This window comes from Ruegeria sp. YTSB088, from assembly GCF_059609825.1.
Map to the genome: position 1 here is coordinate 1 of NZ_JBXWMM010000009.1, position 56,060 is coordinate 56,060.

A 56,060-nucleotide genomic window follows, 5' to 3' on the forward strand; every position below is an offset into this window, starting at 1 on the left:
TTCGGCTTCGGCTTCGGCTTCGGCTTCGGCTTCGGCTTCGGCTTCGGCTTCGGCTTCGGCTTCGGCTTCGGCTTCGGCTTCGGAAAAGTCTTCTTCTACGTTTTCAGCCGGGTCAACAGGCGCATCGCCCTGTTGCAATTCGGTTTCGACGACGTCATCCGCCTGAGGGCTTTCCACCGGCTTTTCTTCGGACTTTTTCTTACCAGCCACCGCAATATTCCTCTTATCGAATCCAAATTCAGATGAATAACAGCCCAGGTCAAGTTAATCGGGGACCGCGCCGCCCTCAACCCGCAACGCATGTTTTGCAAGCTTTTTAACAGCCTTACGCATTTTCTTTGGTGTCGGCATCTTCGCGATCTTCAGGCCCGCATAGTCCAACGAATAAAGGGGATCACCCGTGGCCTGACTGATTGCAGCCAGCCACAATGGCGCTGATCCAGCCCAAATATCGGCAAAATGTCGCGCCGTCCTTGGCGAAAAAAGCGGAGCGATTATCGGCGAATCTCCATCTGCTGCTTCCACCGCCTCGGGTGTTAGCGGCAACAGTCTTTGTTGGTAGACGGGCTGTTCCCGCACGGCCAGACCAGATTCGGTCAGTCGACCGGCAACATCGCCACGCGTGTGCTCACCCCTCAAATGCAACAACGGGCTTTTGGGCCGCCGCTTGAGCAGATGTCCCACCAGCTCCTCTGCCGTGGCCCCGACCATCTCGGCCTGCCAACCGTACCCTTTCGCTGTGCCAGTTGTTGCGGGCCCGACGCAGAACGCAGGCAGGGTGCGGTCAACACCTTTCGCGGCCGCCGCGTTCACGGCATTGGCCGAGGTGAAAATCAATCCCTGCACTCCCTCGGTCTCAACGGCAACCGGCAGAGGCAGGATTTCCATGATCGGGGAATAGATGACCTGAACCCGTGATCTGGTGCGGGTCGGCAACTGCGCAACGAACCTTTCAGAGGCGGCGCGCGGGCGGGTCATCAACAAATACAACGTGTGGCCCCTTGGCCCTTCAGGATTGTTTGCATCCGCGCAGGGTGATACCCCGCCGTAAGATCATGATGCAACGGATCAGGGTGATGGTGCAAACACTTACCGTACTGGGATTGGAAAGCAGCTGTGACGATACGGCCGCAGCCATCGTGCGCCAAATGGCGAGCGCCGAAGCCGAAATCCTGTCATCCATTGTGCATGGCCAAACCGATCTGCACAGTGCTTATGGCGGCGTCGTGCCCGAGATCGCAGCCCGGGCACATGCAGAAAAGCTGGATGTCTGTGTCGTGCAAGCACTGGAAGCCGCGGGGCTTTCACTGAGGGACATGGACGCCATTGCCGTCACCTCAGGGCCGGGTCTGATCGGAGGGGTCATGTCCGGCGTGATGTGCGCCAAGGGGCTCAGCGCGGCCACCGGTCTGCCGCTGGTGGGTGTCAATCACCTTGCCGGTCATGCGCTGACACCACGCCTGACAGACAACATAGCCTTCCCCTACCTGGTGCTTCTGGTGTCGGGCGGACATTGCCAATACCTGATTGCCCACGGGCCCGAGCAGTTTACCCGCCTTGGCGGTACTATTGACGATGCGCCGGGTGAAGCCTTCGACAAAACCGCCCGCTTGCTGGGCCTGCCGCAACCTGGCGGCCCTTCCGTCGAGGCCGAGGCGCGCGCCGGTGATCCCAACCGCTTCCAGTTTCCAAGGCCGCTTCTCGACCGGCCCGGTTGCGATCTGTCCTTCTCTGGGTTGAAAACTGCGTTGATGCGGATGCGCGATCAAATCGTGGCTAAAAAGGGCGGCCTGACTCGTCAGGACCGCGCAGACCTGTGCGCTGGATTCCAGCAGGCGATTGTGGACACGTTGGCCGAAAAGACCCGACGCGCAATCGATCTGTATCTGGAACACAGCCCGGCTGATCCCGTGATTGCTGTTGCTGGAGGAGTTGCCGCAAATTCGGCCATTCGGTCCAAATTAGAGTCTGTTTGCGCCAAAAATAACACCCGATTTACAGCACCTCCGCTGGCGTTGTGCACGGATAACGCCGCGATGATCGCCTACGCGGGTCTTGAGCGCTTTCGTTGCGGGGCACAGGACGGGCTGGACCTGACCGCCCGACCCCGCTGGCCTCTGGATCAGCACAGCCCGGCGATGCTGGGCGGCGGCAAGAAAGGGGCCAAGGCATGAGCGTATCCGTTCTGGGTTCCGGTGCGTTTGGCACTGCCTTGGCGATCTCGCTGGCAGGCAACGGGCCGGTGACTCTGTGGTCAAGAAACGCCAGCCAGGCGCAGAAGATGCGCGAAATGCGCGAAAACTCAACCCGGCTGCCCAACATAGCCTTGCCCAAGGACATCGCAGTGACCGCGGACATTGCCGATGCGCTCAAAGCCGAAATGCTTTTATTGGCTGTGCCAATGCAGAAATTGCGCAGCGCTTTGCAAGATCACGCCCCTGCACTGCGTGGCAAGACTCTGGTGGCCTGCTGCAAGGGAATTGAACTGACCTCGGGGCTTGGACCTGTCGCGGTCATCAAGGAGGTTGTCCCGGATGCCCACATCGCTTTGCTGACCGGGCCCAGTTTTGCGGATGATATCGCGCACGGCCTGCCCACCGCGTTGACGCTGGCTTGCGAGGATACGGAACTTGGCAAGGCGCTTCAGACCGAACTGACGACGGCGAACCTGCGCCTCTATCGCACCACTGACGCGATCGGCGCTGAACTTGGCGGTGCGCTGAAGAATGTCATGGCCATTGGCTGCGGGGCCGTCATCGGTGCAGGTCTGGGAGACAGCGCCCGGGCAGCCTTGATGACCCGCGGGTTTGCCGAGATGCAACGCTTTGCCGCGATGCGCGGCGCGCGTCCCGACACACTGATGGGTTTGTCCGGGCTAGGAGATCTTGTGCTGACCTGCTCGTCCGAACTGTCCCGAAACTATAGTTTTGGCCTTAGTTTGGGCCTGAATCAGACCTTCGACAGCCGAACGACGGTCGAAGGCGTCGCCACCGCCCGCGCCATGTCGGACATAGCCGCCAAGGAAGGGCTGGATATGCCCATCAGCGCCACTGTGGCGGATCTGAGCTATGGCGCCTACAGTGTCACCGAGGCCATTCAAAACCTGCTCAATCGACCCCTCAAGGAGGAATAATATGCTGATCGCCCTCATCGCTCGTGACAAACCCGGCGCGTTGCAAACCCGATTGGACAACCGCTCGGCCCACCTGGCCTATATCGAAGAAACCGGCGTCGTGTCACAGGCCGGACCACTGCTGGACGGCGATTCCATGATCGGCTCTTTGATAATCCTCGACGTGGAGGATCTGGCCGCAGCACAGTCTTGGGCCGAAAGCGACCCCTACGCGAAGGCTGGATTGTTCCAATCGGTCGAACTGATCGCGTGGAAAAAGGTGATCGGTTGATGGCCTATTGGTTGTTCAAATCGGAACCGTCGACCTGGAGTTGGGATCAGCAAGTCGCGAAAGGTGATGCGGGCGAGGAATGGGACGGCGTTCGCAACTATCAGGCGCGTAACTTCATGCGTCAGATGGACGTTGGGGACTGGGGGTTCTTCTACCATTCGCAAAAGGACAAATCCGTAGTTGGAATTGTCGAGATCTGCGCCGAGGCCCACCCCGACAGCACCACAGACGACGAACGCTGGGAGTGTGTGGACATCAAGGCCGTGCGGCCTTTTTCCAAACCCGTAACATTGGACCAGATCAAGGCGGACGAGCGTCTGGCGAATATGGTGCTGGTGAAGAACTCTCGCTTGTCGGTGCAGCCAGTGACCGAGGACGAATGGCGGATAATTTGCATGCTGGGTGAAACGCTGCCTGACTGAATGGGAACATGTCGTCAGGTGCAGAACTTCTCAAACACCTGACAAGATGCTATGTTTCCATGGGCTTTGCCGAGTGGGGGCATGTCGATCGCGTATACTGCAATCGCGTACACTTGGCAGTGTTCGTATAAAGTTCGGTCTCTCTTGAAAGCATGAACCCATGTCTGACGAAGAAGGCGGCAATGGGATACTCGAAGACGCCGTTGCTGCGAAGAATTCAAAAAATTGGGAAGCGCGCCTGAAAGAGGCGCGCGAAAAGCGTGCAAAAGTGCTTAGCGGAGCACAGGACGAAGCGCAGGAAAGGCCCGTTTTGAAACCTTCCGAGACAGAGTATCTGTCCCGGCCGGACGAAACCAAAATCGAAGAGATCGTATCAGACCGGGTCCGTTCCCTGCATTTGGAAGAACCAAAAGTCAGGAAAAGGCCCTTAGTTAGAGCAGGTATTGTTCTGGCCGCCTTGGTTTGCGGCGCGGTCCTGCAATGGGGTGTCACCAATATTGCCGGAATCTGGCGCTCTACAGAAGGAAAGACCCCAGCAAGCTTGGATGCGTCGACGGAGAATCTTCCTGAAATCGAGGAGCTGCTTTCAGACAGGGCGCCGATTGTCAGAAACGCAAGGCCGCCGGACAAACTAGACACACAAACAGAAGAGGAACTTACCGATTCAGCGGCTCTGGAGGTCCCGCCCGTTTCCGCCCTCGCAATCGCCGAAGAGACTGGGGATTCGATCACTGACACGCCTCTCGACCAGAACGCCTCGGTTGAGGCAGTTGTGACGCCACCGGTTCCTGCTGAAGACCTATCGGGTACGGACGCGGTGAAACCAGGGCCCCTAGTCCCAGACCAGGAACCGGCCGCATCTTCGCCTCCGCCAGCGATTTTCATACCGGCACAACTCGAGCCAATCTTGGCCGCCGCTTTTTCTGCCGATACTCAAACCTTGTTTCCAGCTCCTGTCGAACCTCCGTGGCGGCACGCTAACCGGTCGAACAAAGACAGCTTTTCGCAGGCATCCTTGATGCTATATGATCCCGTCCCGCAAGAGATCACGTTGTCAGCGGTCCCGTCTTTTGCAGAGGTAAAACCGCTTTTGCCTGTACAACCCCCCATTGATCTGGAAGTTTCGCTTTTTGTCCCGTCGAGAGTGTCACAAGAAGCCAGCAGCCGGGCTTTCGAATTGCTTACACAGGGCCGAGCGACAGTTGTATCAACGGACCGCGTGGGATTCCGCGTCAGAGAAACACAGGTTCGATTTTATCATCCAAGCGACGCTGAAAATGCGGCGCTGGCGGCTGATGCTCTTGACGGTGTTTTAAGAGACTTCACGAATTCGGGCAACAAAACCCGCCCGGGACGGATAGAGGTTTATCTGGCAGGCAGCGGCGGTGCTTCGCAAGGGGGATCGGACCAGCAGCCTACTGAATTCGATAGCTTCATTGCGCGCATTCTTGGCGAGCTCAGATGAGTAATGAGGGAAGGTTCTGACGATACAGAACCTTCCCTACCCCCGCGTGCTCCCTACTCACCACACGCGTATGGAAATATCTGGTTCTGACCGTCCTGGTCACGTGTTGAGCTTAGCCCAATCGCCTGCTGCGTTTCAAACGCCAAGTCTCTAAATAACAACTCAAATTAAGTACGCCCGCCGAAATCTGAGCGGGCGTTTTGTGAATTTCCGTCCAGATCAGCTGTAAACGGCTTCTTTTCCGAAATGCTTGGTCAAAATGTAGTACACGACGGCGCGGTACTTGTTGCGCTCGGACTTGCCGTAGGTTTCCATCGCTTTGTTGATCCCTTCCATCAGCTCGGGGCCATCTGCCAGACCCAGCTTTTTGATCAGAAAGTTGTTCTTGACGGTTTCCAGTTCAGAGTCCTGGCTGGCCGCAACAGTCGCCGCATCTGCGTCATAGATCGCCGGACCACAACCGATGGTGACCTTGGTCAGCAGGTCCATATCGGGGTCCATGCCGCATTTGGTTTTCAGGTCTTCTGCGTATTTGGCGATCAGCTCGTCGCGCTTGCCCATATCCTAGTCTCCTTGATCCGTTTACCCGGCACTTTTCACCGATGGTCGGAAGACTAGCCGCGTCTCGGGCTTTTCCAAAAGGAAAAAAAACTGCGATTTCTCCCCCCTGGTCAAAGTCTGTAAGTTTCTTGCTGATAAGCCTAGCGGCAATAGCCCCACCCTGGGCCTTGCAAGTGGAAATGATCCGCGTGCAAGCGATTGAAATCGGGCCCAAGAACCACACGAAACCAACCGCAGGCCTCGCGCCAGATCTGCCGTAAAAAAGCGGCTTCTGGACCGGAGTCCTGCCAGTTGGACAACAAGGTCAGCGTCCGACCATCAACGGTATCCACACCGACAATATCAATCGAATCCGCGCGGGCATGGCTGCTCCATCCGCTGTTTTCACCCTGCGCGGTGCGCATAGGACGGCAATTGTAACTGCCGACGTGGCGCAATCGGGAAACGTTGGTCCCAAGCAGATCGCGTGCGGCGGGCTGCACGACGTGATGTTCCCACATGGTCAGGCGCAAAGCCGTGGCGCAACTGGTTTCAACATCCTTGATCCCTGATGTCACCAATTTGGTCAGAAGACCCCGACCGGCTATGCCGCAGTTCTGATCGACAATCAGATCCTCCATCGCCTCGAAACGAACACCTGCGTCTTCCAGAGCAACCCGGCACTGTACGTCGCTGGCCAGTGCGCGGTTCAACTGGAACTTTGTGACAGGTGTGACCGGGGCGGTCACTTTCAGATCGCGCAACGGGTTCCAATGTGACGGCACCGGCGTTTCGGGATGCGCCAACACCCACCAGACACCACCGCCCAAAAGGATCACAACTGCCGCCAGCCTGAGAACGAAAGACGCCGCCGAGTACAAATACCGGCGGCGCCCAGATTTCTGCGTCATACCAAGACAGCGATCAGTAGCGGTAATGCTCCGGTTTGTACGGACCTTCCGGTTTGACACCGATATAAGCAGCCTGATCCGCGTCCATCTGGGTCAGCTTCACGCCGATTCGATCCAGATGCAGGCGGGCCACTTTCTCATCCAGATGTTTGGGCAGGATGTAGACCTTGTTCTCGTACTGGTCACCCTTGGTGAACAGTTCGATCTGGGCCAGAACCTGGTTGGTGAACGAGGCCGACATCACAAAGGATGGGTGCCCGGTGGCGTTGCCAAGGTTCAGCAGACGGCCTTCGGACAGCAGAATGATGCGGTTGCCCGAGGGCATCTCGATCATGTCCACCTGCTCCTTGATGTTGGTCCATTTGTGGTTTTTCAGGCTGGCCACCTGAATTTCGTTGTCGAAATGGCCGATGTTGCCAACAATCGCCATGTCCTTCATCGCGCGCATGTGCTCGATGCGGATCACGTCCTTGTTGCCGGTGGTTGTGATGAAGATGTCCGCGCTGGCGACTTCGTCTTCCAGCAAGGTCACTTCAAACCCGTCCATCGCAGCCTGCAGAGCACAGATCGGGTCAACTTCGGTGACTTTCACACGGGCTCCCGCGCCGCACAACGACGCCGCCGAGCCTTTGCCCACGTCACCGTAACCGCAGACCACGGCAACCTTGCCAGCCATCATCGTGTCGGTAGCGCGACGGATACCGTCGACCAGCGATTCCTTGCAGCCGTATTTGTTGTCGAATTTCGACTTGGTGACGCTGTCATTCACGTTGATCGCCGGGAACGGCAGTTGACCTTCCTTAACCAGCTGATACAGGCGGTTCACACCGGTGGTGGTTTCCTCAGACACACCCTGGATCTGGTCACGCATCTTAGTGAACCAGCCGGGGCTTGCCGCCATACGCTTGGCGATCTGCTTTTTGATCACCTCTTCCTCTTCCGAACCCGGAACAGGGATGATGTCTTCACCCGCTTCGGCACGAGCGCCGAGCAGGATGTAAAGCGTTGCGTCACCGCCATCGTCCAGGATCATGTTCGGGCCGTCTTCGAACAGGAAGGACTTGTCCAGATAATCCCAATGCTCTTCCAGTGTCTGGCCCTTGATCGCAAAAACGGGAATACCAGCTTCGGCAATCGCGGCCGCCGCGTGGTCTTGGGTCGAGAAGATGTTGCACGACGCCCAGCGCACATCCGCGCCCAGCGCCACCAGTGTTTCGATCAGAACGCCCGTCTGGATGGTCATGTGCAGCGAACCTACGATGCGGGCACCCGCCAGAGGTTTGCTTTCGCCGTATTCCGTGCGCAGGGACATCAGGCCCGGCATCTCGGTTTCGGCAATATCCAGCTCTTTGCGGCCAAAGCCAGCCAATGAAATGTCTTTAACGATATAGTCCCCGGCCATCAGGTGCTCCATTTTCCGGTAATTCACAGTCCTGGCTGCCCCTAGCATTCCTTGGGGCAGGTGGCAACTTTGAAGACTGTGATCGGAAACGTTATGGCCAATATTAGCTTGGTGTGCCTTCAATTTCGATCTTCGGTATCGCTTCAAAAAAATCTGTGCCAACGGCAACAATACAACTGATACCGTTCGCATTGGTTACCAAAACGGTATAGCTTCCCGTTTCCTTCGAGGTCCAAACCTCCATCACCGATTGTGCGCCACGTGTTTTTTGCAGACCGCCAAAGGCTAATTCCTCGGCATAGTTCTCCTGCAATTTGGATATGATGTCATTCCGTGCCGCACAATTCTGGGCAAAGGCAGGCGGCGCGGTGGCGGCCATTCCGAAGGTCAGTGCGATTGCGAATAATCGTTTGAACATAGGATGCTCCTTTCGATACGTGTTTCAGTTCGAGAGGGGCACACTGGGAGGAGAATGCACCCCCCTCAGTCCTTAATGTCGGGATCCTACCGCGCCGTTTCAAAGCACGAACGCTCAAGAAAATGTTGGCAGCATGTGATCCAGACAGGTAGATCATACCATAAAAACGCGAATTGAACGTGACCCACTTCACAAGGCATGGCAGAATGGCAACACAACCCAGAGCGTGGCAAAGGATGCTGTCGGGTCGCAGACTGGACCTGCTGGACCCGACACCGGTAGATATCGAGATTGAGGATATCGCGCATGGTCTTGCCTTTGTCGCTCGCTGGAACGGTCAGACAAACGGCGATTTCGCCTATTCCGTGGCTGAACACTCCCTATTGGTTGAAGAGATTTTTGGTCGCGTTGCCCCCAAGGCCTCGGTGAAGTGGCGATTGGCCGCCTTGTTACATGACGCGCCCGAATATGTGATCGGCGATATGATTTCCCCTGTGAAGTCCGCCGTTGGTCCGGACTACGGCGCGCTGGATGACCGCCTGGCGGCGGCGATCCACATCCGGTTCGGCCTTCCTGCGCAGGTGCCGAAAACGGTGAAGCGCCAGATCAAGAAGGCCGACAAGATCAGTGCCTGGATGGAGGCCACACAAATCGCTGGGTTTTCCGAGGCCGAAGCCACGAAGTTCTTTGGCCGCCCTGACAGGGAGGTCATGGCAGGTCTACAGATCAGGTTGCGCCCACCGGTCGAGGTGCGGCACGCCTATACAACACGACACGCAGAGCTGATCGCACAGGTCTAAAGGGCGGTTTCAGCATGAGTTGAGTGGTTAAAGGAGATGGTGATTCAGGGATGAAAAAAAGGACCGGAAACCGAATTTTGCTTGTCGCCAACCTCGTTCTGACTCTTGTACTTGCGGCGGTGTTGGTCAAAACCGGGTATCTTTCGAAGACAGTCCGCAAATTCACCGGCGCGCATGTCCCGGTCACGATAACCGATCACTACAAACTCATGGTCTGGCTGCACGAGCGGCCGATATCTCAGGCATTGGACTCACCGGATATTCAAATCGCTTTCATCGGTGATTCCATCATCGAGGGGTGGTTGACCAGTAACATCCTACCCAACTCGCTGAACCTTGGGATCAGCCGCGACACCACCCCGGGCCTGATCGCACGGGCAAAACCGGAACTGATCGCTCATGTTCCGACATGGTATCTGGGAATCGGGGTCAATGACGCTCTGGCGGCCACACCTCCGGAGGAGATTGCAGGGTATGTCGCACAGTTGAAGACCATGTTCACGCCCGCCGAAAGGTTGATCTGGCGTGCTGTGTTGCCTGTCACTGGTGCAAGCTGGACCGCAGAAATGGAGGCGTTTCGAACTGCCTTCAACACGGCTGCACTACAAGCCTGTCAGGAAATGGCGAACTGCACATTTCTGACCCCGCCGGACGGGTACGACGAGAACATTGTCAACTGGACGTCAGACGGGCTGCATCCTAACTCAATCGGATATCGTCAACTGGCGCAGCAGCTCTGCAAAGAAGTCTCTTGCTCACCTTAATACTCCTGCATGGAGACACTGTTGCACTACCCGGCGAACTGTCTGAAGCTTGGATAGGGTTTGTGATCTCCCTGTTTCAGCCAAAGACGTAAAAGCAAAGCTTATTGCCGTCCGGGTCGCGCACATATGCGCCATAGAATCTGTCGGGGACACGTTGACCGGGTTCGCCTTCGTCCACCGCACCCAGACTGATTGCCTTGTTGTAAAGTTCCTTGGCCTCATCCTTGGAGTCGGCTGCAAAGGCGACCATGTTGCCATTTCCAACGGCGCAGGCATCACCGTCGTAGGGCTCGCACACCGCAAGCATCGGCGCGTCGGGTTTGTTGCCAATGAACGCGATCCGGCCTGCGTCTATAACCACTTTCGCACCCTTGTCCGCGAATAGGCTGGTATAGAAGTCCTTAGCGCGCTCCATGTCCGAAACGCCAACGGTTACATATCCGATCATCGAGTGGTCCTGTTCTGACAAAATTTTCCAGATATGCCGAACAATCCCCGACGGGACCCAAGGTTACAAGTCACTAAACCGTCATCGAGCACCCCGCCGACTTAACGAGGGCTGCGTTTCGCCAGTATCCGCTGCAACGTCCGCCGATGCATATTCAACCGCCGCGCGGTTTCGGAGACATTCCGGTCACACAGCTCATAAACGCGCTGGATATGTTCCCAGCGCACACGGTCCGCGCTCATGGGGTTTTCAGGTGGCGGGGGCAGTTCGTCGCCCTTCGCAAGCAGCGCGTTCGTGATATCGGTCGCGTCCGCAGGCTTTGACAGATAGTCGGTCGCGCCGATCTTGACCGCCGCCACGGCAGTGGCGATGGCGCCATATCCGGTCAGAACAACAACACGGCTGTCGGGACGTTTTTCCCGCAATACTTCGACTACGTCCAAACCGTTGCCATCCTCAAGTCTCAAATCAACAACAGCATAAGCCGGAGGGCGGGCGGTGGAAATTGCGCGGCCAGCGGCGACGGATCCCGCGGTTTCAACTTCGAAGCCGCGCTTTTCCATGGCCTTGGCCAAACGTCTCAGAAACGGCTCGTCATCATCAACCAAAAGCAGGGATTTATCAGGGCCGATGTCAAGCTGAGAAGTATCTGCCATATGTTGGGTCTTTCGCTATTTCATGCTTTTGGCTCGAACATGAGTAATAGCAGCGCGGGAACAAAGGTCAAACAACCTTGTTACGACGCGCCCTGATCCAGAAAGCATTCAACCCTGTCCGCCATCTGTTCGGCCGTGTCCTCGCGCTTGAAAAACTCCAGAAATCCGTCTTCGGGTGTAACCAGATAGGTAAAGGTGGAATGGTCAACCAGATAGAATTCGTCGCCTTTGTCATGCGCCTTGTAATAGGTCTTGTAGGCCTTGCTGGCTGCCTTGACCTGTTCGGGCGAGCCGGTCAGCGCGATCGTCTTTCCACCGAGGTTGAAGGCATAGTCGGCCATCACTTCGGGCGTATCGCGATCCGGGTCAATTGAGATGAACAACGGTGTCACCGACAGTCCGCGCTCGGCAAGAATATCGACGGCCTCGGCGTTGCGGGACATATCAAACGGGCAAACGTCCGGGCAGAAAGTATATCCGAAATAGACCAGTGTCGGTTCGGCAATCACATCTTTGTCCGTGACCGTCTCGCCCTTGCCATTCACCAGTTCAAATGGCCCGCCAATTGCGGCGGAACCCCCGGCGATCTGGCTGGACCGGCATTGTGCGAACTTGTCATCGGACCCGCCGCCCGACGTCAGAAGCCACATGGCCCCAAGTCCGCTAGCCAGAGCAAGGGTTGCGAGAATTGCGTACAGTAGGCGGGTCATTTCGATTATCCGGTCGCAAGGGGTTGTTGATCGTTCCGGCCGGGACACCTATCAAGATGACCAGCCGATGCAACAGGACATAAGCGACCGATGGCAGAATCCAATCAGACTTTTTGGCGCGGCCAGGGACGCAGCAGCTGGATTCGGCTTCGGACCCTGATCCTTTTGCGATGGGTGGCCATCATCGGTCAGCTCACTGCAATCACGGTGGCGCAGCGATACTATGACGTGCAGCTGGAACTGGGCCTGTGCTACCTGGCCATCGGAATTTCGGTCATGGGCAACCTGACTGCCATTTTGCTGTTTCCGCAAAACAAGCGCCTGACCGAGTTTGAAAACTTCCTGATGGTTCTGTTCGACCTGCTGCAACTGTCAATCCTGCTGTATTTGACAGGCGGGCTGAACAATCCGTTTGCATTGCTTCTGCTGGGTCCGGTCACGATTTCAGCCAATGTCATGAGCACGCGATCGACCCTGATCGTCGGTGCCGTGGCAATCGTTCTGACTACTGTACTGGCAGAATTTCACCTTCCGTTACGGACAAGCCTCGGGCTTGTTCTGGATATCCCGGATATCCTTCTGTTTGGAAACTGGGCCGCAATCATCATCGCCATTGTCTTCATCGGCGCCTATTCCCACCGGGTCAGTTCCGAAGTCCAATCCATGTCAGAAGCACTGGCCGCCACGCATATGGCGCTGGCACGCGAACAAAAACTGACCGATCTGGGGGGCGTCGTTGCCGCTGCCGCGCATGAGCTGGGCACACCTTTGGCGACGATAAAACTGACCAGCGCAGAATTGATCGAAGAACTGGACGATCGCCCGGACCTGAAAGAAGATGCCGCTTTGATCCGCGAGCAGGCAGACCGTTGCCGTGACATTCTGCGCGACATGGGGCGGGCGGGCAAAGATGATCTGCATCTGCGGCAGGCACCGCTTTCGACAGTGGTGAACGAAGCGGCCGAACCACATGTCGGCCGAGGCAAGGCGGTTCATTTTTCCGAAGGCCCGGCGCAGGACGGGGATGTGCAGCAGCCCTCGATCCTGCGAAAACCCGAGATCATTCACGGATTGCGCAACCTGATTCAGAATGCCGTGGATTTTGCCCGCGCAAATGTCTGGGTCGAGGCCGAATGGACCGACGGCCGGATCACCGTCAGCATCATGGATGACGGGCGGGGATACCCGCCCCACATGATCGGACGCATTGGCGATCCCTTTATGCGCCGCCGACGGGTGGAATCCGATCAGAGAACACGCCCGGAATACGAAGGCATGGGCCTGGGATTGTTCATCGCCAAAACCCTGCTGGAACGCAGCGGCGCCGAGCTGGAATTCGCAAATGGTTCTGACCCTTACCAGCATCTGACTGACAACCCGGATCGGCGTGGGGCCATCGTCAAGGTGACTTGGCCTCGCAAATTGATTGACGCCCAAAAAGGCGACACGCCCGTCCCTTCCGGTTCCAACACGCGTTTTCAGGTGTGAATTAAGAGACCGTTAACCAATAGCGCGCATAGTCAGCCCGGGTTTTGTTCAGGCTTGGGGGATTTGATGGCCGATTGGATCATTCTGGCCACAATCAGTCTTGTTTCGTGCTGTTTCGCCGTTCTGTGGCTGCTGCCGCGCCGGGCACAGCGCGACAAATCTTTTGGTTTATTTTCAAATACTTCTCTGTTTGACGCCGTATTTCTTTTTGATGGTGACCAACTGATCAGCCATTCTGATTTCGCGCTGGCCGGGTTAGAACATGTTGGAAACTGGCAGGGCTTGCGGCGCCTGTTGCAAAGGGATTTCCCCACTTTCCCCGAAACTCCTGACAAAGTGCGCGATCGGGGCAATCTTGTGGTATCTGCCATTGACTGCACGATCGAACGAGAAGTCGTGTGTGAGTGGATTGACGGTGTCGTCCGCGTTCGACTTTGCGAAAGCACAAAGGCCTCCTCAGCAGGATCGGCCACCCCAAGTGAGCCGACCCGTCTGGCAATGGATCTGGCCCCTTATCCGGTATGGTTGGTCGGCAACGACAATCGGGTGCAGTGGTGCAATGCCGCCTATGTCACACTTGTTCAAAAGGCACGTGATCAGGACGCCGATCTGACTGCACCGCTTTTTGCAAGCCCGGAGGATGCGGCAAGACCTACCGGAAAAACGCGCGTGTCGGTGGATGTGGCGGACACTGATCGCAAGCTTTGGTTCGATTTGACTCGGATCGAACACGAGAACGGTCATCTGTGTTACGCTGTTGACGTCAACGCGATTGTCGAGGCGGAAACCGCCCAGCGCAAATTCGTGCAGACCATGACCAAGACCTTTGCCCAATTGTCCATTGGTCTCGCCATTTTTGACCGCAATCGGCAACTGGCCCTGTTCAACCCGGCCCTGATCGACCTGACTACGTTGCCACCTGATTTCCTCAGTTGCCGCCCCAGCCTAAGCAGTTTTTTCGACCGTTTGCGCGATCAACACATGATGCCGGAACCCAAAAACTACCGCAGCTGGCGCCGTCAGATGAACGACCTTCTCGAAGCAGCAGAAGATGGAAACTATCACGAGACGTGGTCGCTGCCATCCGGGTCGGTCTATTCCGTCAGCGGGCGCCCTCACCCGGATGGTGCAGTGGCCTTTCTGTTCGAGGACATCACCGCGGAAATCACACTGACGCAGCGCTTTCGATCGGAAATGGATCTGATGCAGTCCATTCTGGACAAACTGGCGGACGCAATTGCTGTCTTTGCAGATGACGGCACGCTGGCCTTTACCAACTATGCGTATCAGAAGCTGTGGGGAGACGCGCAAGAGATCGGCTTCCAAAGCGAAACGGTCACCGATGTCACGCGACGCTGGCAAGACCTCTGTGTCGCGACGCCGGTTTTGGGTGAGGTCCGGGATTTTGTCGAAATGCGGGAAAACCGCGCCGAATGGACAGCCGAAATCCAGATGAGGTCCGGCATAATCGTGGATTGTACCGTCACACCGGTTTATAACGGCGCGACAATCGTCCGGTTTACCCGATCCGAGTTTACCTCGAAATCCACCGAGATGGAACAGATCAGCGCCTGAACCGGGTTGCAGCCGGTCAGGCGCAAGGCCATTGTGGCGGCATGACACAGACCGCCCGATTTCTGACTTTCAAATCGCCCGAAGAAACCGCCGTTTTCGCCGCGCGAATGGGAATGTCACTGTGCCCGGGCGATGTCGTTCTGCTGGAAGGCTCGATCGGCAGCGGCAAAACACATTTCGCGCGCAACCTCATTCAGTCATTGATGGCTGAGCCCGAAGATGTACCCTCGCCAACTTTCACTTTGGTCCAGGCTTACGACACGCCATCAGGTGAAATATGGCATTGCGACCTGTATCGTCTGAGCGCGGCGGAAGAAGTTGACGAACTGGGCCTGACGGAAGCTTTTGATACAGCAATTTGCCTTGTGGAATGGCCGGACAAGCTGGGAGCTTTTGCACCCGAGACTGCGTTGAAGCTGAGGTTTGAAACAGACCCTAACAATACCGAATTCCGCCGTGTGACCCTGTCTTGGACTGCTCCGAAATGGGCGGAAAAACTGGAGAGAACTGCATGACGAACAGGACGGTCCTGGCCGAAGCCCTGATTGCACAAACCCCCTGGGCCGGGGCAAAACGTACGCCGCTGGCAGGCGATGCCTCGAACCGGAGATACGAACGGCTGATCGATCCGCCCGGCGGGCGCACTGCGGTTTTGATGGACGCGCCACCCGAAAAAAGTGACGATGTTGAACCCTTCGTGCGGGTTGCCGAATACCTCCGATCGGTTGGTTTGAGCGCGCCGGAAGTCTACGCAGAAGATACCCGGTACGGTTTTCTGTTGCTGGAAGATCTGGGTGATGATCTTTTTGCGCGTGTCGTGAAAAAAGACCCGGGCAAGGAGCGGAAATTGTACCGGGCCGCCACCGACGTGTTGCTCCACCTGCATCAGGCGCCTTCTCTTTCCTTGCCGTCTTATGATCCGTCCCTCATGACGGAACTGGCTTCATTGGCCTTCACAAAATATGCGGCCGGTATCCTGGGAACATTTGACGAAGACACCCTGGACCGGTTCGAGCACAGGTTCGCGGACATCCTGCATCGTGAAACATCCGGTGCGAAGGTGGTCATTCTCAGGGATTATCACGCGGAAAACCTGTTGTGGCTGCCGCAGCGCGAAGGCGTGAAACGTGTCGGGCTGCTGGACTTCCAATTGGCCATGCTGGGGCACCCGGCCTACGATCTGGTGTCTCTGCTACAGGATGTACGCCGAGATGTCTCGGCCGGGATCGAAATGCAGATGATCAACCACTACATCTCTGCGTCAGGTATGGACGACCATGATTTCCGCACGGCCTACAGTGTATTGGGGGCCCAGAGAAACCTGCGTATCCTTGGCGTCTTCGCACGTCTGGCGACGGAATATGGCAAGCCTCACTACGTGGACATGATCCCGGCCGTCTGGGCACATCTGATGCGCGATCTGGATCACCCTGCCCTTGTTTCGGTGGCGCCCCTGCTGCACGAAGCTTTGCCCAGACCCACTCCGGAAAACCTGGCCAGGTTGAGAACGCAATGACCGGATCGCCATTTGCCGTAATGCTGTTCGCAGCCGGGTTCGGCACCCGCATGGGCGCGTTGACCAAAGACCGACCCAAGCCATTGATCGAAGTGTCGGGCCGACCACTGATTGATCATGCGCTTGGCCTTGTCGAAGATCTTGACCCTGTCCGTACTGTCGCCAACCTGCATTATCACGCTGATCAGCTCGCAGCGCATCTCCGTCCCAAGGGTGTTCTGCTGTCTCGGGAAGACTCTGAAATCTTGGAAACAGGCGGCGGATTGCGGGCAGCTTTGCCAATGTTGGGCACCGACCCCGTATTCACGTTGAACACCGACGCGATCTGGTCCGGGCCAAACCCTTTGACCCGTTTGCAGAAAGCTTGGGACCCGAGCCGTATGGACGCGCTACTGATGTGCGTTCCTGTTGGGCGAACTGTTGGTCATATTGGATCAGGTGATTTCACGGCCGAAAAAGGCGGACGGATCACGCGTGGTCCCGGTTTGGTTTATGGTGGGGCACAGATCCTCAAGACCGATGGATTGCATTCGTTCTCGCAAACTACATTTTCGCTCAACCTGCTTTGGAACCAGATGCATGATCGGGGTCGACTTTTTGCGGTCGAATACTCCGGACGCTGGTGTGATGTAGGCCGCCCCGAAGGCATCGCTCTGGCCGAGGGTTTGCTGGCTGATGTTTGAGTCTGGTACCCTGCCCCGAGTTTTTGCCGTGCCCCCCGGTACGGATTTCCCAAAGGCATTGGTCGATGGCCTGCGGCAACGCTGTTCTGGCCCGCCCGAAGCTTTGGCGCGGGTAGAGCTGGTTCTGAACACAAGACGCATGGAGCGGCGCGTCCGCGAACTGTTCAATCAGGGGCCGCCGTGCCTTCTGCCCCGTCTCTCGTTGGTGACGGACCTGGGCGAAAGCGTTGATCTGGCGCAAATTCCACCAGCCATCCCACCCCTGCGGCGGCGTCTTGAATTGACTCAGCTGGTATCCAAGCTGCTGGAACAACAGCCGGATCTGGCCGCCCGATCCTCGGTCTTCGACCTGTCCGACAGTCTGGCCGCACTGATTGACGAAATGCAGGGCGAGGGCGTGTCGCCCGAGGCGATCCGGCAGCTGGATGTCAGCGACATGTCCGGACACTGGGCGCGGGCACAGGCTTTTATCGGCATCGCGGATCATTTCATCGACACCGAGGAGCAGACGATGGATGCACAGGCCCGCCAACGCCGCGTGGTCGAAAACCTGATCGCACGATGGCAGATTGCCCCCCCGCAACACCCAGTCATTCTGGCGGGCTCTACCGGGTCCCGTGGCACCACCCTGACGTTGATGGAAGCCATCGCGCGCCTGCCACAAGGGGCACTGGTGCTGCCTGGGTTTGATTTCGATCAGCCGGATCACGTTTGGCAGGGGTTGGATGATGCGTTGACGTCTGAAGATCACCCACAATACCGTTTCCGCAAGTTGATGCGCGCGCTGGAACTTGCACCGGGTCAGATCACCCCATGGACGGATTTATCGACCCCCTCACCCGCTCGTAACCGACTGGTATCCCTAGCTTTACGTCCGGCACCCATCACCGACGCCTGGATGACCGAAGGCCCCAAACTGGCCGATTTGGAAGGCGCGACCAAAGACCTGACGCTGGTCGAGGCGCAATCACCCCGCGCCGAGGCATTGGCTATCGCCCTGCGACTGCGGCTAGCTGCGGAAAAAGGACAGACCGCTGCTCTGATCTCGCCGGATCGCATGTTGACCCGCCAGGTCAGCGCCGCGCTGGATCAGTGGAACATAGTGCCGGACGACAGTGCGGGCCTGCCGCTGCAACTTTCCCCGCCGGGTCGTTTTCTTCGTCATGTGGCCAACCTGTTCACGCGCCGTCTGGAGGGTGAGACGCTGCTGACCCTATTGAAGCATCCGCTTTGTCATGACGGCGGTGAACGCGGAAACCATTTGCTGCTTACGCGTGATCTGGAGCTTGACCTGCGCCGCCACGGCCCGCCCTTTCCTGACAGGGCAAGCCTCACGGCTTTTGCAGTGCGTAAAGAAGCCCCGGAAAGCTGGGTCAAATGGGTCGTGTATCACTTCTGCGACCAGCAGATCACCAATGAACTGCACCTCGCAGACTGGGTGGAGCGTTTGATGGAACTGGCCGAGGCGATCTCGGCTGGCAGCACGGGTGAAACAGGCACTCTGTGGGACAAAAACGCAGGCCAAAAGGCGCTGGAGGTACTGAATTCACTCAGGGCAGAGGCGAAGCATGGCGGCCTGATGACGGCCCATGATTTTGCCGATCTGCTGGGCGCTTTGCTTGCGGGTGAAGAGGTTCGTGACCGGGATGCGCCGCACCCGCACATCATGATCTGGGGCACGCTCGAGGCGCGGGTGCAGGGTGCCGACCTGCTGATCCTTGGTGGGTTGAATGAAGGAAGCTGGCCAGAGGCACCAACACCTGATCCGTGGCTGAACCGGCAGATGCGTGATAAAGCGGGTTTGTTGCTGCCCGAGCGCCGGATCGGCCTGTCTGCGCATGACTTCCAGCAGGCCATCGGCGCACCCGAAGTGTGGTTGACCCGCGCGACCCGCTCGGATGATGCCGAGACGGTTCCATCACGTTGGCTGAACCGGCTGACCAACCTATTGCAGGGTTTGCCGGGTCAAGGTGGCCCCGAAGCTCTGGCCAAAATGCGCGCTCAGGGCGAAAAATGGCTGAACTGGTCCGAGACTCTGGAAGATGCGCCGCCTGTCGACCCCGCACCGCGCCCATCTCCGCGTCCACCGGTCGCCGCACGTCCGCGCCGTCTGTCTGTGACGGAGATAAAAAAGCTGATCCGTGACCCATACGCGATATACGCCAAACATGTGCTTCGTCTGAAACCGCTTGATCCGCTTGTGCAGGCCCCCGATGCCTTGCTGAGAGGGATTGTGATTCACGAAATCCTTGAGCACTTCATCAAGGACAGTGTCCTCGACAGCGCTTTGCTGACGCGGGAAAACTTCCTGAAACGGGCGCACACCCTGTTGGATCAGCATGTCGCCTGGCCGACCGCCAGAAAACTGTGGCTGGCCCGGTTGGAACGGATCGCGGAGGACTTCCTCGGTGCGGAGCTCGCGCGCCGGACTGATGGTGGGCCGGTGGCGTTTGAGGCGGCGATGAAGCAGGTGCTGAACCCTTTGGATTTCACCATTGTCGGGCGCGCGGACAGGATCGATTTCAACCGCCGGGGCGCGTTGCGGATCATCGACTATAAAACCGGCGCACCACCGACGGAAAGCCAGCAATCCAAATTTGACAAGCAGTTGCTGATCGAGGCGGCGATGGCCGAGCAGGGCGGGATTGAGGGCCTTGACCCGACAGGCGTGGCCGAAGCCATCTTCATCGGTATGGGTGGTAGTTACAAGGAGGTTACCGCGCCCTTGGAAAAAGAACCGACCGACAAGGTTCTTGCCGAGCTGAAAGAGTTGATTTCCGCTTATTTAGAACCTGATCAGGGGTTCTCGTCCCGTCGTATGCTGCACAAGGATTCAGATATCGGCGATTATGATCACCTGGCTCGGTTCGGCGAATGGGACCGTACAGCCGAAACATGCCCTGAGGACCTGACATGAGCCCGCGCAACGATGCAACTGAACGGCAAGTGCAGGCCGCGCGCCCCGATGCCTCGACCTGGCTGGCGGCCAATGCCGGATCGGGCAAGACACGGGTTTTGACGGACCGGGTGGCGCGTTTGCTGCTGGACGGAGTCCAGCCTCAGCACATCCTGTGCCTGACTTACACCAAAGCCGCCGCCAGCGAGATGCAGAACAGGTTGTTCAAGCGCCTTGGTGAGTGGGCAATGCTGGATAACAGCTCTCTGCTGGAACAGCTGACCGACCTCGGTGTACCCGGTGAAATCAGCTCGGACAAGCTGGCGCAAGCACGCACCCTGTTTGCCCGCGCCATCGAGACGCCAGGTGGTCTGAAAATCCAGACCATTCACTCGTTCTGCGCCTCGTTGCTGCGAAGATTCCCGCTCGAGGCTGGTGTCAGTCCGCAATTTTCCGAGATGGAAGACCGCGCAGCAACCTTGTTGCGAGAGGAGATTGTCGAGGATTTCGCCGAAGGCCCTCAGGCCGGGTTGATTGAAGATGTGGCCCGGTTTGTCACGGATACGGGTTTTGACAAACTGACTGCTGCAATCACGCAAAAGCGCAATTTGTTTGCACAGCGACTGGAGTGGTCCGACCTGCTGCACCGCTTCGGTTTGCCCGCCGGGTTTGACGAAACAAGTCTGCTTGAGCGGGTTTTTCTTGGTGGCGAAGTCGAGCTGATCCGATCCATGCTGCCCGTTTTGACCGAAAGCGGCGGCAACAACGCCAAGGCCGCCGCGAAACTGGCTGGGTTCAACGAAGTGCGGTTGGCACATCTACCCATGTTTGAAAGCGTGTTTCTGACGGGGAAGGGCGCAAAGGAACCCTTCACGGCCAAACTCAACGCTTTTCCGACCAAACCCCTGCGCGAAGGTGTGCTGGCCGACCGGATGCCGCAGCTCGAGGCCTTCATGCTGCGGATTGAAGCCGCACGAGAACAACGTCTGGCGCTAGTCGCGTCCCAGAAAACTGCTGTATTACAACGCTTTGCCGCTGCATTCCTGCCGGAATACGAACGGCGCAAGCAACTGCGCGGCTGGCTGGATTTCGACGACTTGATCCTGCGCGCGCGGCAGGTGTTGAACGATCCGGCAGTGGCCGAATGGGTGCTGTACCGACTGGACGGGGGCATCGATCATATTCTTGTGGACGAAGCACAAGACACCAGCCCCGATCAATGGGACGTGATAGAGAAACTGGCACAGGAATTCACCAGCGGGGAAGGGGCCCGATCCGGGGTTGAGCGCACGATCTTCGTCGTCGGCGACAAGAAACAATCGATCTATTCCTTTCAGGGCGCCGATCCACAGGCCTTTGACAGAATGCAGGAAGAGTTTGGCCGGAAACTCGCTGAATCAGGCTCTAAACTGTGGGATTCGACGTTGGAATACTCGTTCCGATCCTCCAACGCGATCCTGACTCTGGTCGATATCCTGTTTGAAAACCGCTCTGATGCGGGGTTTCGCAAGGACAGTCAACACCGTGCTTTCAAGGCCGATCTGCCAGGTCGTGTTGATCTTTGGCCCGTTGTCGAAAAAGTTGCAGATGCCGAAGACGGGGATTGGACTGATCCGGTTGATCGTCCTGGCGCACGGCATCACACCGTCATTCTGGCCGAAAAGGTTGCACAGTCGATCAAAGACATGATCGAACGGGGCGAGACGATCCCGGAAGATGGCAAACCCGGCCAATTCGTTCGTCGAAAAGTGCAGCCAGGGGATTTTTTGATCCTTGTGCAACGCCGCTCGGACCTGTTTGCCGAGATCATCCGTGCCTGCAAGGCGCTGCACCTGCCCATCGCCGGAGCAGATCGGCTGAAAGTGGGCGCTGAATTGGCGGTCAAGGATCTTGCGGCATTGCTCAGCTTTCTGGCCACGCCCGAAGACAGCCTGTCCCTGGCAACGGTTCTCAAGTCCCCCTTGTTCGGATGGTCCGAGCAGCGGCTTTTCGACCTGGCGCACCGACGAAAAGAGCAGTTTCTATGGGCCGCACTGCGTAACCGAGCGGAGGAGTTCCCCGAAACACTGTCCGTGCTGAATGATCTGCGCAGCCAGATCGACTTTCTGCGCCCCTATGATCTGATCGAACGTATTTTGACCCGCCACGACGGACGGCGCAAATTACTGGGCCGCTTGGGGGCAGAAGCCGAAGACGGCATCAATGCGCTGTTGTCCCAGGCACTGGCCTATGAGCGAACGGATATCCCCAGCCTGACGGGGTTTCTGGTCTGGATGCAGACCGACGATCTGGAAATCAAAAGACAGATGAGCGGTGTCGGCAACATGATCCGCGTGATGACTGTGCACGGATCAAAAGGGCTGGAAGCTCCGATTGTCATCTTGCCCGATACGGGCAGGCGCCAGCCGCCACGTGATTCCGAGATCATGGTGGCCGGAGGAACTCCGCTATGGAAAGTTTCGGCAGATGTTTCGCCAAGCCTGATCACTCAGGCCCGGGACGAGGCGCGCAACCGCGAGGAAAATGAACGGTTACGACTTCTGTATGTGGCTCTAACACGAGCCGAAAAATGGCTGATTGTGGCGGCTGCCGGCGAGTTGGGGAAAGTCGGCAACAGCTGGTATCAGATGGTCGAGGCGGCCATGGATCAGGCCGGGGCCGCGCAGGTACCAGGTACCGATATCCGCCGCCTGTCCCACGGAGATTGGGAGGCGCCGCCTTTGATCGATCAGCCGAACGCTGACGTTGGGCCAGTCGGTTTGCCGGACATGTTTCACCATCCGGCTCCGGACCCGGTTGCGCCTGCAAGCGCGCTCAGCCCTTCGGACTTGGGCGGCCCAAAGGCATTACCCGGTGATGCCGGCCTGGATGAAGAGGCGGCCAAACTGCGTGGAACCTACCTCCACCTTCTGCTGGAACACCTTCCCGTGGCAGAGAAAGACGTTTGGCCAAAGCTTTGCGCCCGGTTGCTACCCGATATGCAGGAAACGGACCGGCAAGAGATTTTGAACGAAGCTGCATGTGTACTGACAGCGGAAAACCTACAGCCCGTATTCGCACCTGACACGCTCGCCGAAGTGCCCATAACTTCCGATCTGAACGGGCAGCGGATGCATGGGGTTGTCGATCGTCTGATCGTATCGGATACCGAAGTGCATGTGATTGATTTCAAATCAAATACCATCGTTCCGAAACTCGCGGAAGAATGCCCCGACGGGCTGTTGCGGCAGATGGGGGCATATGCTTATGCGCTGGCTCAGATCTATCCCGACCGCAGCATTCGAACCGCCATTTTGTGGACACGCACGGCAAGCCTGATGTGGTTGCCACACGATCTTGTGACAGATGCACTGGCCCGCACCCAGATATCTTGACCTTACCCGAAGCGGCACCTACGTTCTGTTCCCAAGTTTACCCCATTCAGGAGACAGAATATGTCGACCGTAGCCGTTACCGACGACACCTTTGACGCCGAAGTCAAGAATTCGACCGTTCCCGTGGTCGTGGATTTCTGGGCCGAATGGTGTGGCCCCTGCAAGCAAATTGGCCCCGCGCTGGAAGAACTGGCAGCCGAGTATGGCGACAAGGTAAAGATCGCCAAGGTCGATGTGGACAGCAACCCAAACGCGGCGGCCGCTATGGGCGTGCGCGGCATTCCGGCACTGTTCATCTTCAAGGACGGTCAGGTTGTTTCGAACCGCGCGGGCGCGGCCCCCAAAGCCGCCCTGCAAAGCTGGATCGACGAAACCATCTGATCTGGTCCTAACAGATTTTCTCGAAGGCGCCTCAGATCGGGGCGCTTTTTTTATTGAAGACATCGGAGAAACAAATGGCTAAAACGCGGGTCCTTGTAGAATTCGGGATGGGCACATCCCTGCGCCGGATGGACTATACCCAGGCGTCACTGCGGGCGATCAAGGATGCGCTTTGGCACAACTCGGTCAACATGGCGGAACTGTTCGGGTTCCCGAAAGAGGCGATGATCATTGATGCCGAAATTGGGGTTCAGCAACCGGATCAGGTGGACATCGACGCGCTAAAGGCTGTTTTCCCCTACGGTCAGCCGAACATAACAATCACAAAAGGGGGATTGGACATCGCAAAGCCCCACAGTGACGGGCACACGGTCATTGCCAACGCCGCCCTGATCGTTTCCTTCGACATGGAGCCCGCACAATGAGTGAAAAACGCATCATTCTGGAGATGGGAACGGGAAACGACCTGTACGGCCAGGATTATACCAAGGCAGCCCGCCGCGCGGTGCAGGATGCCTTGCACCATTCATCCAACACGTTGTTTTCGAAACTGGGGATTGATCATTCCGAAATGCGTGTCAGCGTCACGATCGGCGTGCAGGATCCTGAACAGGTGGATTGCGGCCTGGTAGCTTCTGACCTGCCGCGGGGCAGGGCCGAGGTTCGCGCAGTCAAAGGTGGGCTTGACGTTGTCGATGAAGAAGCGGGTACGCGGCACGTGGTTGCAACCGCGGCGATCGAGGCTTTTCTGCCTGATCTTTCCGGAAAATACGTTCGAAGCTGAACAAAGAAAAAGCCGCTCGGAAAACCGGGCGGCTGTCTCGAATGGGCGGTCTGTTGGAACGATCAGATATCGGCGATATCTGCGCGGCTCAGACCGATATCGTCCAACTGAGCGTCGCTGAGTTCCGACAGGAGTTTGCGGGTTTTGCGGGAATCTTTCCATTCAACAACGGTGTTGAAGGCATTGGTGAACGTGTCCACTACGTGCAGGATGGTAGCTGCTCCGAGCGGCGCATGAATGTTAGCTGTGGTTGCCATGTGCGCAGTCCTTTGTGATGAAACAGCCGACCCGTTGTCGGTTGTGAGCCTCATGTAGTTCCGCGCGCCCGGACTCACAATTGCTGGTCCGGTAACCCCGGATTGCGTTTTTTGCATATCTTTTGGGCAATTGAAGAACGGGTTGCGCCAACCTCTGGCCCGGCCCATATATACCGCCAGCGGAAACGGAGACGATCATGGCAAACAACGACTTTCCCGGTTGGCACGGCACGACGATCATTGGCGTCAAGAAGGGCGGTCAGATCGTCATAGCCGGTGATGGGCAGGTCAGCCTGGGTCAGACCGTAATCAAGGGCACGGCGCGCAAAGTGCGCCGCCTGTCCCCCGGAGGGTCCGAAGTTGTCGCTGGCTTTGCCGGTTCGACAGCCGATGCCTTCACGTTGCTGGAGCGGCTGGAGGCCAAGCTTGAGGCAACACCAGGCCAGCTTGCCCGCGCTTCGGTGGAATTGGCGAAGGACTGGCGCACTGACAAGTACCTGCAAAAGCTTGAGGCAATGCTGATCGTCACGGACGGTAAAGATCTTTTCGTGATCACCGGCGCCGGTGACGTGCTGGAACCTGAACACAACGTGGCCGCCATCGGGTCCGGGGGAAATTTTGCTCTGGCCGCTGCGCGCGCGCTGATGGATAGTGACAAGTCGGCGGAAGAAGTCGCGCGTCAGGCAATGGCCATCGCGGCCGACATCTGCGTCTATACCAACGGCAAACTGACGGTTGAGACAATCTCAGGCTAGCAGCGCCGAGATTTCCTTGCCTTTCCAGCGGCGATGCATGCCGATCAGGCCAATAATCGCTGCGACGATCACGATGTAATAGGGCACGCGGATATCGATGCTCATCAATCCGCCCCCTATCAACGACATGATCCCACCCGCAAGGCAGAACACCGCGGTGGTCACGCCCATGACCCAGCCCTGATCCGCTTCGCTGACGCTGGAAGAGAAAAGCCCAAGCATGGTAGGGTAAGCGATTCCGAACAGGAAATAGAAGAAAAAGACCGGCACATAACTGAACATACCACTTGGGCTGAAGGCGAAAGCGAATCCACAAATCACCATGACGATGAGTGACGTGTAGATAATCGCATACTTGCTGAACTTCTCCTGGGCGGGTCTCACCAGGAACGTGCTGGAAAAGGCCAGCGCGACGCCGATGACGACCATCGCCATACTGCCACCGATGACTCCGTATCCGAAGGCACTTGTCAGGAAATTGTCGACAAACACGTAGAAGGTGACGTTGGCGATCATGAAGAACGAATAGACAGGCAAGATCTGCAACACCATCGGGTGACCGCGCACTGCTATCAGGCTGTCAGTTATGTCACGGGGACGGAATACAAAGGGTGCACGATCCGCTCGGGTATCCTGGAAGAAAAACAGGACCAGAAAGATTGCTATCATCACAAGGACAAAAGCGCCATAAAATGGCGTTCTCAGCGTGGCGAAGCCGCCCAGCAGGGCGGCGTCTGATAAGACCGCGCCGATGATCGGCCCGCCCACGAGGCCAAAGCTGACGCCCGTCACGATATAGCCCATGTTCCGATCCCGGTCTGTCGCGTCGGTGCTTCCGTCGATCATCGCCGCTTGCGCAATGGGTTGGTTGCCCGCAGTAAACCCGGTGATCGAACGCCCGACGATCAGCAGAAGAAGGCTGTTGAGGTAAAGCGCGGCAATGGTCAGGGCATATCCGGCCAGCGCGCCACCGAGGCACACAAGCAAAGCGTTCTTGCGCCCGATCGAGTCCGATACTTTCGAGACATAGACAACGCCCAGAAACCATGACAGGAAAAAGCATCCGATCACGAGGCCATAGTAGAAATGCCTGCGCCCCTCGGGTGTGTTTTCGGGCAGAAACCCTGATTTCGTTTCCATGATCAGCGAGTTGATGATGGGAAAGACCAGCCCCTGTCCGATCAGATCCACAAATACCACAAACAAAAGGGTAATCTTGGCGATATTCGTCATGTCTCACGCTCCTGGCCTTCAAACCCTCGATATACCGTAGCAGACGGATCCCACATTCCCCAAGCAAAGCATTTGCAAACCTGAGCCTGCATTGCTAACCAACGCGGCCATGAATACTGGCTTGGTTGTTTTCGCACGTACCGTGATTACCTAAGCCGCATGACTCAAATGCCGACCGAAAGGACTGCCCTTTGACCGACCTGACCCCGCGCGAGATTGTCTCGGAACTGGATCGCTTCATCATCGGGCAGAAGGATGCCAAGCGTGCCGTGGCCGTCGCCCTGCGCAACCGCTGGCGCCGCAAGCAATTACCGGATGACATCCGGGAAGAGGTCTATCCCAAGAACATCCTGATGATCGGCCCCACCGGCGTCGGCAAGACCGAAATCAGCCGCCGTCTGGCGAAACTGGCCCGCGCGCCGTTTATCAAGGTCGAGGCCACCAAGTTCACCGAGGTTGGATATGTCGGTCGCGATGTGGAGCAGATTGTGCGCGATCTGGCAGACGCGGCCATCCTGCAAACCCGCGAGTTCATGCGAGAAGACGTCAAGGCCAAAGCGCATCAGGCTGCCGAAGACCGCGTGATCGAAGCAATTGCAGGCGCGGATGCGCGCGAAGGCACGCGCGAGATGTTCCGCAAGAAGCTGAAATCGGGCGAGCTGGACGACACGGTGATCGAACTGGAACTGTCCGACACCTCAAGCCCGATGCCGATGTTTGACATTCCGGGGCAGCCGGGCGGTCAGATGGGCATGATGAATCTGGGCGACATTTTCGGCAAGGCCTTTGGCGGACGCACCGTCAAGAAACGCCTGACCGTCGCAGAAAGCTATGATTTGCTGATCGGGGAAGAGGCCGACAAGCTGCTGGATGACGAAACCGTAACCCGCACCGCGCTGGAATCAGTCGAACAGAACGGCATTGTGTTTCTGGATGAGATCGACAAGGTCTGCGCCCGTTCCGACGCACGCGGCGGCGATGTCAGCCGGGAAGGGGTACAGCGCGACCTTCTGCCGTTGATCGAAGGGACAACCGTCTCGACCAAGCATGGTCCGGTCAAAACGGACCATATCCTGTTCATTGCATCGGGTGCGTTTCACATCGCCAAACCTTCGGATCTGTTGCCGGAATTACAGGGGCGTCTGCCGATTCGCGTCGAACTGCGCGCTCTGACCGAAGAAGACTTCGTGCGCATCCTGACCGAAACCGACAACGCGCTGACCCTGCAATATACTGCTTTGATGGCCACCGAGGAGGTAACTGTCAGCTTTACCGAGGACGGCATCGCGGCACTGGCGAAGATTGCAGCTGACGTGAACCAGAGCATCGAAAACATCGGCGCTCGGCGGCTCTACACTGTCATGGAACGGGTTTTTGAAGAACTGTCCTTCGCGGCGCCAGACCAAGCCGGTACGGAAATCACTGTTAACGCGCAATTCGTCAGTGACAACCTTGGAGAATTGACCAAGTCCTCTGATCTGAGCCGTTACGTTCTGTAACACGGCCAGCCGTTTTTTGCCGTTGTTCTCGACTTGCCATGCTGGACGTTAGGCAAGAATAGGATAGCGTGTCCACGATTCACCCCGAGGTCTGGCCCGTGCTGCGCTATTTCATCATTCTGTTCGCATCCCTTTCGCTCTGCGCCTGCGTCGACCGGACGGTGTCCGAGGTCGTGCCCGATGCCGTGAACATCGGGACACCTGAAACCATCTTCGCAAGTACGACCCGCGCGCGTGAGGCCGATGGATCCTTTGGATTCCGACGCGGTGAAACACTAAAATTTCTCGAAACTACGGTTTCGATCCCACCAACGCATACTCCGGGTACGCTCCGTTTTTCCTACGCAAACCCGAATCCGCAGAAAGAGTTCGTTCTGGCAGATGTCACCGAGTTGGATGGGCCTGGTGGATTACGCAAACATCTGCGGGGTAAGGACGACGTCACGATCTTTGTGCACGGCTACAACTCGACCCAGACCGAAACGATCTTTCGCGCAGCTCAGCTGACGCATGACATCGGCCTCCCCGGGTCAACGCTGGTGTATTCGTGGCCAAGCCGTGCGACGGGTTATGGGTATGCCTACGATTTGGACAGCATGTTGTTTGCCCGCGACGGTTTGGAACAGACTATCCGCGAGCTGAAAGCCATGGGTGTCAAACGCGTTATTCTGGTGGCGCATTCCATGGGCGGTGCGTTGGCGATGGAAATGATGCGACAAACCGAACTACAAGAACCCGGATGGGCCAACCGAAACATCGATGGGGTCGTGCTGATCTCGCCCGATCTGGATCTTGATCTGTTTCGCTCGCAGATGAAACGTATCGAAAACCCGCCCGATCCTTTCCTGGTAATGGTGTCCCAAAAGGACAAGATCCTGAACATCTCGGGCCGTTTGCGTGGCACTGATGAAGGTAAGCGGTTGGGTAATATCAGCTCGATTGACTCTCTCGAAGAATTCCCGATCAGCGTGATCGACACGACGGCATTCAGCAGTGACGCGGCTTCCTCGCATTTCGTTGCCGCAACCTCACCGGCCTTGTTGTCGATCCTCAACTCGTTACGGCGTGTCAACAATACCTTCGGGCGGGAAGACCGACCGGCAATTGATATTCTGGTGCCACCCAGCGAGCGAAATCCCGACGGTGCCACTGAAATTGTTCTAACAGATACCGGACAGGCACAGGTCAGCTCTCCGTGACGCGGTTTAAGCTGCGTCGGTATCTTCTGGACAATGCCACCTGGCTTGGCGGAGGCGTTCTCCTGACGTTTTTGTCCAGCTTTGGGCAGACATTCTTCATCTCGATCTTTGCCGGTGATATCCGCGCGGAATTCGGTCTCGGCCACGGTGCCTGGGGTGGGCTATACACATTAGGCACAACCCTGTCGGCCATCGTGATGATCTGGGCCGGAGGGCTAACGGACATCTTTCGCGTCCGGGTGCTGGGTCCGGCGGTTCTGACCGGGTTGACCCTGGCCGCCCTTGCCATGGCGCTGAATACCTGGCTGCTGCTGTTGCCAGTGGTGATTTTTTTGCTGCGTCTTCTCGGTCAGGGGATGAGCACGCATCTGGCCGCGGTCGCCATGGCGCGGTGGTTTACGGTCACGCGGGGCAAAGCACTTTCCATTGCATCCATCGGCTATGCCATCGGTGAGGCCTTGCTGCCGCTGATCTTTGTTGCGGCCATGGTTTACCTGGACTGGCGTTGGCTGTGGGTCATCGCGGCGGCGGTGACCGCCTTGGGTATTCCCGTGTTGATGCGGCTATTACGCGAGGAACGAACACCGCAAAGCCTTGCCAGCGAATCCTCTGCCATTGGAATGCAGGGTCGCCATTGGAGCCGTCGCGACGCGCTGTTTAACCCCTTGTTCTGGTTCATGGTGCCCGCCGTGCTTGCGCCTTCTGCATTCATTACCGCGTTTTTCTTCCATCAGATCTATCTGGCTGACGTCAAAGGCTGGCAGCATATTCAACTAGTCGCTCTGTTTCCGATCTTTACCGGAATATCACTGCTATCGATGTTTTCTGCGGGCTGGGCATTGGACAAATGGGGCACTGCGCGCATCATGCCATACTATCAGCTTCCGATGGCGGTTGGGTTTGTGGTTCTGGGCATGACTGAATCAATCAGCGGCGCGACGATTGGGTTGGTTTTTCTTGGCCTGACGGTCGGCGCAAACAGTACTTTGCCCAGTGCGTTCTGGGCAGAATTCTATGGGACCCAGCATATCGGAGCCATCAAGGCGATGGCTGCGGCTGTCATGGTGCTGGGGTCAGCCATCGGACCTGGGTTGACCGGCGTTCTGATTGACCTTGGTATTTCTCTGAACACTCAGTTTTTCTGGATTGGAATGTTCTTCGTGCTGGTATGCGTTCTGATTTGGGTCGGTATTTCCCGCGCCCGTCGTGACCTTTAGCGCACGCGCCTGAGATATACGTAATAAGCCCCATCTCCGCCGTGGCTTATATGAGCAGGTGTGACCTGCATCACCGCCTGGGCCAGCGGTGGGATAGACAACCAGTGAGGAACCTGATTTCGCAGAACACCGCGCGGCGTCGGAATCGGACCGGGCTCGTCCCGATCCTTGCCTTTGCCGGTCACGACCAAAACCAGACGCTTACCCTGTGCCTGCGCGCTCAGGACAAATCGGATCAGCGCCGGATGGGCCGAAGCGACCCGCATACCGTGCAGATCCAGCTTGCCTTCGGGTTTCAGCTTGCCGCGCTTCATCCGGCCAAAGGCCTTGTTGTCCATCTGAACCGGTGCTTTGCGAAGCGCATTCGTCACCGAAGGCTTCAGATCATTCGGTTTCGATTTCACCTGATGAGCCTGTCCAAGTTCGAATGACTCAAGCCGGGGTTTCGGCGTTTTCTTGGGCTTGGGTTTCGGCAGGGAAGTCGGATGGACCGTCTGCGGGATTTCCGGATGCAGCCGCTCGGCCTGTTTGGCGACCTTCCGCCACAGCTCGATCTCTTCGCCGGTTAGTTTGCGCCGGGTCATCAGAATTCATCCGGTAGCAGGGCATAGGCACGCTGGATGGGCAGCAACACCACCATCCGGCCCGGATCTTTCAGCTTGCCCGCAGCCTGCCCGGCCTCGTCCCCTGTTCCGAAAAAGATATCGGCCCGTTGTGCGCCCTTGATGGCAGAACCAGTATCCTGCGCAATCATCAGGCGGCGAATCGGTTCGTTACCGTCCTTTTCCACCCAAACCGGCGCGCCCAGCGGCGTATAGGCCGGGTCGGCAGCAATGCTGCGCATGGTCGTTACGGATCGGTTCATGGCACCCAGCGGCCCAAGCTCGGGCGCGACGCGTGAAACTTCGCGGAAAAACACGTATGATGGATTGTGGAGCAGCAATTCCGCACCGGCCTCGGGATTCTTGCGCACCCAGGCGCGGATCATCTGCGCGCTGACCTCATGCGCGCCGAGAATGCCGCGCCGCACCAGTTCCACACCAATTGACCTATAGGGGTGACCATTCGCGCCGCCATATCCGACGCGCAAGGCGCCGCCATCCGGCAATCGAACGCGGCCCGAACCCTGGATTTGCAGAAAAAACAACTCCACGGGGTCATCGACCCAGGCAATCTCAAGCCCGCGGCCTTGCATCACATCACTGGTCAGAATTTCTCGCCGGCTCAGCCAGGACCCCTCAGCGCGAGCCTCGGGCGGCATCTTGTAGATGGGGTACCTGAAACGATCCGTCCGGGTACGCGCACCATCAAGCTCGGGTTCGAAATACCCTGTGAACAAGGCTTCCTCGCCATCTTCAACCAGAACAGGGCGAAAGAAGAGTTCAAAAAACGCCCTTGCCGCATCCGTATCATAGGTTCTTGCCACACCGCACAGGGCCCGCCAATCGGGATCTTTCAGATCCCCGCAGGTGTTCAGAAAAACCGAAAGGGCTGCACCGTGGTCATCCTCGGCCCAACCACGCAGATCATCGAACGACAGAATGGATCGCGTTGCCTCGGCCCCGGCAGCGCTGGCAGTGGTCATTGCACCGACCAGTAAAAGCGACCGGAGCGTGGCAATCATGCGTCCGTGGCAACAAGCAGCCAGTTTGGATCGTCCTTGCCCATCACTCGGGCAAAGGTCCAACTGTCCTTTTGGCGTTTCACGGTATTGGGGCTGCCTTCTACGATATCGCCACCGCGATCCCGCACGACCGAAGTCAGCTCACCCACGAATTTCATGGTGATCTCGGCCTGATTGGTATCCTTGTCGAATTTGACATCCGTCAGGGCTGTTTCTCGGACACCGATAAACTCAGCCTCGATCGTCAGGCCCTGATCTTCTCGTGCAGAGACACCCGCAACGAAGGACTCAAAAACTTCCTCCGACAGGAATGGTTGGATCTGGTCCAGATTTCCCTTTTCATACCCCATCAGGATCATTTCATAGGCACCGCGCGCACCCTGAACAAACTCGCTGACGGAAAAACTGGGTTCAACGCGTTTCATCGCTGCCAGTGTTTGCGCCTGCTCGCTGTCTTCCGGGACATGGTCGGTGATGTCATGATCCGGGCCGCCTTCGATCACTTCGAAATCGCGGCGCGATTTATGCGCTTCGGGTTGCTGCTGCACGGGCGGTTTTTCAAAACCTTCACGCGTGCCCAATACGCTCTTGAGGCGCAGGATCAGGAAAACGGCAATTCCGGCCAGGACCAGCAACTGGATCATGGGTTCGTTCATTTCATCCTCTTTTCAGGACCGCGGCTTTGTATACGCGGCCTCATGCCACTATGTAGGTGACCGTAGGTGGCAAGTCCACAGCCCGGCCTAAGGGAAAGGATAACGCAAATGTATCTGTTCTTGGCATTTTTGTTGGTGCCCATCATCGAGATCGCGCTGTTTATTCAGGTCGGCGGGTTGATCGGCTTGTGGCCAACCCTTGCCATCGTAGTACTGACAGCGGTTTTGGGCACGGTTTTGGTGCGGACAGAAGGTCGCATGGCGTTGGGAAACCTGCAACGGTCGTTTGCCGAACTTGACGACCCGACCGAACCGCTGGCGCATGGTGCAATGATCCTCTTGTCGGGCGCTTTGTTGCTTACGCCGGGATTCTTCACTGATGCCATTGGATTTGCGTTGCTTGTTCCGGGCGTGCGGGTCGCGGTTTTCAGGTACCTGAGATCGAAAGTCACCGTTACCCAGTTTCAGATGGGTCAAGGCCCCGGTTTTCAGTCACGGGGAAATCCGTTCGATCAGGGTGACATCATAGACGGCGACTTCACCGAAGTTCGCCCGAAAAATGATTCGTCAAAACCGTCTAAATGGGTCGAGGGGCCCCACCGGCATTGAGGTGCCGCCCCCAACTTGATAAGCAGTGGCGAATTTCATTTTTGGAGTAGATCCATGGCCGAAGAAAACGCTGCAGAAAACACTGCGGCCAAAGCCGCCCCGCAAGTTCAGATGCGTGTTCTGGGGCAGTTCATCCGCGACATGTCCTTTGAGAACGTGATGGCCCAGAAGGGTGTATCCGGTGACGTACAGCCCGAAATCGCGGTTCAGGTGAATCTGGACGCCAAGAAACGCACGGCAGACCACCAGTTCGAAGTGTCCGTCAAGCTGAACCTGACATCCAAAGCCAAAGGTCTGGAGGACGTTCTGTTCCTGTGTGAGCTGGACTATTGCGGCCTGTTCCACGTGGAAGGTGTGCCGGAAGACCAGTTGCACCCGTTCCTGATGATCGAATGCCCGCGGATGCTGTTCCCGTTCCTACGCCGCATTGTCAGCGACATCACCCGTGACGGCGGTTTCCCACCGGTGAATCTGGACAATATCGATTTCGTCGCCCTGTATCGCAACGAAGTGATGCGTCGTCAGGCCGAACAGTCCCAGAAGACAGACGCCTGAGGTTTTGGCCCGTGCCTGACCGGATCAGGCGCGGGTCCACAGGGCGCTGTCGCCCAGTTTTTCCACGAAAGCTTCATGTGCTGCGCGCTCATCCTCGGTAGTTCGGGATGGCAGCGGTATGGCACGTGGTGTCGGTCGCCAATCATCACTGCCGCCTGCCGCAGAGGATGCAGATGTCGACAGGCCAAAATCGGGCTGTCGTCCTCCGATCAGTTCAAGATAAACCTCTGCCAGGATTTCAGAGTCGAGCAACGCGCCGTGCAGAACACGGTTCGAGTTGTCGATATTGAAGCGGCGGCAAAGCGCGTCCAGTGAGGCCGGAGAGCCGGGAAATCGTTTGCGCGCTATCGCCAGCGTATCCAGCGCCTGTTCCATCAGGATGAGCGGGGCACCCATCCATTTCAGCTCGGCATTCAGGAACTTCATGTCGAAAGATGCATTGTGGATCACCAACTGAGCATCGCCAACGAATTCGCGAAAAGCGTGACCGATCTTGGCAAAAACCGGTTTGTCTTTCAGCGTCACTTCACCCTTTTCCGGCGGACGCGGGTTTTCCAACAGGTCCGGGCCGATGCCATGCACACCAAATGCCTCTTCCGGCATCGAGCGTTCAGGGTTGATGTAAACGTGATACGTCTCACCCGTTGCGACGTGATTCCACAGTTCAACCGCGCCGATTTCCACGATCCGATCACCGCTTTCGGGATCGAATCCAGTGGTTTCTGTATCGAGTACAATTTCACGCATTTGCCATCCCCGCCCGTATCTGCCTGACCACATCCTGCACCTGCGCGCGAGCGTGGTCCAGAGTGTAAGTCACGATCACGTAATCCGACCGCGCGCATTTCTCGTCATTCGGCATCTGTTTGTCACGGATTTGCTCGAACTGCGTCTCAGTCATTGTACCCCGTTCCATGACGCGCCGCTTTTGCTCGCTGGCCGGGATCGAAACACACGCCACCGCGTCCATTGCCGCGTCACCGCCCGTTTCAAACAGAAGCGGAATATCGAACACCAAAATGTCGTTTGTCGCGGCTTCACGAAATGCTGCGCGGTCAGCAGCGACCAGAGGGTGGACGATAGCTTCGATGGTTTTCAGCGCAGCAGGATCGGCGGCAATAATCCGTTTCAACGCATCCCGGTTGACCGCACCGTCCAGAATGGACGACGGAAACGTTCGTTCCATGGGGCCAACGGCCGCGCCACCCTTGGAGTACAGGCGATGCACCGCCGCATCCGCATCCCACAAGGCACAGCCTTCTTCGACGAACATCTGCGCCGTTGTGCTTTTCCCCATGCCGATGGAACCGGTCAGGCCAAGCGCGAAACTCATGCCATCGCCGCCGCACGCGCATCAGCATCAACTTCGGGGCGCACGCCGAACCAGCGTTCGAAACCGGGTACTGCCTGGTGCAACAACATGCCCAGCCCATCGACTGCGGTGCACCCTGCCTGTTCTGCGGTTTGCAACAGGCGGGTTTTCAAAGGCACATAAACCAGATCTGTCACCACGGCACCGGGCTGCAACCCATCGAGCGGAACCCGCAATTCCGGTTGGCCCTGCATTCCCAACGAGGTCGTGTTTACCACGAGCTCTGCGTTTTCGATGACATTTCCGGCCTGAACCCAATCCACCACGCGGATGCGTTGACCGAATTCCTCTTTCAAATGATCCGCACGGGCGCGGGTTCGGTTGGTCAGCAGGATTTCCGGTACACCAGCGTCAGACAGCGCCTGGAGAACGGCGCGAGCGGCCCCACCGGCCCCGAACACAACAGCCGGCCCGTCCTTTGCATTCCAGTCCGGTGCACCATTGCGAAGATTCTCCATGAACCCGTACCCGTCTGTGTTGTCTGCATGGATTGAGCCATCTTCACGAAACACCAGAGTGTTCGCAGCACCTATCACCGTTGCGCGGTCAGACGCATGATCGGCGATCTTCAAGGCGGCTTCTTTGTGGGGGACCGTGACATTGGCGCCGACGAAACCCGCCTTGGGCAGGGTGCGTAGCACAGCTTCCAGATCGACGGGTGCCACATCCATCGGAATGTAATGACCGGCAAGACTATATGTTTTCAGCCAATGACCATGCAGTTTGGGGGAACGTGAGTGACCAATGGGATGTCCAATAACTCCGGCCAATGGAACCCGATAGTCCGTCATTGATCAATTACCCCTTTGACAGCCAGAAAGTTGAGCAGCTCCAACAGGGGCATACCCAAAACGTTAAAATAGTCGCCGTCAATGGTGGCGAACAGGCGGACACCTTCTTCTTCCAGCTTATAGGCTCCGACAGCATGTCGGATACTGTCCCAGTTTCGCGCAACATAGTCTTTCAGATAGGCGTCAGAACTGGCTCGCATCCGCAACCGCACCTGTCCCACATGCCGCCAGATCGGCTCACCATTCTGATAGATCACGGCTGCGGACAAAAGCATGTGCCGCTTGCCTCGCATGGCTTTCAGCTGGTCCAACGCCTGTTCGGGGGATTCCGGTTTCGACAGCAACTGGCCGTCAAAATCCAGAACTTGATCGCACCCCAGAACCATAGCTCCGGGATTTTTGTCACTCACCTTCCGCGCTTTCATTTCAGAGAGCGTGTCGGCAATATCCCGTGGTGTTGCGTTTTCAGCCAGCAAGGCGCGTTTGGCCGTCTCTTCATCCACGCGCGCGGTTTGTACCGCGTACGGTACACCTGCATTTTCAAGCAGCTGCGCGCGAATAGCGGACCCGGAAGCAAGAAGAATGGGGACAGACATGTGGAAAACCCCGTGCGCAAATCATTGAGAGTTCAGGGGTGCTTTGTATGGTTTTCCGGTTGACACGCAACCCCGGGGATTTCGCGACAGAGATCCCCGAGTCGCTCAAATCCCATCCAGTCCGGACAAGGATAAGTCAGTTTCTCTGGAAAACCTCGATATCCCAAATTCTCCTACCAGTTATCCCCAAGTGGAATAAGGAGCGCTGTGATTAAAGTGTTGATTTTAATTACTAAAAATTGAAACCAACAGAATCGCCCGAAAAATGCCGTGTTCTGTCCACTTGGGGAAAACACTTGTTTAAAAAAGTAATCCACGGATTTTGCTCACCCTACAAAACCATCATCCTTTTTCTTTTCTTATTTTTTTATTAGGGAGGGTTCCGAGCAATGCCTGGAGCCAATATGACCGATCTTCTTTTCACGCTGTATCCGTGGGTGAAGTCACTCCATATCATGGCCGTGATCTCGTGGATGGCAGGCTTGTTTTATCTGCCCAGGTTGTTTGTCTATCACGTTGAGAAAGCACAGTTAGTCGATGGCGCACAGGAAATTTTCTTTGAAATGGAAGAAAAGCTGCTGCGTGTGATCATGGGCCCGGCGATGATCGTTGCGTGGGTCTGTGGCTTGATCATGGTGTTTACGCCGGGCATCGTGGGATGGGATTGGTCCTGGCCCTGGGTCAAGGGCGCTGCCGTGATCGGCATGACATGGTTTCATCACTGGTTGATGGCGCGACGCAAGGATTTCCTGGAAGGGCGAAACAAGCTCACTGGGCGGCAGTTTCGCATGATGAACGAGGTCCCGACCGTTTTGATGGTTGCCATCGTTCTGGCGGTCGTTCTGAAGTTCTGAGGGCCTGTTTGACTCCGCGCAGCGCTGAGCTTATGTAGGGATCAACACGCCCGTCCGGGCGGCGTATCTTCCGTTCTGAAATTCCACTTCGTGCCGCAGTCTCAGCGGTGAAGGTTTGTATAATGACAACTGAATCTCTGAATCTGGCCGATCTCAAGGCCAAAAGCCCAAAAGATCTTCTGGCGATGGCCGAAGAACTGGAAATCGAAAACGCCTCGACCATGCGAAAAGGCGAGATGATGTTCCAGATCCTGCGCGAACGCGCGGATGAGGGCTGGACCGTTGGTGGCGATGGCGTGCTTGAGGTTCTTCAGGACGGCTTCGGTTTCCTGCGCTCGCCGGAGGCGAACTATCTGCCGGGTCCGGATGACATCTATGTTTCGCCTGAAATGATCCGCCTACACTCGCTGCGGACCGGAGATACGGTTGAAGGTGATATCAAGGCACCTGATGAGAACGAACGTTACTTTGCACTGACTAAAGTTACCAAGATTAATTTTGAAGAACCGGAAAAAGCCAAGCACAAGATTGCTTTTGACAACCTGACGCCGCTGTATCCGGACGAGCGTCTGAAGATGGAGATCGAGGATCCCACCATCAAGGATAAATCGGCCCGTGTTATTGATCTGGTCTCGCCGATCGGTAAAGGCCAGCGTTCTCTGATCGTGGCACCGCCGCGGACCGGTAAAACGGTGATCCTGCAGAACATCGCGCATTCGATCGAACAGAACCACCCAGAGTGCTATCTGATCGTCCTGCTGATCGACGAACGCCCCGAAGAGGTGACGGACATGCAGCGCTCGGTGAAGGGTGAGGTTGTGTCTTCGACCTTTGATGAACCCGCGACCCGCCACGTGGCCGTGTCGGAAATGGTCATCGAAAAAGCCAAGCGTTTGGTTGAGCATAAACGAGATGTTGTTATTCTTCTCGATTCGATTACAAGACTTGGTAGGGCGTTTAACACCGTGGTGCCATCCTCGGGTAAAGTTCTGACCGGTGGTGTGGATGCGAATGCTCTGCAACGGCCCAAGCGGTTCTTTGGTGCTGCGCGGAATATCGAAGAAGGTGGCTCACTGACCATCATCGCCACCGCGCTGATCGACACCGGCAGTCGGATGGACGAGGTCATCTTCGAAGAATTCAAAGGTACAGGTAACTCGGAAATCGTTCTTGATCGCAAGATTGCGGACAAACGCGTGTTCCCGGCGATCGACATCCTCAAATCCGGCACGCGGAAAGAGGAACTGCTGGTCGACAAGGGCGATCTGGCCAAGACCTTCGTTCTGCGCCGTATCCTCAACCCGATGGGCACGACTGACGCGATCGAGTTCCTGTTGTCCAAGTTGAAGCAGACCAAGACCAACAGTGAGTTCTTCGATTCGATGAACACCTGACACAGGTCTTAAACTCTAGCGAGGCCTTCGAATGGATACGATATTCGCCTTGGCCAGCGCGCAGGGCAAAGCTGGGGTGGCGGTCATCCGCCTCTCAGGTCCAGACTCTCATTCAGCAGCGGCGCGCCTGACTGGTGGTGCGTTGCCAAGGCGTGGCATGGTCCTGCGCACTCTGATGGATCATGGCGGAGCACGTTTGGACGACGGATTGGTCTTGACGTTCCAGGCCCCGGCTAGCTTTACCGGTGAGGACGTGGCCGAGCTTCAGATTCACGGAAGCACAGCCTCTGTCAACGCAGTGCTGCGCTGCCTGTCTGATACGGAAGGGTTGCGTATCGCTGAACCGGGTGAGTTTACACGCCGGGCACTGGAAAATGGCAAGATGGACCTGACTCAGGTTGAAGGTCTGGCCGATCTAATCGATGCAGAAACGGAAGCACAACGTAAGCAAGCTCAGACCATTTTGGCGGGCGAGCTGGGCACCTTGGCAGAACGGTGGCGCAGGGATTTGATACGGGCTGCGTCCCTGTTGGAAGCTGTCATCGATTTTGCTGATGAAGAAGTTCCTACTGATGTGACGCCGGAAGTGCGCGCCCTGATCCAAGGTGTCATGTCAGATCTTCACTATGAGGCAGACGGCGTCAAAATTGCCGAGCGAATACGTACAGGGTTCGAGGTTGCGATCGTCGGCCTTCCAAATGCGGGGAAATCCACTCTTTTAAATGTATTGGCAGGCCGTGAGGCGGCTATTACTTCGGAATACGCCGGGACCACGCGCGATGTGATCGAAGTTCGAATGGATCTGGCTGGTTTACCAGTGACCTTGCTGGATACGGCGGGGCTGCGACAAACTGAAGATCATGTCGAAAACCTGGGCATCGAGCTTGCGCGTAGCAGAGCGGAGGCCGCTGACCTTCGCGTTTTCTTGTCTGAAACACCGGAAATCTTGGGTGTGGAGATGCAAGATGGTGATATTCATGTTCTGCCCAAAGCGGACCTTCGGGGTATTGACGGGCAGGGTGTATCTGGGAAAACAGGTCAGGGAATAGACGCACTCGTAAACCATATTTCGTGTGTACTGAGTAAGAGAACTACTAGCCATGGTATTGCAACACGGGAACGCCATCGCGTTGCAATCAAAAGTGCATTGGACTCACTCAAATCTGCAATCTCGGTTCTGGAATCAGGTCCGGACCTGTATGATATCGCTGCAGAGGAGTTGAGAACTGCAATTCGTGCCCTTGAATCTCTGGTGGGCAGAATAGATGTCGAAACTCTGTTGGATGAAATCTTCTCCAGCTTCTGTTTGGGAAAATAAGGAGTGTTTCACGTGAAACATTCGAAGTTTGATGTCATCGTCATTGGCGCAGGCCATGCCGGAACCGAGGCCGCTCATGCATCAGCAAGGATGGGCGCAACAACTGCACTGGTGACGTTGTCTGCAACAGACATCGGCGTTATGTCCTGCAATCCGGCGATTGGAGGTTTGGGAAAGGGCCATCTTGTGCGTGAGATTGACGCCTTGGATGGCGTCATGGGTCGTGTGGCGGATCAGGCGGGCATACAGTTTCGTTTGTTGAACCGTCGAAAAGGGCCCGCCGTACAGGGGCCGAGAACGCAGGCAGATCGCGCCCTGTATCGGCTTGCTATGCAACAGGAAACAGAAAAACAGGATAACCTGTCCGTTGTTGTAGGAGAGGTTGTCGATTTTCTATTGATCGGTGAGAAGGTTGCAGGTGTTGCTCTTTCTGATGGATCAGAACTTTCTGCGCGCGCCGTTATCCTGACCTCCGGTACATTTCTAAGGGGTGTCATTCACATAGGTGACGTGTCTCGTCCCGGTGGGAGAATGGGGGATCGACCTTCCGTTAAACTGGCTGAACGGTTGGAAAGATACAATCTTCCCATGGGACGATTGAAAACCGGGACACCGCCGCGCCTGGATGGTCGGAGCATTGATTGGTCGGATCTTGAAAGGCAGGACGGTGATGATGAGCCAACCCTGTTTTCTTTTATGTCTCAATCCGTTGTCGCGCCCCAGATTTCCTGCGGAATTACACACACAAATGCGCGAACACATGAGATCATCGCTGCGAATCTTTCGAAATCCGCGATGTATGGCGGTCGCATTGATGGAGTAGGCCCGCGCTATTGTCCATCGATTGAAGACAAGATCGTACGATTCGCGGATAAGGAATCGCATCAAATCTTCCTTGAGCCCGAAGGGGTCAATGATCACACGATCTATCCGAACGGTATCTCGACGTCATTGCCGCAAGACGTTCAACTGGACTATGTGCGATCGATTAAGGGATTGGAGAATGCAGATATTCTGCAACCAGGATATGCAATCGAATACGACTATGTTGATCCGCGCGTCCTGAGTGCTTCTTTATCCTTACCAACTGTTCCCGGACTATATCTAGCGGGCCAGATAAATGGGACCACAGGATATGAGGAAGCCGCAGCTCAGGGCATGGTTGCCGGCCTCAATGCGGCGTTGGAGACCCAAGGGCGAGAACCCATCCATTTTACGCGATCCGACAGTTATATTGGCGTAATGATCGATGATTTGACAACTCGAGGAGTTGCCGAACCCTACCGCATGTTCACGTCGCGTGCGGAATTCCGGCTATCTCTGCGCGCCGACAATGCTGATCAACGGCTGACACCGCTTGGTTTGGAATTGGGGTGCGTCGGACAAGAGCGCAAAGTTCAGTTCGAAGATAAAATGCACCAACTTGAAAGCGTGAAGTCAAAGCTGACGGAACGGACTTATACGCCCAAGGAAGTTCTCGCCGCCGGTATAAACGTTAATCAGGATGGAAACCGTAGGGATGGGATGGCAATTCTCGCATTCCCCGACACCTCGTTTGAAGATTTGCTGCCTCTTGTTCCTGATTTGCAGGATGTTGACCTAAAAATCAGGCTCCAGATCGAGCGGGACGCCTTGTATGCCAACTACATTGCCAGACAAAAGCGGGACGTTGAAGCAATGAAGCGGGATGAATCCTATGTCATCCCGCATGAGTTCGACTATTTTGCTTTGGACGGCCTGTCTTCGGAGATGAAACAAAAGCTGTCGCAAGCAAAGCCTGCAAATATCGCTCAGGCAAGCCGTGTCGAGGGGGTCACGCCGGCAGCGCTGACGCTCGTTCTGGCAAAACTGCGCCGGGATCAAAGAGTTCGCCAAGCATGATGGTTGATTATTCGAAGTTTGAAGACCTGAATGTTTCACGTGAAACATTCGAACGCCTCACGACTTATGTTGAACTGGTGAAACGTTGGAATCCAAAGATCAACCTCGTGTCGCGGAACAGCCTGGAGCATATCTGGGACCGGCATATTCTGGATTCCGTGCAAGTCTATCGGTGCGCTGACAGTTTTGACACCTGGGCGGATCTGGGAAGTGGAGGCGGGTTCCCGGGTATGGTTTGTGCTATCCTCGCCGCGGAAGAAAATCCAAGCGCCTCATTCAATATGATAGAAAGTGATCAGCGAAAATCAGCTTTCTTGCGCAACGTTGCCCGGGAATGCGGAATAAGATGCGCAGTGACTTCAAAAAGGATTGAGATGGTTGATCCTTTGGCGGTAAACATCATTTCAGCGCGTGCATTGGCTGACTTGCGTACACTATTATCCTTTTGTGACAGACATTTACACACCAACGGGACAGCATTGTTGCCCAAAGGCGCAAATTGGAAAAAAGAGATGGAAGACGCACGTGAGGAATGGAAACTCGAGGCAGAGGCGATTACAAGTTTAACTGAACCTCAAGCCGTTATCCTTAAGATAAATGGAGTATCACGTGGTTGATTTATCTCGACCTTCAGGGCCTCGGATAGTTGCTGTTGCCAATCAGAAGGGTGGGGTCGGGAAAACAACCACAGCTATCAATCTTGCTGCTGGATTGGCTGAGGCCGGTTGCAGAGTTCTGGTGGTTGATCTCGATCCACAGGGGAACGCTTCAACTGGTTTGGGTGTCGAAGATCGGGACTGGACAACTTATGACCTGATCCTCGACGAGGCGCCACTAGAGGCAGTGGTTCAGGAAACTGAAATTGGAGGCCTTTTCGTAGTACCGGCCACCGTCGACTTGAGTTCCGCCGATATTGAACTGATCTCAAACGAAAAACGCAGTTACCTTTTACATGATGCGCTGCGGCAGACAGCCATAGATGCATTTGAGTTTGATTTTGTTCTAATCGATTGCCCGCCGTCCCTAAACTTGCTGACCGTAAATGCAATGGTTGCTGCACACTCGGTACTTGTGCCGTTGCAGAGTGAGTTCTTTGCCCTTGAAGGACTGTCGCAATTGATGCTGACGATTCGAGAGGTTCGCCAAACGGCGAATCCAGATCTGAGAATCGAAGGTGTTGTGTTGACCATGTATGATAACCGCAACAACTTGTCCCGCCAGGTCGAGAAAGACGCACGTGACAATCTGGGTGAGATGGTTTTTAAAACCAAGATACCCAGAAATGTGCGGGTCAGCGAAGCGCCGTCGTATGCGTTGCCGGTCTTGCAATATGACTCGGGATCGCTTGGAGCAATGGCGTATCGACATCTTGCTCGCGAGATCATGCACAAGAACAACAAAACCGCAGCCTGAGCGGGAATGAGGAGGGCGACATGAGCGCCAAGAAAGCAAAATCCAGAGGGTTGGGGCGGGGCCTGTCTGCCCTTATGGCAGATGTAAATCCTGAAGCAGAAGGTCGGGCCTCAGTGGATGCGCGCAGGCCTGATCTGAAAGTCCCGATTGAAAAGCTGAAAGCCAACCCAAACCAGCCGCGCCGCACATTCATTCCTGAGCAGCTAGACGAGCTGGCGGCGTCGGTAAGGGAAAAAGGCATCATTCAGCCCCTGATCGTTCGCGCGACAGGTTCAGGAGAATATGAGATTGTCGCAGGCGAACGCCGTTGGCGCGCGGCGCAGATGGCGCAGCTGCACGATGTTCCGGTCATTGTGCGTGAATTCGATGACACGGAAGTGTTGGAAGTTGCGATTATTGAAAACATCCAACGTGCAGATCTGAACGCGGTGGAAGAGGCCGCTGGCTATAAGCAGTTGATGGATCGATTTGGGCACACGCAGGAAAAGCTCGCTGAGGCCCTGGGCAAGAGCCGCAGCCACATTGCGAACCTTTTGCGGCTTCTGTCCTTGCCGGTGGATGTGCAAGCACTTGTTATTGAAGGAAAACTATCTGCGGGGCACGCTAGGGCGCTGATTACGGCCGAAAATCCGTCGGAACTTGCGAAACAGATCGTCAAGGATGGCTTATCGGTGCGCGCAACCGAGGCTTTGGTCAAAAAACAGCAGCAAGGCGGCGCTGAGCGATCTGCACCTCGCGCCCGAAATCTGGATGCTGGAAAGGATGCAGACACACGTGCGTTGGAAAAGGACCTATCCGCGATCCTGGCGATGAAAGTGTCGATCAATCACAAGGCCGGAACGGAAACAGGACAAGTCGTTCTGACCTATGAGAACCTGGATCAGCTGGACGATTTGTGCGCTAAGCTCAGCCGTTAGGCCGTGACCAGATAAAGATCATGACGCCGCCCAGCACAACGGCCTGAATGATCAACACAAAAGGCGGTGCGGACAGCATAACAGAGATTCCGAAAACGGCGGCGATCGAGACGGTTGCCGCCCTTTTTGCGACCGGTCGAATGGCACCGGAACTTTGCCAATCAAGAATCAATGGCCCAAAAAGCTGATGACTCACAAGCCAATTGTGCAGCCGCGAGGATGAGCGGGCGAAGAAAAACGCGGCAAGCAGAAGAAATGGCACTGTTGGAAGAAGGGGTAGAACAACCCCAACAACCGCCATCGCAACGCAAAGCAATCCCAGTCCGGCCCAAAGATACTGCATACTCAGTCCAACAGCTCCCGGATGACTGCGTTCAATACGGCGCGCCCGTCTGATGTGGCTATCAGGCGTCCGTTCCTGCGCTGAACCATGTTGATGTCAGTCAGATGATCCATGGTTTCGGAGGGAAGAGAGTGACCAGAAAGGGCTTGCCACCTGTCTATATCTAGGCCTTCAGTAACCCGCATACCCATCATAAGGTATTCATTCGCCTGATCTTCAAGCGACAATACGCTGCGGTCCTTTTCTCCGTTACCTTTTTGGGAGGTATCAAGCCAGCGCTGGGGGTTCAGATAGGTTTCGGTCGCGTATTTCTGACCATTCAGGGTAATCCTCCCATGGGCGCCGGGCCCAATGCCGACATAGTCGCCATACCGCCAGTAAATAAGGTTGTGCTGCGATTCCGCGCCGGGGCGGGCGTGGTTGGAAACTTCGTAGGCCGGCAAGCCATGTGCCTCGCAAATTTCCTGTGTCGCTAGATACATATCGGCGGCACTGTCATCTTCTGGCAGGCCTCGTAATCTACCCACCGCATACCGATCCCCAAAGGCCGTCCCGTCTTCGATCGTCAATTGATATAGTGACAGGTGGTCTATAGCCATCGACAGCGCTTCGGTCAGTTCCGTACGCCAGGCTTCCAGCGTTTGGTGTTGGCGCGCATAGATCAGGTCAAAGCTGACACGCTCAAAGCAATTTCGGGCTGTATCAAAGGCGGCCCGGGCCTCGGCCACCGTATGGATCCGTCCCAGCCGCCTCAGATCTTCGTCATTCAGGGCCTGAATGCCCATCGATATCCGATTAACCCCAGCATCGCGGTAAGCCGAAAACCGACCGGCTTCAACCGAGCCGGGATTAGCTTCGAGCGTGATTTCCATGTCATTGGCCGGGTGCCAGAGCGCACGCGCCCCATCGATCACAGCTGCAACGGTTTCCGGATCCATCAGAGAAGGCGTGCCGCCACCAAAAAAGATCGTGTTCAGCACCCGATCCGGCGTTTCAGAGGCGGAACGGTGAAGTTCGCTCAGATAGGAGCCAATCCATTGTTTTTGATCAATATTTCTGGAAACATGGCTATTGAAATCGCAATAGGGGCACTTGGCCTCGCAAAAGGGCCAGTGCACATACAGGCCAAAGCCCCCGTTGCGCCAATCATCCGCCAAAGCAGCCTTTCACGAACATCGCCACCGCGCGGCCGCGATGGCTGATCTTGTTCTTTTCCCAGCGATCCATTTCAGCAAATGTAATGTCGTACCCGTCGGGGACAAACATTGGGTCATAGCCAAACCCACCTTCGCCGCGGATCGGCCAGACCAGATGACCGGGTGCAACGCCTTCGAACACTTCGTCGTGCCCGTCGGGCCAGGCCAGAACCAGTGTACTGCGGAATTGAGCGGTGCGGGGGTGAGGTGCGTTTTTCCCTTCGAGCTCATCATGGGCGCGGGTCATGGCCATCAGAAAATCACGGCCATTGTCGGTTTCGGCCCAATCGGCGGTGTAAACACCAGGTGCGCCGTTCAGCGCATCGATAGTGATCCCGGAATCGTCCGACAGAGCAGGCAGGCCGGTGGCTTTGGCGGCCGCATGGGCCTTGATCCGCGCATTACCAACAAAGGTGTCCTCGGTCTCTTCGGGTTCCGGCAGGTTCAATTCGCCGGCACCAACAACTGTCACGCCGAAGGGCTCAAGAAGATGCGCCATCTCCTCGAGCTTACCCTTATTATGGGTGGCGACCAGTAACTTGTCCCCGTCGAATTTGCGGGTCATGCGGTGGCGGCTTTCTGCGTGGCAGCCAGTTCAGAGACGCCTTTTTCCGCCAGATCCATCAGTTGATCCATTTGCGCACGGCTGAAAACAGAGCCTTCAGCGGACATCTGTACTTCGATCAGTTTGCCGGATCCGGTCATGATGAAGTTACCATCTACGCCCGCTTCGCTGTCTTCGGGGTAATCAAGGTCCAGTACCGGCTGACCCGCATAGATGCCGCAAGACACGGCGGCGACTGGATCAACCAGCGGGTCCGAAATCACCTCGCCGGTTTTCATCAGCTTGTTCACAGCCAGCCGCAGCGCGACCCAGCCGCCAGTGATCGAGGCGCAGCGGGTGCCACCATCAGCCTGGATCACGTCGCAGTCTACGGTAATCTGACGCTCTCCCAGAGCAACCCGGTCGACACCGGCGCGCAGGGCGCGGCCGATCAGGCGCTGGATTTCGACCGTACGGCCCCCTTGTTTGCCCGAAGCCGCCTCGCGCCGCATCCGTGTATTGGTGGCGCGGGGCAGCATTCCGTATTCGGCTGTGACCCACCCAAGGCCCGATCCCTTGATAAACGGCGGCACGCGATCTTCGATCGTTGCCGTGCACAAAACGTGTGTGTCGCCCATTTTGATCAGGCAGGAACCTTCGGCATGTTTTGTGAACCCCGTCTCGATTGAAACGGCGCGCATTTCGCTTAAATCTCTTCCAGAGGGTCGCATCGGAATTCCTTTGTTTGCTGGGTTGGGGATAACGTCCCCGTGCCTTAGGATGCAACCCCGATTGACCTTTCATTTGCCTGCTATTTAATGACAAGCGAGCAGGGGAACACGCATGAGCGAAGCGAGCAAGATTCTGGACGAGATGAACGACCGGTCACGTGAAGTGTTCCGGCTGATTGTCGAGAGCTATCTGGAAAGCGGAGAGCCCGTTGGCAGTCGTACTTTGGCACGTACATTGTCCGAAAAAGTCAGCGCCGCAACTGTCCGAAATGTGATGCAGGATCTGGAGTTTCTGGGCCTTCTGGACAGCCCCCATGTCAGCGCTGGTCGAATCCCGACGCAGCAAGGTCTGCGAATGTTTGTGGACGGATTGCTTGAAGTCGGAGACCTGGGCGCCGATGACCGGCAGAAACTGGAACAGACACTAGGCTCTAACACGGGTGATGTTGGCGGAATGCTGGACCGTGTCGGTTCTGCCTTGTCACACGTGACACAAGGGGCCTCACTGGTTTTGACGCCCAAACATGAATCGGAAATCAAACATATCGAGTTTGTTTCTCTGGGCCATGATCGGGCTTTGGTGGTTCTTGTTTTCTCGGACGGTCATGTGGAAAACCGTTTGTTCACACCGCCACCGGGGCAAACACCCAGTTCAATGCGTGAGGCCGCGAACTTCCTGAACGCGCTCATCGAGGGGCGGACCCTCAGCGAAGTGCGGCGGCAGATGCAGACGCAGATCGACGCGCGTAAGCAGGAAATCGACATTTTGGCGCGTGAGATGGTTGAAGGCGGGATGGCCGTTTGGGACGGAGACGGAAGCGACTCGGCGCGTTTGATCGTGCGCGGGCGCGCGAATCTTCTCAACGAACCCGGTCAGACCGAGGAACTTGACCGCATTCGCACCCTGTTTGACGATCTGGAACGCAAGCGAGACATCGCTGAATTCCTTGAATTGACCGAGGACGGTGAGGGTGTGCGCATTTTTATCGGCTCTGAGAACAAACTTTTCTCACTTTCGGGTTCCTCTTTGGTGGTGTCTCCTTATATGAACGCTGATCGAAAGATAATCGGTGCGGTCGGGGTCATCGGGCCCACACGTCTGAATTATGGACGGATCGTACCGATCGTGGATTATACGGCGCAACTGGTCGGCAAGCTGATATCCGACCGGAGCTAGAGGGTAAGAGATGGCAGAGCCCAAGAACGAAGATTTTCTGGACGATATCGCAACCGCCGAGGCTGAAGAGCTGGCCGAAGAGCTGATGGACTTCAGCGAAGAGGAACTGGAGCTGGACGCGCTGCGAGCCGAACGGGACGACTACAAAGACAAGTTCATGCGGGCATTGGCGGATGCCGAAAACATGCGCAAGCGGAGTGACAAGGCACGCCGCGATGCTGAACAGTATGGCGGGTCCAAGCTGGCCCGCGATATGCTGCCCGTATACGACAACATGAAACGCGCCCTTGAAGCCGCGACGGATGAGCAGAAAGAAGTCGCTGCTGGTTTGCTGGAAGGTGTTGAACTGACCATGCGTGCATTGAAGGACGTGTTCCACAAGCATGGTATCGAAGTGATCACGCCCGAAGTGGGCGACCGGTTTGATCCGAACGTGCACGAGGCCATGTTCGAGGCACCGGTTCCCGGAACCAAGGCAGGAGACATCATTCAGGTGTCCGCAGAAGGATTTATGTTGCACGATCGCCTGCTGCGTCCGGCGCAGGTGGGCGTTTCTTCCATGCCTGCAAGCTGATCGGCTTCGAAAAAGCCAAGCCTCCGGCGCAAGAGCTTTTGAAGGTGCAGGGGCGGTCAGAATCTGGCCGCCTCTTTCAATTTGTAGATCAGGTCAAGTGCCTCTCGTGGCGTAAGCTCGTCCGGCAGGATGTCGTTCAGCATATCGTTGACCGCCGATGCCTTGGGTGCGGGCGGCGGTGGTGGTGGTGCAGCAGAAAACAGTGGCAGATCGTTGATCAGCGCCTTTTGCTTTCCACCTTCGCGCTCTGTTTTCTCCAGTTGGTTCAGTACAATGCGGGCGCGTTCCACCACGGATGCGGGCAGCCCGGCCAGTTGCGCAACCTGCACGCCGTATGACCGGTCGGCAGCACCCTTGTGGACTTCGTGCAGGAAGATCACTTCGCCTTCCCATTCCTTCACCGCGACCGTGGCATTCTTGACACCTTCCAGCGTCCCGGCCAGCGCTGTGAGCTCGTGATAATGCGTGGCAAACAAGGCACGACATTTGTTGGCTGCGTGCAGATGCTCCAGAGTCGCCCAGGCAATGGAGAGCCCGTCATAGGTTGCCGTTCCACGCCCGATTTCATCGAGAATTACAAGCGCCCGTTCGTCGGCCTGGTTTAGAATCGCGGCGGTTTCCACCATCTCGACCATGAAAGTCGAGCGGCCCCGCGCCAGATCGTCAGAGGCTCCCACGCGGCTGAACAACTGGCTGACCACACTGATATGGGCCTGCTCGGCCGGGACGAAGCTGCCCATTTGGGCCAGCAGGGCGATCAACGCGTTCTGACGCAGGAAAGTCGATTTACCGGCCATGTTTGGGCCTGTCAGCAACCAGATGGCTGCACCGTCATCGGCACTAAGATCGCAGTCATTGGCGACGAAGGCATCGCCGCTTTGTTGGCGCAGTGCGTGTTCGACAACCGGATGCCGACCGCCCTGTATGTTGAACGCGCGGGACGCGTCCACCTGTGGTCTGCACCAGTTTTCCCCGCGCGCCAGATCGGCGAGGGCAGTGGTCAGGTCCAGTTCAGCCAACCCGCGGGCAGCTTGATTCAGTCGTGCTGCGAGGGACAAAATCTCGTCAGATAGCCTTTGATAGAGCCGTTTTTCGATCTCAAGAGCCAGATTCCCGGCATTCAGGATGCGGGTTTCGATCTCGCTGAGTTCAACAGTGGTGAACCGCACTTGGTTGGCGGTGGTCTGGCGGTGGATATAGGTCTCGCTGAAGGGCGGGTTCAGCATCTTTTCGGCATGGGTCGCTGTCGTCTCGATGAAATATCCCAGCACGTTGTTGTGTTTGATCTTCAACGACGTGATGCCGGTATGCTCGGAATATTTTTTCTGGAATCCGGCGATAACGGACCGACCCTCGTCCCGCAGGGTGCGGGCCTCGTCCAGTTCGGCGTCAAAGCCCGGAGCGATGAAACCACCATCACGTGCAAGAAGCGGTGGTTCGGCGACCAGGGCTTCATCCAGTAAATTCAACAGGTCGTCGAAGCCAACAAGGTTTTGAAGCGCGGTTGATAGCAGAATCGGCACATCCTGATCTGCGCAAATCTGGGCAATGGCTGCCGATTGAGTCAGGCCGTTTCGGACGGCTGCAAGATCCCGAGGCCCGCCGCGCTCCAGCGACAAACGGGACAGGGCGCGGTCCAGATCTGGCGTCTTCCGCAAAGCTTCACGCAGGTCTGACGCGATAAGACTATCTTCGGCCGCAAAGCTCACCGCGTCCAGTCGGGCGTGAATGATTTCCAGATTGCGTGAGGGGCTGGACAGACGTTGCTCAAGCAAACGGGCACCGCCCGGGGTCACGGTTCGGTCGACTACCGAAAGCAGTGAACCGGCACGTCCGCCAGACAAGGACCGGGTCAGCTCCAGATTGCGGCGCGTTGCAGCGTCGATCTGTACAACACGGTCTTCGGATTCCTTCAGTGGCGTTTGCAACAGGGGCAATTTGCCCTTCTGTGTAATCTCCAGATAGTCGATCAGCGCACCCATCGCGGACACTTCGGCGCGTCCAAAGCTTCCGAATGCATCCAGCGCACCCACGTGAAATAAACCGCAGATGCGTTTTTCAGCCGCCGTGCTGTCAAAACTGGCCCGCCCGACAGGGGTGATGGAAATACCCAAGTCACGAACCGGCTCATTCAGTTTGTCTTGCACGCCATCGGCGACGATCAGTTCCGACGGTGCCAGTCGTGCGAGTTCGGGGCTGAGGCGCACCGGTGTCAAAGGCATCACGTGAAACGCGCCGGTCGAGATGTCGGCCCAGGCCAGCGCGGCCTCATCCCGAACTTCGGCATAGGCCGCCAGAAAGTTGTGGCGACGGGCCTCAAGTAGGGCATCTTCGGTCAGTGTTCCGGGCGTCACCAAGCGTACAACATCACGCTTTACGACTGATTTAGAGCCTCTTTTCTTGGCTTCAGCCGGGCTTTCCATCTGCTCGCAGACAGCCACGCGAAAGCCTTTCCGGATCAGTGTCAGCAAATACCCTTCTGCCGAATGCACCGGCACACCGCACATCGGAATGTCTTCGCCATTGTGTTTGCCGCGTTTTGTCAGGGCGATGTCCAACGCCTCGGCTGCGTTGACGGCGTCATCAAAAAACATCTCATAGAAATCGCCCATGCGATAAAACAGCAGAGCGTCGGCATGAGCCTCTTTAATTTCGAGGTATTGCGCCATCATCGGCGTGACTGTGGACAAAGCGGCCCCCTTCTGGCGTATTCCGGGCGCGACCTTACAAACCCGGTCCCTGCGACGAAAGGTGAAAACGTATTGTCGTTGAGGAGCGCCTTTGCCTGCGCTATGAGGCAAAAGCCCAACAGATGTAAAGAAACGACATTTCCGATGCCCAAAGCGAAGATCACCAAAGAAGAGGCGCTGGCCTTTCACCTCGACCCCACCCCCGGCAAGTGGGAGGTGCAGGCCACTGTCCCGATGACCACGCAGCGCGATCTTTCGCTTGCCTACAGCCCGGGTGTGGCCGTTCCATGTGAAGCAATCGCCGAGAACCCAGAGACCGCCTATGACTATACCAACAAGGGCAACCTGGTGGCCGTAATCTCGAACGGGACGGCGGTTCTGGGGCTTGGGAATCTTGGCGCGCTGGGCTCGAAACCGGTGATGGAGGGGAAATCCGTCCTGTTCAAAAGGTTTGCGGATGTGAACTCGATTGATATCGAGCTGGATACCGAAGACCCGGATGAGTTCTGCCGCGCGGTGCGTCTGATGGGGCCGACCTTCGGCGGCATCAACCTGGAAGACATCAAGGCGCCCGAGTGTTTCATCATCGAGCAGCGCCTGAAGGAAGAGATGGACATCCCCGTCTTTCACGACGACCAGCACGGCACGGCGGTGATCTGCGCGGCGGGGCTGATCAACGCGTTGCATATCTCGGGCAAGAAGATCGAGGATGTGAAGATCGTTCTCAACGGAGCCGGGGCGGCAGGGATTGCGTGTATTGAACTACTCAAATCCATGGGCGCGCGGCACGAGAACTGTATCGTCTGTGATACCAAGGGTGTGATCTACCAAGGCCGGACCGAGGGTATGAACCAGTGGAAGTCGGCCCATGCGATCACCACGGATCTGCGTACTCTGGAAGAGGCCATGAAGGGTGCGGACGTCTTTCTTGGCGTTTCGGTCAAGGGTGCGGTCACGCAGGAGATGGTCGCAAGCATGGCCGATAATCCAGTGATCTTTGCAATGGCCAACCCCGATCCGGAAATCACCCCGGAAGAGGCGCACGAGGTCCGCGTGGATGCCATCGTAGCGACCGGGCGCAGCGACTATCCGAACCAGGTCAACAACGTTTTGGGCTTTCCCTATTTGTTCCGCGGCGCGCTGGACATCCACGCGCGTGCCATCAATGACGAGATGAAGATCGCCTGTGCCCATGCACTGGCCAATCTGGCGCGAGAGGATGTGCCGGATGAGGTCGCGATGGCTTATGGCAAGTCGCTGACCTTCGGGCGGGATTATATCATTCCTACGCCGTTTGATCCGCGCTTGATCCACCGCATCCCACCAGCGGTAGCAAGGGCAGGGATGGACACCGGTGCGGCCCGCCGCCCGATCATCGACATGGAGGCTTACGAGCTGAGCCTGAAGTCCCGGATGGACCCGACCGCCAGCATTCTACGCGGGCTGAACGCCCGGGCGCGACAGGCGCAAAGCCGCATGATTTTTGCCGAGGGCGATGATCCCCGCGTGCTGCGCGCCGCCGTCATGTACCAGCGTTCCGGCTTTGGTAAGGCGCTCGTGGTCGGCCGGGCGGATGATGTCAAAGAAAAACTTGAAGCCACCGGTCTTGGCGATGCAGTGCGGGAGATCGAGGTTGTGAATGCTGCAAACACCACCCACCTCGAGACCTATTCGAATTTCCTCTATGAGCGTTTGCAGCGCAAAGGCTTTGACCGCAAGGATATTCACCGTCTGGCCGCGCGGGACCGCCACGTGTTCTCTTCACTGATGCTGGCCCACGGACACGGAGACGGGCTGGTTAGCGGAGCAACACGAAAATCGGCCCATGTAATCGATCGCATCAATCATGTATTTGATGCCGATGCCGCCCATGGCGCCGCCGGCGTGACGGCACTTCTGCATAAAGGCCGGATTGTCCTGATCGGTGATACACTGGTGCATGAATGGCCGGATGAAAACGATCTGGCCAACATTGCCGAGCGTTCGGCCGCAGTGGCCCGGCACATGGGTCTGGAACCTCGGGTTGCCTTTGTCAGTTTCTCGACTTTTGGCTACCCGATTTCGGAACGTGCCGAGAAAATGCATCGTGCCCCGACCGTTCTGGACCAGCGCGGCGTTGACTTCGAGTATGAAGGCGAGATGACTGTGGATGTGGCGCTGAACGTGGATCAACAGGCGGCTTATCCGTTTTCACGCCTGACCGGCCCCGCGAACATCCTGATCGTTCCCGCGCGGCACTCAGCGTCGATCTCGACCAAGCTCATGCAGGAAATGGGCGGCGCTACAGTGATCGGGCCGATCCTGGCGGGTGTCGACAAGCCGATTCAGATTTGCTCGACCGTCTCGACAGCGAACGATATTCTGAACATGGCCATTCTGGCCTCGTGCGACATCGGATAAACCATGACGATCTGGAACCTTGGCTCGATCAACGCGGATATGGTATACGACCTGCCGCATCTGCCTGCGCCAGGGGAAACCCTGGCCGCCCGCGGGCTGGACCGCTTCCTTGGCGGAAAAGGTGCCAATATGTCAGTGGCGGCTGCGCGGGCCGGATCGCGCGTCAGCCATATCGGTGCCGTCGGGCATGATGGGCGCTGGGCGAAGGATCGACTGACGGAATATGGCGTTGACACACGCTATATCTCGGAGGCGGACCTGCCGACGGGGCACGCAATCATTGCGGTGGATGCCGAGGGTGAGAATCTGATCATCCTCTATCCGGGGGCCAACCACGCCTTGGATATCAGCCATCTGGGGCAGGCTCTGTCATCTGCAAACACCGGTGATCTGCTGATCCTGCAGAATGAAACCAACGCACAAGTTGAAGCTGCGCAGTTGGGGCGCAAACTTGGACTGACCGTTTGTTACGCCGCCGCGCCGTTTCAGGCACAGGCGGTTCAGGCGGTTCTGCCCTATCTGGATTTCCTGATCCTGAACGAGGTCGAGGCCGAACAATTGCGGCAAGAGACCGGGATGGGTGCGGCTGACCTTCCCGTTCGGCATGTCATTGTCACGCTGGGTTCAAAAGGCGCTCGGTATTTGCAGCAGGGCAATGACCCGGTGGAATTTGCGGCCCACAAGGTGCAGGCCGTGGATACCACTGGGGCAGGTGATACCTTCACTGGCTACGTACTGGCTGGAATGGATCGCGGAATGCCAATGGAACAGGCCATTCTGCAAGCGAACCGCGCCGCTGCCCTGATGGTCACGCGGCACGGCACGGCCGATGTCATTCCGGATTTGAGAGAAGTGCGCGACGCGTCCTTCGATTAAGACCCGGCAAAAGGCGCATCTGAACCCCAGAGCTGTTTGACGCGCGCGTCACGGCCGCAGGCTTTGCGATATGCTTTATAGGCGCTGTGCTGACGCTTGGGTCCAAAGCGGGTGAAGATCAGCTTGTTCCCTTTGTAGTAATCCTGATGATAGGCCTCGGCTGGATAAAACGAGCCTGCGTTCAGAATCGGGGTGACAACATTCTGACCCAGTGCTCGTTGTGCTTCTTTCTTGGCTTGTTCAGCCAACGCTTTTTCGCCTTTGTTAGAGACGAAAATCGCAGTTCGATAGCTGTCGCCCCGGTCGCAGAACTGACCTCCGGCGTCCGTCGGATCAACCGAGCGGAAGAACATGTTCAGCAGTGTTTCACGTGAGACGCGGGCCGGGTCAAAAGTAATCTGCACTGCTTCATAATGACCGGTGCCACCTTTGGAGACCTGATCATAGGTGGGGTTGGCGGAATTGCCGCCGGTATAGCCCGACACGGCCCCGACAACACCCGGTACAGATTCAAAATCGGACTCGACACACCAGAAACATCCTCCTGCAACCGTCAGCGTTTCGGCACCTGCTGCGGGGGCAGGCAGGGCGCGCAGGAGCATCGCAAGTGTGATCAGGGTGAACAGAATGGCTGTTTTGAAGGCATCCAGATATGCGGTCCGTGACATGTCGGGTCTCCTTTCGGCACCATGGTGACCCGAACCCGAATGACATTCAATTGCCTGACATCTGATGTCACGGGCTGGTGAGAC

At 56.8% G+C, this 56,060-nt stretch carries 56 protein-coding genes and 2 pseudogenes; 34 read left to right on the plus strand and 24 right to left on the minus strand.

Annotated elements, in window-relative coordinates; all coding sequences use genetic code 11:
* A pseudogene (locus AC2FFA_RS14950) lies at window positions 1–210 on the minus strand (hypothetical protein); the annotation flags it as partial.
* Window positions 211–264: 54 nt separating this feature from the next.
* Entirely contained in the window at window positions 265–990 is a 726-nt protein-coding gene (locus AC2FFA_RS14955) for a uroporphyrinogen-III synthase (RefSeq protein WP_496852217.1), read from the minus strand.
* Between the two features lie 86 nt (window positions 991–1,076).
* On the opposite strand from AC2FFA_RS14955, the gene tsaD reads away from it, so the two are divergent.
* The 5 genes from tsaD to AC2FFA_RS14980 all read left to right on the plus strand — a co-directional run bounded on the left by tsaD (window position 1,077) and on the right by AC2FFA_RS14980 (window position 5,291).
* Window positions 1,077–2,174, plus strand: a complete 1,098-nt coding sequence (tsaD, locus tag AC2FFA_RS14960; protein ID WP_496852218.1) for a tRNA (adenosine(37)-N6)-threonylcarbamoyltransferase complex transferase subunit TsaD — start codon at window positions 1,077–1,079, stop codon at window positions 2,172–2,174.
* Entirely contained in the window at window positions 2,171–3,133 is a 963-nt protein-coding gene (locus AC2FFA_RS14965) for an NAD(P)H-dependent glycerol-3-phosphate dehydrogenase (RefSeq protein WP_496852219.1), read from the plus strand. Before tsaD ends, AC2FFA_RS14965 begins: the two co-directional genes overlap by 4 nt.
* Before the next feature lies 1 nt (window position 3,134).
* Window positions 3,135–3,404 carry a YciI family protein gene (locus AC2FFA_RS14970; protein ID WP_496852220.1) on the plus strand — a complete coding sequence of 90 codons (270 nt, stop codon included), beginning with the start codon at window positions 3,135–3,137 and terminating at the stop codon, window positions 3,402–3,404.
* The gene (locus AC2FFA_RS14975; RefSeq protein WP_117871192.1) at window positions 3,404–3,826 is read left to right on the plus strand and encodes an EVE domain-containing protein; all 423 of its coding nucleotides are present in this window, start codon (window positions 3,404–3,406) and stop codon (window positions 3,824–3,826) included. The genes AC2FFA_RS14970 and AC2FFA_RS14975 overlap by 1 nt, the downstream gene beginning before the upstream one ends.
* Window positions 3,827–3,986: 160 nt before the next feature.
* Entirely contained in the window at window positions 3,987–5,291 is a 1,305-nt protein-coding gene (locus AC2FFA_RS14980; RefSeq protein WP_496852221.1) for a hypothetical protein, read from the plus strand.
* A 219-nt stretch (window positions 5,292–5,510) separates the two neighbouring features.
* On the opposite strand, the gene AC2FFA_RS14985 is transcribed toward AC2FFA_RS14980, so the two are convergent.
* The 4 genes from AC2FFA_RS14985 to AC2FFA_RS15000 all read right to left on the minus strand — a co-directional run bounded on the left by AC2FFA_RS14985 (window position 5,511) and on the right by AC2FFA_RS15000 (window position 8,562).
* Window positions 5,511–5,852, minus strand: a complete 342-nt coding sequence (locus AC2FFA_RS14985) for a DUF2853 family protein (protein WP_117871196.1) — start codon at window positions 5,850–5,852, stop codon at window positions 5,511–5,513.
* Window positions 5,853–5,992: 140 nt separating this feature from the next.
* Window positions 5,993–6,742 (minus strand): extensin-like domain-containing protein, encoded by a 750-nt coding sequence (locus AC2FFA_RS14990; protein ID WP_496852222.1) that lies wholly within the window; start codon window positions 6,740–6,742, stop codon window positions 5,993–5,995.
* A gap of 13 nt (window positions 6,743–6,755) precedes the next feature.
* Window positions 6,756–8,144 carry an adenosylhomocysteinase gene (gene ahcY, locus AC2FFA_RS14995; protein ID WP_299899763.1) on the minus strand — a complete coding sequence of 463 codons (1,389 nt, stop codon included), beginning with the start codon at window positions 8,142–8,144 and terminating at the stop codon, window positions 6,756–6,758.
* A gap of 103 nt (window positions 8,145–8,247) precedes the next feature.
* On the minus strand, window positions 8,248–8,562 hold the full coding sequence (locus AC2FFA_RS15000) for a hypothetical protein (protein WP_117871202.1): 315 nt from the start codon (window positions 8,560–8,562) through the stop codon (window positions 8,248–8,250).
* A 206-nt stretch (window positions 8,563–8,768) separates the two neighbouring features.
* Between AC2FFA_RS15000 and AC2FFA_RS15005 the strand changes: the two genes are divergently transcribed.
* The gene (locus tag AC2FFA_RS15005) at window positions 8,769–9,362 is read left to right on the plus strand and encodes an HD domain-containing protein (protein ID WP_117871205.1); all 594 of its coding nucleotides are present in this window, start codon (window positions 8,769–8,771) and stop codon (window positions 9,360–9,362) included.
* Between the two features lie 50 nt (window positions 9,363–9,412).
* Window positions 9,413–10,126, plus strand: coding sequence for an SGNH/GDSL hydrolase family protein (locus AC2FFA_RS15010; protein WP_496852223.1), 714 nt, complete (start codon window positions 9,413–9,415; stop codon window positions 10,124–10,126).
* Window positions 10,127–10,202: 76 nt separating this feature from the next.
* Here AC2FFA_RS15010 and AC2FFA_RS15015 read toward each other — a convergent pair whose 3' ends face one another.
* The 3 genes from AC2FFA_RS15015 to AC2FFA_RS15025 all read right to left on the minus strand — a co-directional run bounded on the left by AC2FFA_RS15015 (window position 10,203) and on the right by AC2FFA_RS15025 (window position 11,940).
* Window positions 10,203–10,574 carry a VOC family protein gene (locus AC2FFA_RS15015; RefSeq protein WP_117871210.1) on the minus strand — a complete coding sequence of 124 codons (372 nt, stop codon included), beginning with the start codon at window positions 10,572–10,574 and terminating at the stop codon, window positions 10,203–10,205.
* A 101-nt stretch (window positions 10,575–10,675) separates the two neighbouring features.
* Window positions 10,676–11,230, minus strand: coding sequence for an ActR/PrrA/RegA family redox response regulator transcription factor (locus AC2FFA_RS15020; protein WP_117871212.1), 555 nt, complete (start codon window positions 11,228–11,230; stop codon window positions 10,676–10,678).
* An 80-nt stretch (window positions 11,231–11,310) separates the two neighbouring features.
* Window positions 11,311–11,940 (minus strand): SCO family protein, encoded by a 630-nt coding sequence (locus tag AC2FFA_RS15025; RefSeq protein WP_496852225.1) that lies wholly within the window; start codon window positions 11,938–11,940, stop codon window positions 11,311–11,313.
* A gap of 90 nt (window positions 11,941–12,030) precedes the next feature.
* Here AC2FFA_RS15025 and regB point away from each other — a divergent pair, with 90 nt between their 5' ends.
* The 10 genes and pseudogenes from regB (at window position 12,031) to AC2FFA_RS15075 (ending at window position 24,637) form a co-directional block, all read left to right on the plus strand.
* Window positions 12,031–13,428 (plus strand): sensor histidine kinase RegB, encoded by a 1,398-nt coding sequence (gene regB, locus AC2FFA_RS15030; RefSeq protein WP_117871216.1) that lies wholly within the window; start codon window positions 12,031–12,033, stop codon window positions 13,426–13,428.
* Between the two features lie 66 nt (window positions 13,429–13,494).
* Window positions 13,495–15,003 carry a PAS-domain containing protein gene (locus AC2FFA_RS15035; RefSeq protein WP_496852226.1) on the plus strand — a complete coding sequence of 503 codons (1,509 nt, stop codon included), beginning with the start codon at window positions 13,495–13,497 and terminating at the stop codon, window positions 15,001–15,003.
* A gap of 41 nt (window positions 15,004–15,044) precedes the next feature.
* Window positions 15,045–15,518, plus strand: coding sequence for a tRNA (adenosine(37)-N6)-threonylcarbamoyltransferase complex ATPase subunit type 1 TsaE (tsaE, locus tag AC2FFA_RS15040; RefSeq protein WP_496852227.1), 474 nt, complete (start codon window positions 15,045–15,047; stop codon window positions 15,516–15,518).
* On the plus strand, window positions 15,515–16,519 hold the full coding sequence (locus AC2FFA_RS15045) for an aminoglycoside phosphotransferase family protein (RefSeq protein ID WP_496718966.1): 1,005 nt from the start codon (window positions 15,515–15,517) through the stop codon (window positions 16,517–16,519). The genes tsaE and AC2FFA_RS15045 overlap by 4 nt, the downstream gene beginning before the upstream one ends.
* Window positions 16,516–17,202 carry a nucleotidyltransferase family protein gene (locus tag AC2FFA_RS15050; protein WP_496852229.1) on the plus strand — a complete coding sequence of 229 codons (687 nt, stop codon included), beginning with the start codon at window positions 16,516–16,518 and terminating at the stop codon, window positions 17,200–17,202. Before AC2FFA_RS15045 ends, AC2FFA_RS15050 begins: the two co-directional genes overlap by 4 nt.
* On the plus strand, window positions 17,195–20,119 hold the full coding sequence (gene addB / locus AC2FFA_RS15055) for a double-strand break repair protein AddB (protein ID WP_496852231.1): 2,925 nt from the start codon (window positions 17,195–17,197) through the stop codon (window positions 20,117–20,119). The genes AC2FFA_RS15050 and addB overlap by 8 nt, the downstream gene beginning before the upstream one ends.
* The gene (addA, locus tag AC2FFA_RS15060; protein ID WP_496852232.1) at window positions 20,116–23,472 is read left to right on the plus strand and encodes a double-strand break repair helicase AddA; all 3,357 of its coding nucleotides are present in this window, start codon (window positions 20,116–20,118) and stop codon (window positions 23,470–23,472) included. The genes addB and addA overlap by 4 nt, the downstream gene beginning before the upstream one ends.
* A 51-nt stretch (window positions 23,473–23,523) precedes the next feature.
* Window positions 23,524–23,853: pseudogene (gene trxA / locus AC2FFA_RS15065) on the plus strand (thioredoxin); the annotation flags it as partial.
* A gap of 74 nt (window positions 23,854–23,927) precedes the next feature.
* Window positions 23,928–24,278, plus strand: coding sequence for a Lin0512 family protein (locus tag AC2FFA_RS15070; protein WP_117871230.1), 351 nt, complete (start codon window positions 23,928–23,930; stop codon window positions 24,276–24,278).
* Entirely contained in the window at window positions 24,275–24,637 is a 363-nt protein-coding gene (locus AC2FFA_RS15075) for a Lin0512 family protein (RefSeq protein ID WP_496852233.1), read from the plus strand. The genes AC2FFA_RS15070 and AC2FFA_RS15075 overlap by 4 nt, the downstream gene beginning before the upstream one ends.
* A gap of 62 nt (window positions 24,638–24,699) precedes the next feature.
* On the opposite strand, the gene AC2FFA_RS15080 is transcribed toward AC2FFA_RS15075, so the two are convergent.
* Window positions 24,700–24,894, minus strand: coding sequence for a DUF1127 domain-containing protein (locus AC2FFA_RS15080; RefSeq protein WP_496852234.1), 195 nt, complete (start codon window positions 24,892–24,894; stop codon window positions 24,700–24,702).
* Between the two features lie 197 nt (window positions 24,895–25,091).
* Between AC2FFA_RS15080 and hslV the strand changes: the two genes are divergently transcribed.
* The gene (hslV, locus tag AC2FFA_RS15085; RefSeq protein ID WP_496852236.1) at window positions 25,092–25,649 is read left to right on the plus strand and encodes an ATP-dependent protease subunit HslV; all 558 of its coding nucleotides are present in this window, start codon (window positions 25,092–25,094) and stop codon (window positions 25,647–25,649) included.
* On the opposite strand, the gene AC2FFA_RS15090 is transcribed toward hslV, so the two are convergent.
* Window positions 25,641–26,882: an MFS transporter gene (locus tag AC2FFA_RS15090; RefSeq protein ID WP_496852238.1), complete on the minus strand. Its 1,242-nt coding sequence runs from the start codon at window positions 26,880–26,882 to the stop codon at window positions 25,641–25,643. The genes hslV and AC2FFA_RS15090 overlap by 9 nt on opposite strands.
* A gap of 191 nt (window positions 26,883–27,073) precedes the next feature.
* Here AC2FFA_RS15090 and hslU point away from each other — a divergent pair, with 191 nt between their 5' ends.
* From hslU to AC2FFA_RS15105, 3 genes are all read left to right on the plus strand, one after another.
* Window positions 27,074–28,381: an ATP-dependent protease ATPase subunit HslU gene (gene hslU, locus AC2FFA_RS15095; protein ID WP_117871240.1), complete on the plus strand. Its 1,308-nt coding sequence runs from the start codon at window positions 27,074–27,076 to the stop codon at window positions 28,379–28,381.
* Window positions 28,382–28,458: 77 nt separating this feature from the next.
* The gene (locus AC2FFA_RS15100; RefSeq protein WP_371415312.1) at window positions 28,459–29,580 is read left to right on the plus strand and encodes an alpha/beta hydrolase; all 1,122 of its coding nucleotides are present in this window, start codon (window positions 28,459–28,461) and stop codon (window positions 29,578–29,580) included.
* Complete coding sequence (locus tag AC2FFA_RS15105) at window positions 29,577–30,797, plus strand: MFS transporter (protein WP_496852239.1); 1,221 nt, start codon at window positions 29,577–29,579, stop codon at window positions 30,795–30,797. Before AC2FFA_RS15100 ends, AC2FFA_RS15105 begins: the two co-directional genes overlap by 4 nt.
* Here AC2FFA_RS15105 and AC2FFA_RS15110 read toward each other — a convergent pair.
* Genes AC2FFA_RS15110 through AC2FFA_RS15120 form a run of 3 tightly spaced genes read right to left on the minus strand, consistent with a single transcriptional unit; the run spans window position 30,794 to window position 33,077 of the window.
* Window positions 30,794–31,381: a Smr/MutS family protein gene (locus AC2FFA_RS15110; protein ID WP_496852240.1), complete on the minus strand. Its 588-nt coding sequence runs from the start codon at window positions 31,379–31,381 to the stop codon at window positions 30,794–30,796. The two genes, AC2FFA_RS15105 and AC2FFA_RS15110, sit on opposite strands and share 4 nt — an antisense overlap.
* Window positions 31,381–32,421, minus strand: a complete 1,041-nt coding sequence (mltA, locus tag AC2FFA_RS15115) for a murein transglycosylase A (RefSeq protein WP_496852241.1) — start codon at window positions 32,419–32,421, stop codon at window positions 31,381–31,383. The genes AC2FFA_RS15110 and mltA overlap by 1 nt, the downstream gene beginning before the upstream one ends.
* Complete coding sequence (locus tag AC2FFA_RS15120; protein WP_496852242.1) at window positions 32,418–33,077, minus strand: Tim44/TimA family putative adaptor protein; 660 nt, start codon at window positions 33,075–33,077, stop codon at window positions 32,418–32,420. The genes mltA and AC2FFA_RS15120 overlap by 4 nt, the downstream gene beginning before the upstream one ends.
* A 108-nt stretch (window positions 33,078–33,185) precedes the next feature.
* Between AC2FFA_RS15120 and AC2FFA_RS15125 the strand changes: the two genes are divergently transcribed.
* Together AC2FFA_RS15125 and secB are read left to right on the plus strand one after the other, a co-directional pair.
* Window positions 33,186–33,686: an FxsA family protein gene (locus AC2FFA_RS15125; RefSeq protein WP_496852243.1), complete on the plus strand. Its 501-nt coding sequence runs from the start codon at window positions 33,186–33,188 to the stop codon at window positions 33,684–33,686.
* A 54-nt stretch (window positions 33,687–33,740) separates the two neighbouring features.
* Window positions 33,741–34,241 carry a protein-export chaperone SecB gene (gene secB, locus AC2FFA_RS15130; protein ID WP_299643158.1) on the plus strand — a complete coding sequence of 167 codons (501 nt, stop codon included), beginning with the start codon at window positions 33,741–33,743 and terminating at the stop codon, window positions 34,239–34,241.
* A gap of 24 nt (window positions 34,242–34,265) precedes the next feature.
* Here the strand turns inward: secB and dnaQ are convergent, their stop codons facing one another.
* From dnaQ to AC2FFA_RS15150, 4 genes are read right to left on the minus strand one after another with little or no spacing between them, the layout of a single operon-like run.
* Window positions 34,266–34,988, minus strand: a complete 723-nt coding sequence (gene dnaQ / locus AC2FFA_RS15135; RefSeq protein ID WP_496684827.1) for a DNA polymerase III subunit epsilon — start codon at window positions 34,986–34,988, stop codon at window positions 34,266–34,268.
* A complete protein-coding gene (gene coaE, locus AC2FFA_RS15140) occupies window positions 34,981–35,574 on the minus strand; it encodes a dephospho-CoA kinase (RefSeq protein WP_496852244.1) in 594 nt (197 codons plus the stop codon). Before coaE ends, dnaQ begins: the two co-directional genes overlap by 8 nt.
* Window positions 35,571–36,404 carry a shikimate dehydrogenase gene (locus tag AC2FFA_RS15145; protein WP_496852246.1) on the minus strand — a complete coding sequence of 278 codons (834 nt, stop codon included), beginning with the start codon at window positions 36,402–36,404 and terminating at the stop codon, window positions 35,571–35,573. The genes coaE and AC2FFA_RS15145 overlap by 4 nt, the downstream gene beginning before the upstream one ends.
* Window positions 36,401–37,000: a Maf family protein gene (locus tag AC2FFA_RS15150; RefSeq protein ID WP_496852248.1), complete on the minus strand. Its 600-nt coding sequence runs from the start codon at window positions 36,998–37,000 to the stop codon at window positions 36,401–36,403. Before AC2FFA_RS15150 ends, AC2FFA_RS15145 begins: the two co-directional genes overlap by 4 nt.
* A 404-nt stretch (window positions 37,001–37,404) precedes the next feature.
* Between AC2FFA_RS15150 and AC2FFA_RS15155 the strand changes: the two genes are divergently transcribed.
* The 7 genes from AC2FFA_RS15155 to AC2FFA_RS15185 all read left to right on the plus strand — a co-directional run bounded on the left by AC2FFA_RS15155 (window position 37,405) and on the right by AC2FFA_RS15185 (window position 44,777).
* Window positions 37,405–37,854, plus strand: coding sequence for a CopD family protein (locus tag AC2FFA_RS15155; RefSeq protein WP_496852250.1), 450 nt, complete (start codon window positions 37,405–37,407; stop codon window positions 37,852–37,854).
* Window positions 37,855–37,976: 122 nt separating this feature from the next.
* Entirely contained in the window at window positions 37,977–39,248 is a 1,272-nt protein-coding gene (gene rho, locus AC2FFA_RS15160; RefSeq protein WP_117871260.1) for a transcription termination factor Rho, read from the plus strand.
* 31 nt (window positions 39,249–39,279) lie between these two features.
* A complete protein-coding gene (gene mnmE, locus AC2FFA_RS15165) occupies window positions 39,280–40,566 on the plus strand; it encodes a tRNA uridine-5-carboxymethylaminomethyl(34) synthesis GTPase MnmE (protein ID WP_496852252.1) in 1,287 nt (428 codons plus the stop codon).
* Between the two features lie 12 nt (window positions 40,567–40,578).
* Window positions 40,579–42,447, plus strand: a complete 1,869-nt coding sequence (gene mnmG / locus AC2FFA_RS15170; RefSeq protein WP_496852253.1) for a tRNA uridine-5-carboxymethylaminomethyl(34) synthesis enzyme MnmG — start codon at window positions 40,579–40,581, stop codon at window positions 42,445–42,447.
* Complete coding sequence (rsmG, locus tag AC2FFA_RS15175; protein ID WP_496852362.1) at window positions 42,447–43,064, plus strand: 16S rRNA (guanine(527)-N(7))-methyltransferase RsmG; 618 nt, start codon at window positions 42,447–42,449, stop codon at window positions 43,062–43,064. Before mnmG ends, rsmG begins: the two co-directional genes overlap by 1 nt.
* The gene (locus AC2FFA_RS15180; protein WP_299899808.1) at window positions 43,057–43,860 is read left to right on the plus strand and encodes a ParA family protein; all 804 of its coding nucleotides are present in this window, start codon (window positions 43,057–43,059) and stop codon (window positions 43,858–43,860) included. The genes rsmG and AC2FFA_RS15180 overlap by 8 nt, the downstream gene beginning before the upstream one ends.
* Before the next feature lie 20 nt (window positions 43,861–43,880).
* Complete coding sequence (locus tag AC2FFA_RS15185) at window positions 43,881–44,777, plus strand: ParB/RepB/Spo0J family partition protein (protein WP_496852254.1); 897 nt, start codon at window positions 43,881–43,883, stop codon at window positions 44,775–44,777.
* Here the strand turns inward: AC2FFA_RS15185 and AC2FFA_RS15190 are convergent.
* The 4 genes from AC2FFA_RS15190 to rph are packed head-to-tail and all read right to left on the minus strand — an operon-like array spanning window position 44,767 to window position 47,591.
* Entirely contained in the window at window positions 44,767–45,120 is a 354-nt protein-coding gene (locus AC2FFA_RS15190; RefSeq protein ID WP_117871270.1) for a YbaN family protein, read from the minus strand. The genes AC2FFA_RS15185 and AC2FFA_RS15190 overlap by 11 nt on opposite strands.
* A 2-nt stretch (window positions 45,121–45,122) precedes the next feature.
* The gene (gene hemW / locus AC2FFA_RS15195; RefSeq protein ID WP_496852255.1) at window positions 45,123–46,277 is read right to left on the minus strand and encodes a radical SAM family heme chaperone HemW; all 1,155 of its coding nucleotides are present in this window, start codon (window positions 46,275–46,277) and stop codon (window positions 45,123–45,125) included.
* On the minus strand, window positions 46,267–46,881 hold the full coding sequence (gene rdgB, locus AC2FFA_RS15200; protein ID WP_496852256.1) for an RdgB/HAM1 family non-canonical purine NTP pyrophosphatase: 615 nt from the start codon (window positions 46,879–46,881) through the stop codon (window positions 46,267–46,269). The genes hemW and rdgB overlap by 11 nt, the downstream gene beginning before the upstream one ends.
* Complete coding sequence (rph, locus tag AC2FFA_RS15205; RefSeq protein ID WP_496852257.1) at window positions 46,878–47,591, minus strand: ribonuclease PH; 714 nt, start codon at window positions 47,589–47,591, stop codon at window positions 46,878–46,880. Before rph ends, rdgB begins: the two co-directional genes overlap by 4 nt.
* Before the next feature lie 112 nt (window positions 47,592–47,703).
* On the opposite strand from rph, the gene hrcA reads away from it, so the two are divergent.
* Both hrcA and AC2FFA_RS15215 read left to right on the plus strand, forming a co-directional pair.
* Window positions 47,704–48,768: a heat-inducible transcriptional repressor HrcA gene (gene hrcA, locus AC2FFA_RS15210; RefSeq protein WP_496673630.1), complete on the plus strand. Its 1,065-nt coding sequence runs from the start codon at window positions 47,704–47,706 to the stop codon at window positions 48,766–48,768.
* Between the two features lie 10 nt (window positions 48,769–48,778).
* Window positions 48,779–49,342, plus strand: a complete 564-nt coding sequence (locus AC2FFA_RS15215; protein ID WP_117871280.1) for a nucleotide exchange factor GrpE — start codon at window positions 48,779–48,781, stop codon at window positions 49,340–49,342.
* 56 nt (window positions 49,343–49,398) lie between these two features.
* On the opposite strand, the gene mutS is transcribed toward AC2FFA_RS15215, so the two are convergent.
* Window positions 49,399–52,014: a DNA mismatch repair protein MutS gene (mutS, locus tag AC2FFA_RS15220; RefSeq protein ID WP_496852363.1), complete on the minus strand. Its 2,616-nt coding sequence runs from the start codon at window positions 52,012–52,014 to the stop codon at window positions 49,399–49,401.
* Window positions 52,015–52,176: 162 nt separating this feature from the next.
* Here mutS and AC2FFA_RS15225 point away from each other — a divergent pair, with 162 nt between their 5' ends.
* Together AC2FFA_RS15225 and AC2FFA_RS15230 are read left to right on the plus strand one after the other, a co-directional pair.
* A complete protein-coding gene (locus AC2FFA_RS15225) occupies window positions 52,177–54,432 on the plus strand; it encodes an NADP-dependent malic enzyme (RefSeq protein WP_496718989.1) in 2,256 nt (751 codons plus the stop codon).
* 3 nt (window positions 54,433–54,435) lie between these two features.
* Complete coding sequence (locus AC2FFA_RS15230) at window positions 54,436–55,308, plus strand: ribokinase (protein WP_117871287.1); 873 nt, start codon at window positions 54,436–54,438, stop codon at window positions 55,306–55,308.
* Here the strand turns inward: AC2FFA_RS15230 and msrA are convergent.
* On the minus strand, window positions 55,305–55,976 hold the full coding sequence (gene msrA / locus AC2FFA_RS15235; protein ID WP_496852260.1) for a peptide-methionine (S)-S-oxide reductase MsrA: 672 nt from the start codon (window positions 55,974–55,976) through the stop codon (window positions 55,305–55,307). The two genes, AC2FFA_RS15230 and msrA, sit on opposite strands and share 4 nt — an antisense overlap.
* Window positions 55,977–56,060 lie beyond the last annotated feature (84 nt).

Coding starts and splice junctions, on each gene's coding strand:
- tsaD (WP_496852218.1), top strand. CDS start 1,077: ATGGTGCAAACACTTACCGTACTGGGATTGGAAAGCAGCTGTGACGAT.
- AC2FFA_RS14965 (WP_496852219.1), top strand. CDS start 2,171: ATGAGCGTATCCGTTCTGGGTTCCGGTGCGTTTGGCACTGCCTTGGCG.
- AC2FFA_RS14970 (WP_496852220.1), top strand. CDS start 3,135: ATGCTGATCGCCCTCATCGCTCGTGACAAACCCGGCGCGTTGCAAACC.
- AC2FFA_RS14975 (WP_117871192.1), top strand. CDS start 3,404: ATGGCCTATTGGTTGTTCAAATCGGAACCGTCGACCTGGAGTTGGGAT.
- AC2FFA_RS14980 (WP_496852221.1), top strand. CDS start 3,987: ATGTCTGACGAAGAAGGCGGCAATGGGATACTCGAAGACGCCGTTGCT.
- AC2FFA_RS14985 (WP_117871196.1), bottom strand. CDS start 5,852: ATGGGCAAGCGCGACGAGCTGATCGCCAAATACGCAGAAGACCTGAAA.
- AC2FFA_RS14990 (WP_496852222.1), bottom strand. CDS start 6,742: ATGACGCAGAAATCTGGGCGCCGCCGGTATTTGTACTCGGCGGCGTCT.
- ahcY (WP_299899763.1), bottom strand. CDS start 8,144: ATGGCCGGGGACTATATCGTTAAAGACATTTCATTGGCTGGCTTTGGC.
- AC2FFA_RS15000 (WP_117871202.1), bottom strand. CDS start 8,562: ATGTTCAAACGATTATTCGCAATCGCACTGACCTTCGGAATGGCCGCC.
- AC2FFA_RS15005 (WP_117871205.1), top strand. CDS start 8,769: ATGGCAACACAACCCAGAGCGTGGCAAAGGATGCTGTCGGGTCGCAGA.
- AC2FFA_RS15010 (WP_496852223.1), top strand. CDS start 9,413: ATGAAAAAAAGGACCGGAAACCGAATTTTGCTTGTCGCCAACCTCGTT.
- AC2FFA_RS15015 (WP_117871210.1), bottom strand. CDS start 10,574: ATGATCGGATATGTAACCGTTGGCGTTTCGGACATGGAGCGCGCTAAG.
- AC2FFA_RS15020 (WP_117871212.1), bottom strand. CDS start 11,230: ATGGCAGATACTTCTCAGCTTGACATCGGCCCTGATAAATCCCTGCTT.
- AC2FFA_RS15025 (WP_496852225.1), bottom strand. CDS start 11,940: ATGACCCGCCTACTGTACGCAATTCTCGCAACCCTTGCTCTGGCTAGC.
- regB (WP_117871216.1), top strand. CDS start 12,031: ATGGCAGAATCCAATCAGACTTTTTGGCGCGGCCAGGGACGCAGCAGC.
- AC2FFA_RS15035 (WP_496852226.1), top strand. CDS start 13,495: ATGGCCGATTGGATCATTCTGGCCACAATCAGTCTTGTTTCGTGCTGT.
- tsaE (WP_496852227.1), top strand. CDS start 15,045: ATGACACAGACCGCCCGATTTCTGACTTTCAAATCGCCCGAAGAAACC.
- AC2FFA_RS15045 (WP_496718966.1), top strand. CDS start 15,515: ATGACGAACAGGACGGTCCTGGCCGAAGCCCTGATTGCACAAACCCCC.
- AC2FFA_RS15050 (WP_496852229.1), top strand. CDS start 16,516: ATGACCGGATCGCCATTTGCCGTAATGCTGTTCGCAGCCGGGTTCGGC.
- addB (WP_496852231.1), top strand. CDS start 17,195: ATGTTTGAGTCTGGTACCCTGCCCCGAGTTTTTGCCGTGCCCCCCGGT.
- addA (WP_496852232.1), top strand. CDS start 20,116: ATGAGCCCGCGCAACGATGCAACTGAACGGCAAGTGCAGGCCGCGCGC.
- AC2FFA_RS15070 (WP_117871230.1), top strand. CDS start 23,928: ATGGCTAAAACGCGGGTCCTTGTAGAATTCGGGATGGGCACATCCCTG.
- AC2FFA_RS15075 (WP_496852233.1), top strand. CDS start 24,275: ATGAGTGAAAAACGCATCATTCTGGAGATGGGAACGGGAAACGACCTG.
- AC2FFA_RS15080 (WP_496852234.1), bottom strand. CDS start 24,894: ATGGCAACCACAGCTAACATTCATGCGCCGCTCGGAGCAGCTACCATC.
- hslV (WP_496852236.1), top strand. CDS start 25,092: ATGGCAAACAACGACTTTCCCGGTTGGCACGGCACGACGATCATTGGC.
- AC2FFA_RS15090 (WP_496852238.1), bottom strand. CDS start 26,882: ATGACGAATATCGCCAAGATTACCCTTTTGTTTGTGGTATTTGTGGAT.
- AC2FFA_RS15110 (WP_496852240.1), bottom strand. CDS start 31,381: ATGACCCGGCGCAAACTAACCGGCGAAGAGATCGAGCTGTGGCGGAAG.
- mltA (WP_496852241.1), bottom strand. CDS start 32,421: ATGATTGCCACGCTCCGGTCGCTTTTACTGGTCGGTGCAATGACCACT.
- AC2FFA_RS15120 (WP_496852242.1), bottom strand. CDS start 33,077: ATGAACGAACCCATGATCCAGTTGCTGGTCCTGGCCGGAATTGCCGTT.
- AC2FFA_RS15125 (WP_496852243.1), top strand. CDS start 33,186: ATGTATCTGTTCTTGGCATTTTTGTTGGTGCCCATCATCGAGATCGCG.
- secB (WP_299643158.1), top strand. CDS start 33,741: ATGGCCGAAGAAAACGCTGCAGAAAACACTGCGGCCAAAGCCGCCCCG.
- dnaQ (WP_496684827.1), bottom strand. CDS start 34,988: ATGCGTGAAATTGTACTCGATACAGAAACCACTGGATTCGATCCCGAA.
- coaE (WP_496852244.1), bottom strand. CDS start 35,574: ATGAGTTTCGCGCTTGGCCTGACCGGTTCCATCGGCATGGGGAAAAGC.
- AC2FFA_RS15145 (WP_496852246.1), bottom strand. CDS start 36,404: ATGACGGACTATCGGGTTCCATTGGCCGGAGTTATTGGACATCCCATT.
- AC2FFA_RS15150 (WP_496852248.1), bottom strand. CDS start 37,000: ATGTCTGTCCCCATTCTTCTTGCTTCCGGGTCCGCTATTCGCGCGCAG.
- AC2FFA_RS15155 (WP_496852250.1), top strand. CDS start 37,405: ATGACCGATCTTCTTTTCACGCTGTATCCGTGGGTGAAGTCACTCCAT.
- rho (WP_117871260.1), top strand. CDS start 37,977: ATGACAACTGAATCTCTGAATCTGGCCGATCTCAAGGCCAAAAGCCCA.
- mnmE (WP_496852252.1), top strand. CDS start 39,280: ATGGATACGATATTCGCCTTGGCCAGCGCGCAGGGCAAAGCTGGGGTG.
- rsmG (WP_496852362.1), top strand. CDS start 42,447: ATGGTTGATTATTCGAAGTTTGAAGACCTGAATGTTTCACGTGAAACA.
- AC2FFA_RS15185 (WP_496852254.1), top strand. CDS start 43,881: ATGAGCGCCAAGAAAGCAAAATCCAGAGGGTTGGGGCGGGGCCTGTCT.
- AC2FFA_RS15190 (WP_117871270.1), bottom strand. CDS start 45,120: ATGCAGTATCTTTGGGCCGGACTGGGATTGCTTTGCGTTGCGATGGCG.
- rdgB (WP_496852256.1), bottom strand. CDS start 46,881: ATGACCCGCAAATTCGACGGGGACAAGTTACTGGTCGCCACCCATAAT.
- rph (WP_496852257.1), bottom strand. CDS start 47,591: ATGCGACCCTCTGGAAGAGATTTAAGCGAAATGCGCGCCGTTTCAATC.
- hrcA (WP_496673630.1), top strand. CDS start 47,704: ATGAGCGAAGCGAGCAAGATTCTGGACGAGATGAACGACCGGTCACGT.
- AC2FFA_RS15215 (WP_117871280.1), top strand. CDS start 48,779: ATGGCAGAGCCCAAGAACGAAGATTTTCTGGACGATATCGCAACCGCC.
- mutS (WP_496852363.1), bottom strand. CDS start 52,014: ATGATGGCGCAATACCTCGAAATTAAAGAGGCTCATGCCGACGCTCTG.
- AC2FFA_RS15225 (WP_496718989.1), top strand. CDS start 52,177: ATGCCCAAAGCGAAGATCACCAAAGAAGAGGCGCTGGCCTTTCACCTC.
- AC2FFA_RS15230 (WP_117871287.1), top strand. CDS start 54,436: ATGACGATCTGGAACCTTGGCTCGATCAACGCGGATATGGTATACGAC.
- msrA (WP_496852260.1), bottom strand. CDS start 55,976: ATGTCACGGACCGCATATCTGGATGCCTTCAAAACAGCCATTCTGTTC.